Source organism: Ectobacillus ponti (assembly GCF_024294785.1).
GTDB classification, from domain to species: domain Bacteria; phylum Bacillota; class Bacilli; order Bacillales; family Bacillaceae_G; genus Ectobacillus; species Ectobacillus ponti.
Genome location: NZ_JANCLT010000010.1, coordinates 106,631 through 158,013, shown reverse-complemented (window position 1 = coordinate 158,013; position 51,383 = coordinate 106,631). Strand labels below are relative to the sequence as shown.

General features: G+C 49.7%; 61 protein-coding genes. 42 read left to right on the top strand and 19 right to left on the bottom strand.

Annotated elements, in window-relative coordinates; genetic code table 11:
- The 3 genes from NK662_RS23780 to NK662_RS17500 all read right to left on the bottom strand — a co-directional run.
- Positions 1 to 369, bottom strand: a 369-nt coding sequence (locus NK662_RS23780) for a helix-turn-helix domain-containing protein (RefSeq protein WP_368736079.1), incomplete at its 3' end; no start/stop codon positions are given.
- Positions 370 to 477: 108 nt separating this feature from the next.
- Positions 478 to 2,145, bottom strand: coding sequence for a ribonuclease J1 (rnjA, locus tag NK662_RS17505; protein ID WP_254760237.1), 1,668 nt, complete (start codon positions 2,143 to 2,145; stop codon positions 478 to 480).
- Positions 2,145 to 2,357 (bottom strand): DNA-dependent RNA polymerase subunit epsilon, encoded by a 213-nt coding sequence (locus NK662_RS17500; RefSeq protein ID WP_254760236.1) that lies wholly within the window; start codon positions 2,355 to 2,357, stop codon positions 2,145 to 2,147. The genes rnjA and NK662_RS17500 overlap by 1 nt, the downstream gene beginning before the upstream one ends.
- A gap of 327 nt (positions 2,358 to 2,684) precedes the next feature.
- Between NK662_RS17500 and NK662_RS17495 the strand changes: the two genes are divergently transcribed.
- Positions 2,685 to 3,584: a DMT family transporter gene (locus NK662_RS17495; protein ID WP_254760235.1), complete on the top strand. Its 900-nt coding sequence runs from the start codon at positions 2,685 to 2,687 to the stop codon at positions 3,582 to 3,584.
- Positions 3,585 to 3,610: 26 nt separating this feature from the next.
- Complete coding sequence (locus NK662_RS17490) at positions 3,611 to 3,796, top strand: hypothetical protein (protein ID WP_254760234.1); 186 nt, start codon at positions 3,611 to 3,613, stop codon at positions 3,794 to 3,796.
- Positions 3,797 to 3,823: 27 nt separating this feature from the next.
- Here NK662_RS17490 and NK662_RS17485 read toward each other — a convergent pair whose 3' ends face one another.
- Positions 3,824 to 4,024, bottom strand: a complete 201-nt coding sequence (locus tag NK662_RS17485; protein WP_254760233.1) for a hypothetical protein — start codon at positions 4,022 to 4,024, stop codon at positions 3,824 to 3,826.
- A gap of 369 nt (positions 4,025 to 4,393) precedes the next feature.
- Between NK662_RS17485 and NK662_RS17480 the strand changes: the two genes are divergently transcribed.
- The 4 genes from NK662_RS17480 to NK662_RS17465 all read left to right on the top strand — a co-directional run bounded on the left by NK662_RS17480 (position 4,394) and on the right by NK662_RS17465 (position 7,982).
- Positions 4,394 to 4,624 carry a FeoA family protein gene (locus NK662_RS17480; protein ID WP_254760232.1) on the top strand — a complete coding sequence of 77 codons (231 nt, stop codon included), beginning with the start codon at positions 4,394 to 4,396 and terminating at the stop codon, positions 4,622 to 4,624.
- Positions 4,625 to 4,626: 2 nt separating this feature from the next.
- A complete protein-coding gene (gene feoB, locus NK662_RS17475; RefSeq protein ID WP_254760231.1) occupies positions 4,627 to 6,630 on the top strand; it encodes a ferrous iron transport protein B in 2,004 nt (667 codons plus the stop codon).
- Between the two features lie 16 nt (positions 6,631 to 6,646).
- A complete protein-coding gene (locus NK662_RS17470; RefSeq protein WP_254760230.1) occupies positions 6,647 to 6,814 on the top strand; it encodes a FeoB-associated Cys-rich membrane protein in 168 nt (55 codons plus the stop codon).
- A 385-nt stretch (positions 6,815 to 7,199) separates the two neighbouring features.
- Positions 7,200 to 7,982, top strand: a complete 783-nt coding sequence (locus NK662_RS17465; protein WP_438503638.1) for a carbonic anhydrase — start codon at positions 7,200 to 7,202, stop codon at positions 7,980 to 7,982.
- Positions 7,983 to 8,033: 51 nt separating this feature from the next.
- Here the strand turns inward: NK662_RS17465 and def are convergent, their stop codons facing one another.
- On the bottom strand, positions 8,034 to 8,588 hold the full coding sequence (def, locus tag NK662_RS17460) for a peptide deformylase (protein WP_254760228.1): 555 nt from the start codon (positions 8,586 to 8,588) through the stop codon (positions 8,034 to 8,036).
- 110 nt (positions 8,589 to 8,698) lie between these two features.
- A complete protein-coding gene (locus NK662_RS17455; RefSeq protein ID WP_254760227.1) occupies positions 8,699 to 8,860 on the bottom strand; it encodes a YjcZ family sporulation protein in 162 nt (53 codons plus the stop codon).
- Between the two features lie 176 nt (positions 8,861 to 9,036).
- Between NK662_RS17455 and NK662_RS17450 the strand changes: the two genes are divergently transcribed.
- From NK662_RS17450 to lpdA, 5 genes are all read left to right on the top strand, one after another.
- Entirely contained in the window at positions 9,037 to 9,687 is a 651-nt protein-coding gene (locus NK662_RS17450) for a YkyA family protein (protein ID WP_254760226.1), read from the top strand.
- A gap of 395 nt (positions 9,688 to 10,082) precedes the next feature.
- On the top strand, positions 10,083 to 11,198 hold the full coding sequence (pdhA, locus tag NK662_RS17445; RefSeq protein ID WP_254760225.1) for a pyruvate dehydrogenase (acetyl-transferring) E1 component subunit alpha: 1,116 nt from the start codon (positions 10,083 to 10,085) through the stop codon (positions 11,196 to 11,198).
- Positions 11,199 to 11,201: 3 nt separating this feature from the next.
- The gene (locus tag NK662_RS17440) at positions 11,202 to 12,179 is read left to right on the top strand and encodes an alpha-ketoacid dehydrogenase subunit beta (protein ID WP_254760224.1); all 978 of its coding nucleotides are present in this window, start codon (positions 11,202 to 11,204) and stop codon (positions 12,177 to 12,179) included.
- A gap of 226 nt (positions 12,180 to 12,405) precedes the next feature.
- Positions 12,406 to 13,713 (top strand): dihydrolipoamide acetyltransferase family protein, encoded by a 1,308-nt coding sequence (locus NK662_RS17435; protein WP_254760223.1) that lies wholly within the window; start codon positions 12,406 to 12,408, stop codon positions 13,711 to 13,713.
- Positions 13,714 to 13,719: 6 nt separating this feature from the next.
- Positions 13,720 to 15,135, top strand: coding sequence for a dihydrolipoyl dehydrogenase (gene lpdA, locus NK662_RS17430; RefSeq protein ID WP_254760222.1), 1,416 nt, complete (start codon positions 13,720 to 13,722; stop codon positions 15,133 to 15,135).
- Positions 15,136 to 15,201: 66 nt separating this feature from the next.
- On the opposite strand, the gene NK662_RS17425 is transcribed toward lpdA, so the two are convergent.
- On the bottom strand, positions 15,202 to 15,672 hold the full coding sequence (locus NK662_RS17425; RefSeq protein ID WP_254760221.1) for a GNAT family N-acetyltransferase: 471 nt from the start codon (positions 15,670 to 15,672) through the stop codon (positions 15,202 to 15,204).
- Between the two features lie 111 nt (positions 15,673 to 15,783).
- On the opposite strand from NK662_RS17425, the gene NK662_RS17420 reads away from it, so the two are divergent.
- Positions 15,784 to 16,020: a hypothetical protein gene (locus NK662_RS17420; protein WP_254760220.1), complete on the top strand. Its 237-nt coding sequence runs from the start codon at positions 15,784 to 15,786 to the stop codon at positions 16,018 to 16,020.
- Here the strand turns inward: NK662_RS17420 and NK662_RS17415 are convergent.
- A complete protein-coding gene (locus NK662_RS17415; RefSeq protein ID WP_254760219.1) occupies positions 16,008 to 16,400 on the bottom strand; it encodes a DUF1885 family protein in 393 nt (130 codons plus the stop codon). The genes NK662_RS17420 and NK662_RS17415 overlap by 13 nt on opposite strands.
- Positions 16,401 to 16,533: 133 nt before the next feature.
- On the opposite strand from NK662_RS17415, the gene NK662_RS17410 reads away from it, so the two are divergent.
- Together NK662_RS17410 and NK662_RS17405 are read left to right on the top strand one after the other, a co-directional pair.
- Positions 16,534 to 16,827: a DUF3055 domain-containing protein gene (locus tag NK662_RS17410; protein ID WP_254760218.1), complete on the top strand. Its 294-nt coding sequence runs from the start codon at positions 16,534 to 16,536 to the stop codon at positions 16,825 to 16,827.
- Between the two features lie 197 nt (positions 16,828 to 17,024).
- Positions 17,025 to 17,150, top strand: a complete 126-nt coding sequence (locus NK662_RS17405) for a GapA-binding peptide SR1P (protein WP_254760217.1) — start codon at positions 17,025 to 17,027, stop codon at positions 17,148 to 17,150.
- A 51-nt stretch (positions 17,151 to 17,201) separates the two neighbouring features.
- Here the strand turns inward: NK662_RS17405 and NK662_RS17400 are convergent, their stop codons facing one another.
- Both NK662_RS17400 and NK662_RS17395 read right to left on the bottom strand, forming a co-directional pair.
- Entirely contained in the window at positions 17,202 to 18,032 is an 831-nt protein-coding gene (locus tag NK662_RS17400) for a protein-glutamine gamma-glutamyltransferase (protein WP_254760216.1), read from the bottom strand.
- Positions 18,033 to 18,141: 109 nt separating this feature from the next.
- Entirely contained in the window at positions 18,142 to 19,614 is a 1,473-nt protein-coding gene (locus tag NK662_RS17395) for an aminotransferase class I/II-fold pyridoxal phosphate-dependent enzyme (RefSeq protein ID WP_279665014.1), read from the bottom strand.
- A 259-nt stretch (positions 19,615 to 19,873) separates the two neighbouring features.
- Between NK662_RS17395 and NK662_RS17390 the strand changes: the two genes are divergently transcribed.
- Both NK662_RS17390 and NK662_RS17385 read left to right on the top strand, forming a co-directional pair.
- The gene (locus NK662_RS17390) at positions 19,874 to 20,833 is read left to right on the top strand and encodes an NAD(P)H-dependent flavin oxidoreductase (protein WP_254760214.1); all 960 of its coding nucleotides are present in this window, start codon (positions 19,874 to 19,876) and stop codon (positions 20,831 to 20,833) included.
- Between the two features lie 9 nt (positions 20,834 to 20,842).
- On the top strand, positions 20,843 to 21,112 hold the full coding sequence (locus NK662_RS17385; protein WP_254760213.1) for a UPF0223 family protein: 270 nt from the start codon (positions 20,843 to 20,845) through the stop codon (positions 21,110 to 21,112).
- Positions 21,113 to 21,214: 102 nt separating this feature from the next.
- On the opposite strand, the gene NK662_RS17380 is transcribed toward NK662_RS17385, so the two are convergent.
- Positions 21,215 to 21,829 carry a YktB family protein gene (locus NK662_RS17380; protein ID WP_254760212.1) on the bottom strand — a complete coding sequence of 205 codons (615 nt, stop codon included), beginning with the start codon at positions 21,827 to 21,829 and terminating at the stop codon, positions 21,215 to 21,217.
- Between the two features lie 205 nt (positions 21,830 to 22,034).
- Between NK662_RS17380 and NK662_RS17375 the strand changes: the two genes are divergently transcribed.
- Together NK662_RS17375 and NK662_RS17370 are read left to right on the top strand one after the other, a co-directional pair.
- Positions 22,035 to 22,223, top strand: coding sequence for a YkzI domain-containing protein (locus NK662_RS17375; RefSeq protein WP_254760211.1), 189 nt, complete (start codon positions 22,035 to 22,037; stop codon positions 22,221 to 22,223).
- Between the two features lie 156 nt (positions 22,224 to 22,379).
- Positions 22,380 to 23,168 (top strand): inositol monophosphatase family protein, encoded by a 789-nt coding sequence (locus tag NK662_RS17370; protein ID WP_254760210.1) that lies wholly within the window; start codon positions 22,380 to 22,382, stop codon positions 23,166 to 23,168.
- An 88-nt stretch (positions 23,169 to 23,256) separates the two neighbouring features.
- Here the strand turns inward: NK662_RS17370 and NK662_RS17365 are convergent, their stop codons facing one another.
- Complete coding sequence (locus NK662_RS17365; RefSeq protein ID WP_254760209.1) at positions 23,257 to 23,430, bottom strand: DUF5325 family protein; 174 nt, start codon at positions 23,428 to 23,430, stop codon at positions 23,257 to 23,259.
- Between the two features lie 186 nt (positions 23,431 to 23,616).
- On the opposite strand from NK662_RS17365, the gene typA reads away from it, so the two are divergent.
- The 3 genes from typA to NK662_RS17350 all read left to right on the top strand — a co-directional run bounded on the left by typA (position 23,617) and on the right by NK662_RS17350 (position 26,288).
- The gene (gene typA / locus NK662_RS17360; RefSeq protein ID WP_254760208.1) at positions 23,617 to 25,461 is read left to right on the top strand and encodes a translational GTPase TypA; all 1,845 of its coding nucleotides are present in this window, start codon (positions 23,617 to 23,619) and stop codon (positions 25,459 to 25,461) included.
- Positions 25,462 to 25,688: 227 nt separating this feature from the next.
- Positions 25,689 to 26,000 (top strand): YlaH-like family protein, encoded by a 312-nt coding sequence (locus NK662_RS17355; RefSeq protein ID WP_254760243.1) that lies wholly within the window; start codon positions 25,689 to 25,691, stop codon positions 25,998 to 26,000.
- Positions 26,001 to 26,288, top strand: coding sequence for a hypothetical protein (locus NK662_RS17350; RefSeq protein WP_254760207.1), 288 nt, complete (start codon positions 26,001 to 26,003; stop codon positions 26,286 to 26,288).
- A gap of 4 nt (positions 26,289 to 26,292) precedes the next feature.
- On the opposite strand, the gene NK662_RS17345 is transcribed toward NK662_RS17350, so the two are convergent.
- Complete coding sequence (locus NK662_RS17345; RefSeq protein ID WP_254760206.1) at positions 26,293 to 26,712, bottom strand: hypothetical protein; 420 nt, start codon at positions 26,710 to 26,712, stop codon at positions 26,293 to 26,295.
- 1 nt (position 26,713) lies between these two features.
- Positions 26,714 to 26,914: a YlaI family protein gene (locus tag NK662_RS17340; protein ID WP_254760205.1), complete on the bottom strand. Its 201-nt coding sequence runs from the start codon at positions 26,912 to 26,914 to the stop codon at positions 26,714 to 26,716.
- Between the two features lie 396 nt (positions 26,915 to 27,310).
- Between NK662_RS17340 and NK662_RS17335 the strand changes: the two genes are divergently transcribed.
- Both NK662_RS17335 and NK662_RS17330 read left to right on the top strand, forming a co-directional pair.
- A complete protein-coding gene (locus NK662_RS17335) occupies positions 27,311 to 27,766 on the top strand; it encodes a pyridoxamine 5'-phosphate oxidase family protein (RefSeq protein ID WP_254760204.1) in 456 nt (151 codons plus the stop codon).
- A gap of 212 nt (positions 27,767 to 27,978) precedes the next feature.
- Entirely contained in the window at positions 27,979 to 29,307 is a 1,329-nt protein-coding gene (locus tag NK662_RS17330; RefSeq protein ID WP_254760203.1) for a PhoH family protein, read from the top strand.
- A gap of 38 nt (positions 29,308 to 29,345) precedes the next feature.
- Here the strand turns inward: NK662_RS17330 and NK662_RS17325 are convergent, their stop codons facing one another.
- A complete protein-coding gene (locus tag NK662_RS17325) occupies positions 29,346 to 29,843 on the bottom strand; it encodes a peptidyl-prolyl cis-trans isomerase (RefSeq protein WP_254760202.1) in 498 nt (165 codons plus the stop codon).
- A 168-nt stretch (positions 29,844 to 30,011) separates the two neighbouring features.
- Between NK662_RS17325 and NK662_RS17320 the strand changes: the two genes are divergently transcribed.
- The 3 genes from NK662_RS17320 to pyc all read left to right on the top strand — a co-directional run bounded on the left by NK662_RS17320 (position 30,012) and on the right by pyc (position 35,381).
- Entirely contained in the window at positions 30,012 to 30,299 is a 288-nt protein-coding gene (locus NK662_RS17320; protein ID WP_254760201.1) for an Fpa/YlaN family protein, read from the top strand.
- Positions 30,300 to 30,418: 119 nt separating this feature from the next.
- Positions 30,419 to 31,597 carry an FtsW/RodA/SpoVE family cell cycle protein gene (locus NK662_RS17315; protein WP_254760200.1) on the top strand — a complete coding sequence of 393 codons (1,179 nt, stop codon included), beginning with the start codon at positions 30,419 to 30,421 and terminating at the stop codon, positions 31,595 to 31,597.
- A gap of 337 nt (positions 31,598 to 31,934) precedes the next feature.
- Positions 31,935 to 35,381 (top strand): pyruvate carboxylase, encoded by a 3,447-nt coding sequence (pyc, locus tag NK662_RS17310; RefSeq protein ID WP_254760199.1) that lies wholly within the window; start codon positions 31,935 to 31,937, stop codon positions 35,379 to 35,381.
- Between the two features lie 275 nt (positions 35,382 to 35,656).
- Here the strand turns inward: pyc and NK662_RS17305 are convergent, their stop codons facing one another.
- Positions 35,657 to 36,622 carry a COX15/CtaA family protein gene (locus NK662_RS17305; RefSeq protein ID WP_254760198.1) on the bottom strand — a complete coding sequence of 322 codons (966 nt, stop codon included), beginning with the start codon at positions 36,620 to 36,622 and terminating at the stop codon, positions 35,657 to 35,659.
- Between the two features lie 511 nt (positions 36,623 to 37,133).
- Here NK662_RS17305 and cyoE point away from each other — a divergent pair.
- The 8 genes from cyoE to NK662_RS17265 all read left to right on the top strand — a co-directional run bounded on the left by cyoE (position 37,134) and on the right by NK662_RS17265 (position 43,991).
- Positions 37,134 to 38,051: a heme o synthase gene (gene cyoE, locus NK662_RS17300; protein WP_254760197.1), complete on the top strand. Its 918-nt coding sequence runs from the start codon at positions 37,134 to 37,136 to the stop codon at positions 38,049 to 38,051.
- Between the two features lie 168 nt (positions 38,052 to 38,219).
- Positions 38,220 to 39,263, top strand: coding sequence for a cytochrome c oxidase subunit II (coxB, locus tag NK662_RS17295; protein ID WP_254760196.1), 1,044 nt, complete (start codon positions 38,220 to 38,222; stop codon positions 39,261 to 39,263).
- 32 nt (positions 39,264 to 39,295) lie between these two features.
- Positions 39,296 to 41,155 carry a cytochrome c oxidase subunit I gene (gene ctaD, locus NK662_RS17290; RefSeq protein WP_254760195.1) on the top strand — a complete coding sequence of 620 codons (1,860 nt, stop codon included), beginning with the start codon at positions 39,296 to 39,298 and terminating at the stop codon, positions 41,153 to 41,155.
- Positions 41,155 to 41,778, top strand: coding sequence for a cytochrome c oxidase subunit III (gene ctaE / locus NK662_RS17285; RefSeq protein WP_254760194.1), 624 nt, complete (start codon positions 41,155 to 41,157; stop codon positions 41,776 to 41,778). The genes ctaD and ctaE overlap by 1 nt, the downstream gene beginning before the upstream one ends.
- A gap of 3 nt (positions 41,779 to 41,781) precedes the next feature.
- Positions 41,782 to 42,120 (top strand): cytochrome c oxidase subunit IVB, encoded by a 339-nt coding sequence (gene ctaF, locus NK662_RS17280; protein WP_254760193.1) that lies wholly within the window; start codon positions 41,782 to 41,784, stop codon positions 42,118 to 42,120.
- Positions 42,121 to 42,194: 74 nt separating this feature from the next.
- A complete protein-coding gene (ctaG, locus tag NK662_RS17275; RefSeq protein ID WP_254760192.1) occupies positions 42,195 to 43,109 on the top strand; it encodes a cytochrome c oxidase assembly factor CtaG in 915 nt (304 codons plus the stop codon).
- 5 nt (positions 43,110 to 43,114) lie between these two features.
- The gene (locus NK662_RS17270) at positions 43,115 to 43,576 is read left to right on the top strand and encodes a DUF420 domain-containing protein (RefSeq protein ID WP_254760191.1); all 462 of its coding nucleotides are present in this window, start codon (positions 43,115 to 43,117) and stop codon (positions 43,574 to 43,576) included.
- Positions 43,577 to 43,706: 130 nt separating this feature from the next.
- Positions 43,707 to 43,991, top strand: a complete 285-nt coding sequence (locus NK662_RS17265; protein ID WP_254760190.1) for an Asp23/Gls24 family envelope stress response protein — start codon at positions 43,707 to 43,709, stop codon at positions 43,989 to 43,991.
- 35 nt (positions 43,992 to 44,026) lie between these two features.
- On the opposite strand, the gene NK662_RS17260 is transcribed toward NK662_RS17265, so the two are convergent.
- On the bottom strand, positions 44,027 to 44,392 hold the full coding sequence (locus tag NK662_RS17260; protein ID WP_254760189.1) for a YugN family protein: 366 nt from the start codon (positions 44,390 to 44,392) through the stop codon (positions 44,027 to 44,029).
- Between the two features lie 193 nt (positions 44,393 to 44,585).
- On the opposite strand from NK662_RS17260, the gene NK662_RS17255 reads away from it, so the two are divergent.
- The 6 genes from NK662_RS17255 to NK662_RS17230 all read left to right on the top strand — a co-directional run bounded on the left by NK662_RS17255 (position 44,586) and on the right by NK662_RS17230 (position 48,179).
- Entirely contained in the window at positions 44,586 to 45,617 is a 1,032-nt protein-coding gene (locus NK662_RS17255) for a CAP domain-containing protein (protein ID WP_254760242.1), read from the top strand.
- A gap of 240 nt (positions 45,618 to 45,857) precedes the next feature.
- Positions 45,858 to 46,262: a YlbD family protein gene (locus NK662_RS17250; RefSeq protein ID WP_254760188.1), complete on the top strand. Its 405-nt coding sequence runs from the start codon at positions 45,858 to 45,860 to the stop codon at positions 46,260 to 46,262.
- A gap of 11 nt (positions 46,263 to 46,273) precedes the next feature.
- A complete protein-coding gene (locus NK662_RS17245; protein ID WP_254760187.1) occupies positions 46,274 to 46,522 on the top strand; it encodes a YlbE-like family protein in 249 nt (82 codons plus the stop codon).
- A gap of 67 nt (positions 46,523 to 46,589) precedes the next feature.
- Positions 46,590 to 47,162 (top strand): histidine phosphatase family protein, encoded by a 573-nt coding sequence (locus NK662_RS17240; RefSeq protein ID WP_254760186.1) that lies wholly within the window; start codon positions 46,590 to 46,592, stop codon positions 47,160 to 47,162.
- A 67-nt stretch (positions 47,163 to 47,229) separates the two neighbouring features.
- Positions 47,230 to 47,682 (top strand): YlbF/YmcA family competence regulator, encoded by a 453-nt coding sequence (locus NK662_RS17235; RefSeq protein ID WP_254760185.1) that lies wholly within the window; start codon positions 47,230 to 47,232, stop codon positions 47,680 to 47,682.
- A gap of 224 nt (positions 47,683 to 47,906) precedes the next feature.
- Complete coding sequence (locus NK662_RS17230; protein WP_254760184.1) at positions 47,907 to 48,179, top strand: YlbG family protein; 273 nt, start codon at positions 47,907 to 47,909, stop codon at positions 48,177 to 48,179.
- An 81-nt stretch (positions 48,180 to 48,260) separates the two neighbouring features.
- On the opposite strand, the gene NK662_RS17225 is transcribed toward NK662_RS17230, so the two are convergent.
- Positions 48,261 to 48,650, bottom strand: a complete 390-nt coding sequence (locus NK662_RS17225) for a DUF7147 family protein (RefSeq protein WP_254760183.1) — start codon at positions 48,648 to 48,650, stop codon at positions 48,261 to 48,263.
- A 391-nt stretch (positions 48,651 to 49,041) separates the two neighbouring features.
- Here NK662_RS17225 and rsmD point away from each other — a divergent pair, with 391 nt between their 5' ends.
- Complete coding sequence (gene rsmD, locus NK662_RS17220) at positions 49,042 to 49,620, top strand: 16S rRNA (guanine(966)-N(2))-methyltransferase RsmD (protein ID WP_254760182.1); 579 nt, start codon at positions 49,042 to 49,044, stop codon at positions 49,618 to 49,620.
- The gene (coaD, locus tag NK662_RS17215; RefSeq protein WP_254760181.1) at positions 49,608 to 50,093 is read left to right on the top strand and encodes a pantetheine-phosphate adenylyltransferase; all 486 of its coding nucleotides are present in this window, start codon (positions 49,608 to 49,610) and stop codon (positions 50,091 to 50,093) included. The genes rsmD and coaD overlap by 13 nt, the downstream gene beginning before the upstream one ends.
- A gap of 11 nt (positions 50,094 to 50,104) precedes the next feature.
- Here coaD and ylbJ read toward each other — a convergent pair whose 3' ends face one another.
- Positions 50,105 to 51,307 carry a sporulation integral membrane protein YlbJ gene (gene ylbJ / locus NK662_RS17210; RefSeq protein ID WP_254760180.1) on the bottom strand — a complete coding sequence of 401 codons (1,203 nt, stop codon included), beginning with the start codon at positions 51,305 to 51,307 and terminating at the stop codon, positions 50,105 to 50,107.
- Between the last annotated feature and the right edge of the window lie 76 nt (positions 51,308 to 51,383).

Genomic DNA, 51,383 nt, shown 5'->3' with positions numbered 1-51,383 from the left:
CTTCATGGATGGACGCCCCTTTACCTTTGGTTGTAGAGCGTCAATCCCTCCTGTCTCAAACAGCCGTTTCCATGTCCACACAAGGCTAGGCGCCAAATTGAATACGGAGGCGGTTTTTTCGGCGGACGCTCCTGTTCCGTTCATATAGTGTAATACGTCCATTTTAGATTGTATCGTATGCTTTGTACAGGTTCGTCGACGTTGGATTCCCTCTATCCCATGTTCCCGATAATGAGCCACCCATCTTTTCAGAGGAGAGAGGCTTACGCAAAACTTTTCTGCGATGGTCTGAAAGGACTGTTTCCCCTCCAAATATGCCAAAACGGCTTCTAATTTTAGTTCGAGTGGATATCTTTGATATTTGGCCATAGAAAAACTGCACCTCCAATTGTTAGTGGTGTCTAACAATCGGGGTGCAGTTCATTTTGGAGCCTTTTTTCTATGGCATACAGAAAAGAGAGGCTCAGCCTCTCTTTCTCATACTTCCATAATAATCGGGAGAATCATTGGCTTGCGCTTTGTCTTCTCGTACAAGAACGGAGCCAACGTATCGGTAATCTCATTCTTGATTTCAGACCATTGCGTAGTCCGGCGTTCCATGACCTTGCTGAGGTGCGTGGCAATGAGCGTTTGCGCATCGTTGATCAGATCGCTGCTTTCACGCATATACACGAAGCCGCGGGAAATGATGTCCGGTCCGGCAGCAATTTTGAATTCCTTCATGTCAATGCTTACGACAACGATCACCAAGCCCTCTTCAGACAGGATGCGGCGGTCGCGCAGCACGATATTGCCGATGTCGCCGACGCCATTGCCGTCAATATAGACAGAACCGGATGGAACCTTTCCTGCTACAGCGGCTTCTTCATCATTGATGGCCAGCACATCGCCATTGTCTAAGATAAAGCAGTTTTCTTCCGGCACGCCGCACTCCATTGCCAATTTGGCATGCATGCGCTGCATCCGGTACTCGCCGTGAATCGGCATGAAGTATTTTGGCTTCATAAGGCGAATCATGAGCTTTTGCTCCTGCTGGCCCCCGTGTCCGCTTGTATGGATATCTGTCAGCGGTCCATGGATGACTTCCGCACCGGCGCGGTACAGCATGTTGATTGTCCGGCTGACGCTTACTGTGTTGCCGGGAATTGGTGAAGAAGAGAAGACAACTGTATCGCCAGGGATGATTTGAATTTGTCTGTGTGTCCCGTTCGCGATGCGTGACAATGCCGCCATCGGTTCACCTTGGCTGCCCGTACAAAGAATGACCATCTGATTGGCCGGGATGCGGTTGATTTGGGACGGTTCCACAAACAGTTCCTTTGGTCCGCGGACATAGCCAAGGTTCAAGCCGATTTCAACGGCTGCCTCCATGCTGCGCCCAAACACGGCAACCTTGCGCCCGGTTGCCATCGCAGCTTCAACAACCTGCTGCAGACGGTGAATATTGGAGGCAAATGTTGCGAAAATGATGCGTCCGTCCACCTTGCGGAAAATTTCATGGATGCTGTCGCCGACGCGGCGTTCAGACATGGTGAAATGCGGCACTTCTGCATTTGTACTGTCAGAGAGGAGGCAAATCACGCCCTCTTTTCCGATTTCCGCCATCTTAGTCAGGTTGGCAGGCTCGCCAACCGGCGTGAAGTCGAATTTAAAATCTCCTGTGTGCACAACTTGTCCCTGCGGCGTTTTCACGACCACACCATAGGAATCCGGAATGCTGTGCGTTGTGCGGAAGAAGGAAACAGACAGCTTCTTAAACTGTAGGACATCATCTTCCTTAATCTCAATCAGCTTTGCTTTCCGAAGCAAGCCGTGCTCCTCCAGCTTATTTTTAATCAGGCCGAGAGCCAGCTTTCCGCCGTATACTGGAATGTTCACCTGGCGCAGCAGGTACGGAATGCCGCCGATATGGTCTTCATGGCCGTGCGTAATGATCAGGCCCTTGATTTTATCTTCGTTGCGAACGAGGTATGTGTAGTCCGGAATCACATAATCGATGCCGAGAAGCTCGTCCTCCGGAAACTTAATGCCGGCATCAATAATTACGATCTCATCCTGAAACTGTACCGCGTATGTATTCTTGCCGATTTCCCCTAGTCCGCCCAGTGCAAAGACTGCTGTTTGGTCATTTTTCAAAAATTTCATTAGACATTCTCCATTATCTTGAACTGCGGGCTTTGCTGCTCGTACGCCAGGTGCGCTTCGCTCAATGCCTGCACAAGTTCGATGTTATATTTGTAAGGCGCCAGCTTGGTGCGTACTTGCCGCTCGGATTCCGCTTCCACGTACAGCACCTGTGTTTTCTCGCGCACAGGCACTTCTGACGCAAGCTGTTGATAAAATACTTTAAAAATCATTGTTAAAACCTCTCCTTGTTTCTGTATTTAGGCCGTCTTTTACTTATTATAAAGGAAACATGTCCGATTTTCATGTTTTTTTGGAAAACCGTGCACAAAAGCTGGGAGTCACGCAACCTGGCGCTTGCGCAGCAGGTCATTCCAGTACATTTTCAGCTTTTCTTTTAATTTTTTAAACATTATCTTAACCTTCCTTTCTGCTTTATAAACATCGCGCCCGTTTTTAGTAGTATGAGAAGATGGGAGCAAATTCATGTATGAAGAAGCAATTTCTATGATATTGTGGAGAGACGGGATCTATCGCTATCGCATGGAGGAGGGGAAGATTTGGGAAAGCTGTACACTGCGTTGCTTACATTAAGCATCATTTGGGGGACATCCTTCTTATTTATTAAAGTATTGACACCCGCTCTCGGACCGTGGGGAGTTGTATTTTGGCGCTGTCTGTTCGGGGCGCTGTTTTTGGTGCTTGTTCTGGCAGTCACCCGGGAGAAGGTGAATTGGCGGGAGCTGCCGCTGTTTTGGATTGTTATGGTTGGACTCATCAATAATGTGCTGCCGTTTGGCTTTATCGCCATCGGCGAGATGAGCATTTCCAGCAGCCTGGCATCAGTCATCAATGCCATGACACCCATTTCCACGCTCTTCATCGGGATGCTGCTGTTTGCCTCCCGTGTCAAAGGCATGCAGTGGGTGGGCATCATACTGGGGTTCTCAGGCATTTTGGTGCTGCTGCAATTTGATGTCCGGGAGCTGGCAGCGGGGAGCTGGAACGGGATGCTGATGGTGCTGGCAGCCACGTTCTGCTATGCGCTCGGCACCCAATTATCAAGGCGTTTTCTCGGGCACTTGTCTGTGCTTGTTTTGTCGGCGTCCACTTTGCTGGCCGCCAGTGTGCTGGCGCTGCCGATCATGCTGTTCGGGAGCAAGGAGGGCTTCCGTGCGCCGGTTTCCCATGACACCTTTCTGTCGCTCGGCGGATTGGGTGTGCTTGGTTCGGGTGCAGCCTATCTCTTGTTTTATTATATGGTGAAGCGGGGCAGTGCCGAATTCGCTTCTTTTGTGACCTATCTGGTGCCGCTGTCAGCGATGCTGTGGGGCCATCTTCTGCTGGGAGAACAAGTGACCTACTACATGGCAGCCGGGCTTGTCCTCATTTTCAGCGGCGTATACCTGTCGAATTTTAAAAAGCGGAAGGGAAAAGCCGAGGGAACAGCAGCGGCTTAAACAAAAAGGCGGAGCGCCTGGGCCTTTTGGAAGGATTTGTGTTATTCGGGGAGCCGGGGCCGGCATTGCAACGGGCCGCGCGGCAGGAGAACGAAAGCGTCCTGCGGCGCATGCTGCAAATATGGACAAGGAAGTTATCCCATCTGGTCGGCAGCACCCGGCCAGTCCCAAGCAAGCTGCTGCGGACATGTCCGCAGCAGCTGTTGCCATAAAAAAACAGGATGCATCCGCATCCCGTATTAATGCCAATATTTTGCGGCTCTCTTGCGCTCGGAACGCTCCACGCGTGTCCGCACGAGAATGCTGACCATAAAAATTCCGATTAGATAATAAAAGGAGTCCGGAATTTCCGCCTGCATCTTTTCATACCAGGAAAACAGGGCAATATGTGTCAGCCAGCCTATCAATTCAAGCCATTTCCATACTTGCAGCATCTGCATAAAACGCTCCTCCTTTAATTCTTGGCAAATGGGGAAAGAAGGAATTTCGCATATAAGCAGAAGTTGATTCTTATATCTCTATATTATCATGGAGATTATCGTGAGGCTATTGTCATATACAGGAATTCATGCGGAGTTTTGGAACTAAAAAATATTTCAGTCCATGTGATATATATGTATTGTTGTTATGGAACATCACCTGTATAATGGCGTTATAAAGTGATAATGGTTCTCATTATTAACGAGAATGCCTGTGAAGGAAGAAATTGTTTTAGGGATTGTCATATTTAAGATTGTTGTTATGATGAATTCCCATGTATAATAACGATATAAAATGATAATGGTTATCATTCTTGAGGGGGGAGCAGCATGGTGCTGACAGAACTGCAAAAGGGGAAGCAAGCAAGGATCATGGACTTGTCACATGTAAGTCCTTCCATTCAGCGGCGGCTGCTGGATTTGGGTGTGGACGAAGGGACAACGGTGTGCATCAAGGGGCTGCTGCCTTTTCAGGGGCCATGCATGATTGAAGTGTGCGGCCAGTGCATCAGCCTGCGGCGCAACGACGCAAGCTGCATCAAAGTATATACGGAGGAATAAGCATGCAGCACATTGGACTGTTCGGCAATCCGAACACGGGAAAAACGTCGCTGTTCAATGCTTTGACAGGCTCGTATGAGTATGTCGGCAACTGGAGCGGTGTGACGGTTGAAAAGAAGGTCGGAACGCTGAAGCAGAATAGAGGAGTTCTCATTGATCTGCCCGGAGTCTATTCCTTGCATCCGCTTTCACGTGATGAGCGCGTGGCGACGGACTTTCTGCTTCATGAATCCTTCTCGGCTATTTTAAATATTGTAGACGCTTCCCAGCTGGAGCGGAACTTACATTTGACAATACAATTATTAGAGTTCGGCAAGCCGGTTCTCATTGGCTTGAATATGGTGGATGTGGCCGCCGCGCGCGGTGCGAATATGGACACTGCGAAGCTTGGCAGGGCGTTGGGTGTGCCTGTCCATTCCATTGTGGCGCGCAAGGGCACCGGCTGTGAGGCACTGCTGCAGGAGCTGTCCAGCATCCCGGACGGCGAACCTCTTATGATTTACTACGGCGAGCCCATTGAGAGGGCTGTTCATGAAATTGTACAGCTTTTGCCGGATACGCTGCCTGGGACAAAGCGTTGGCATGCGCTGCAGTATCTGGAGGGCAACGAGCCGGTAATGGAGGAAGTAGCCGGCTGCATCGGCAGGGAAACAGCAGAGCGCATCGCATCCGCGGCTTTGGAGGCTGTGCAGGCGCAAGGGAGCGCCAAGACGATGAAGCAGCATATCTATAAGAAGCGGACACAGTTTATTCAAGGGGTTACAAAGGAAGCGGTGACGAGAAGCCGTGAGGAAGCGGCTTCGCTTACGGAGCGCATTGACCGCGTGGCAACGCACAAGGTGTTCGGAATTCCGATTTTCCTGCTTATGATGTTCCTGTTGTTTAAGGTTACCTTTGATTGGCTGGGCACTCCCATTTCCGATCAGCTGGACGGATTCATGGCCGGCACTCTGACAGATTGGGCGAAGCTTCTGCTGCATAAGGGCGGGGCAAGCCCATTTATTGAAGCGGTGGTGCTCAACGGCATCATTGCCGGTGTGGGCGGAGTTCTGGTATTCGTACCGCAAATTTTCATTCTGTTCTTCTTCATTTCCTTGCTTGAGGACTCCGGCTATATGGCACGGGTGGCCACGGTCATGGACCGGCTGATGGAGAAGATTGGCCTGAATGGAAAAGCGTTCATCCCGATGATTATCGGCCTGGGATGTAACGTGCCGGGGGTCATGGCGGCCCGCACCATTGAGCAGCCGAAGGAGCGTCTGCTGACGATTTTGCTGACGCCGCTTATGTCGTGCTCTGCCCGCCTCAGCGTATACAGCTTGTTCGTGGCAGCCTTCTTCCCGAAGCACCAGGCACTTGTTGTATTGTCTCTGTACGTGCTGGGCATCGTATCGGCACTTGTGCTGGCGAAGGTGTTCTCTTCGACACTGTTAAAGAACGAGTCTACGTACTTTTTAATCGAATTGCCGCCGTATCGTGTGCCGCAGTGGAAGTCGCTGCTGCGGAGCACCTGGGATAAAGGAAAAGGCTTTGTAAAAAAAGCAGGAACCTTCATCTTTGGCGGATCCGTGATTATTTGGCTCCTGTCCTATGCGGGGCCGGGCGGGCTGAATGTGGATATGGACCATAGCTACCTGGCGATGATCGGCGGGGTGCTGGCGCCATTATTTGCCCCGATTGGCTTTGCCACCTGGCAGGCGGGCGCCGCACTGATCACCGGCTTCCTCGCAAAGGAAGTTGTTGTATCAACGATGACGATTATATACAAGACGCCGGACATTGCGGCGCTGCAGGCATCTATGAACGAGTTCTTTACACCGCTCAGCGCTTACAGCTTCCTTGTATTTGTTCTGTTGTATATTCCATGTCTCGCAACAGTTGCGGTGATTCAGAAGGAAACAAACTCTAAGAAATGGACTGCATTTTCCATGGGCTACGCGCTTGTGCTGGCTTATGGTCTGAGTCTGATCGTATATGAAGGCGGCAAGCTGCTGGGATTCCAATAAGAAGGAAGGGCTTTACATGATGAACATTGTATTGGGAGCATTGATTTTTGGATATGCGGCATACAGTGTGTGGAAATTTGTACAGCGAAGCAAGCAGGGAAAGTGCGCCGCTTGTGCACTGAACAAAGCTTGTGCGGGCAGCACATGCAATGTAGTTGAAGCAAAGCAGACGAAGCAGGCATAGAGCCTGCTTTTTTCTATAAAAGGACAGGAAACCCGACATGCAGAATTCGGCGGGGACAAAGGGCTGATGCATTCCCTTCGACGTACTGAGACTCTATGTAATCAGTGCAGGCGCTTTGATGTTGTTACAGCAGTTGGACGGGAAGAGGAGAAGGGTACGTGGCTTCTTTTTGTGCAGGGGGTTATGGTACGGATGTCCTGGATATGTTATGTGATGAAGACTGTTGCTGCCCTGCAGGATTTGCAATTACATTTATTTTTTTAAATAGATAATATTAAGAATTACAGGTGCGGAAACTCTGGGCTATATTATAATCGTAAAAACGGGATATTAATACATAATAAAACGAGAGAAACGAGAGGAACAACATTTGAAAAACAAAGTAATGATGTCCGGTGCAGCGGTGCTGATGAGTATTTCCCTAGCAGCTTGCTCAGCGGCAAAGGAAGAAGTAAAAGCAGTGAAGACAGAGGCGAAGACGGCGGCAAAGGCTTGGTCCTATGAAGGAGAAACAGGACCGGAGCATTGGGGCGACCTGGACGCGGCCAATGCCGCTTGCGCCAACGGCAAGGAGCAATCTCCCATCAATCTGGAATCCGCAAAGGCGAAAAGTGTGGAGAACGGGGAGTTGCAGGTCCGGTATGCGCCGACCGTGTTCTCCATTGCCAATAACGGCCATACGGTTCAAGCAAATGCAAAGGCGGGCACGAATGTCCTGACAGTGGACGGGGTGGAATATAAGCTGGCACAATTCCACTTTCACACACCGAGCGAGCATGAGTTGAACGGCAAGGGCTACGATATGGAGCTGCACCTTGTACATAAGTCCGCTGACAACAAGCTGGCCGTGCTTGGCATCCTGCTGAAGGCTGGTCAAAAAAATGAACAGCTGGCGGCACTATGGGCAGCAATGCCAAAGGAGAAAACGACAGCGGATGTCGCTTTGAACGCACCGGTTGACCTGGAGGCATTATTGCCAAAAAACCGTGCTACGTTCCGATATAATGGCTCCCTGACAACGCCTCCTTGCAGTGAAGGTGTAAAGTGGACTGTACTGGAGCAGCCGGTAGAGATATCTGAAGAGCAAATCAAGCAATTCAAAAGCTTATTCCCGGACAATCATCGCCCTGTACAGCCTGTTAACAGCCGTGAGGTAACAAAGCATTAAAAAAGAAGCAATCCCTGCAACAACGGGGATTGCTTCTTTTTTAATGCTTCCTTAACGCTCCAAAGGGGCTGCGTGCTCCGGAACAGCAAACGGGTCATCCTTGTTAATATGATCATAGAACATGACCCCGTTCAGATGATCAATTTCGTGCTGGAACACGATGGCCGGCAGTCCCTTCAGCCGCAGCTTCACTTCTTCGCCTTCAAGCGAGACTGCTTTCACCGTAATGCGTGCATAACGCGGCACATAGCCGGGCACATCGCGGTCCACAGACAAGCAGCCTTCACCGGTAGTCAAATAGGTACGCTCCACGGAATGGCTGACAATCTTTGGGTTAAACAAAGCATAGCTGTGCAGAGTGCCGTCTTTATCATATACGTGAACAGCAATCATACGCTTTTGTACGCCGAGCTGAGGCGCAGCCAGCCCAATGCCGGGGCGCAGCCCATATTCGGCTGCCATCTCCGGATTCTGGCTGTTCATGACAAATTCAATCATACTGCGCAATGTATGTAAATCGTCTTCTGACGGAGGGAGCGTAACTTCAGCAGCCGGCTCGCGCAGCGCTGGATGTCCTTCACGGACAATATGTTCCATTGTAAGCATGATATCTCTCCTTTCTTTTTCTTCAGTCTACCACAAAACGGCAGTTTCGTCTCAAATGGAAAAGGAAGGCGGCATGCCTTCCTTTGTCCGGATAGTTTGTTGCTCCTACATTAGTGGATGCAAGCTGCACCAACGATGATCAAGAGGATGAACAGAACCACGATCAGCGCGAAGCCGCGACCGAAGCCACAGCCGCCGCCATAGCCATACACTGGTGCTGTATAAGCTGGTGCCGTATAAGTTGGGTAATAGCAATTTGTGTAACCGTACATAATATTTGCCTCCTTTTCGCTCCCGCTTACTGCGGTTAGTATACGGTATGCGGGCAGGGGAAAAGGGTGTGGTCAAATGCCTATATAATGAGTTGTATATTTTTGGGAAGGAGAGAGGAAAGCTATACATATGCAGGCATTTTGCCGAAGCTGGCAAAAGAGCGGGAGGTGAACGAATGCACCGGTATATGTGTGGGTGGCTTGCAGCCGCGCTGCTCTTGTCCGGCTGCTCGGAGCGGAATACAGTGAATGATATGTACGAAGGATTGGAAGGGGTGGCGCGGCTGGAGCAGCGCTTTGAGCAGGAGCAGGAGCCCTTGGTGATGCTCGAACGCAAGGAAAAGGATCTATACCGGCAAATTATGTCTCTGGGTATAGAGGAACGGCAAAAACGCCGCGATCTTGCTGTACGGGCGGAGCAGACACTGCAGGAGCGGGAGCAGCATCTGTCAGAGGAGCAGCACAGCCTGGAAAGAGCCAGGGCCCGGTTTCAAAAGATTGCCCTGTCGGCTTCCCGGCTGAGAAACAAGAGCTTGCGGAAGCAGGGCCGGGAGCTGCTGCAGCTGATGGACAAGCGCTATCAAACCTATGATGAATTGCATCGGCAATACGAGACTGCTTTGGCGCAGGACAAGGAGCTGTACCGCTTGTTGCAGGGAGACGGTGTCTCCTTCCTGCCGGTTCAGCAGCAGGTAAAGCGGATCAACGAGGAGTACAAGCGGGTACAGCAGCTGAATGAGGCATTTAATCAGTGGACGGACCAGTATAATACACGCAAACAGGCGTTTTACCGGAAATCAGGCTTGCGCATTGTTGTGGCGGAGTGAAGGAAACCAGCCTTTACATATTATTCTATGACAGCAGGATTAGGAAATGGGGAATAATATAACAGTGGTTCAATGCCTAGTAATACAGTGAAGAGCCACTGGAAGGAAACAGCAAGAAGAAAACAATGTCTTTGGGTTGAAAAATTGAAATCAAAGTGATTGACAGCATAATTGGAATGGTTGTAAACTAAAACTCGTGATCATTATTGTATTAATTATTTTCGAAAAAATATTAGTACAGATGCAGTAGCACACCATAATTCAACAGCAAGGCAGCAGATTCTGCCAAATCCGTACTTATCTGATGGAGCATGCGGTTGTATGTCCATCTCCGCTTTTCTGGAGTGAAAGCGTTTCACAAAAAATTGTTTGAAAATGAAGAAGAGGTGAACGGAATGGGTACTAAGACAAAAAAGGCCCTGTTTAACGCTGAAGAGCAGTTCCAAGCAATTCAAGCGCAATTTCAAACGTTTCAAATCCTGAATGAGGAAGGCGAAGTCGTCAATCCGGACGCGATGCCTGACCTGACAGATGATCAACTGAAAGAACTTATGACACGTATGGTATATACACGCGTTCTTGACCAGCGTTCTATTTCTCTGAACCGTCAAGGCCGCCTCGGCTTCTACGCGCCAACTGCCGGCCAAGAAGCTTCCCAGCTGGCAAGCCACTTTGCACTGGAGAAGGAAGACTTCCTGCTGCCAGGCTACCGTGATGTGCCGCAGATGATTTGGCACGGCCTGCCGCTGTATCAGGCATTCCTGTTCTCCCGCGGACATTTCCACGGCAACCAAATGCCTGAAGGCGTCAATACACTTCCGCCGCAAATCATCATTGGTGCGCAAATCATCCAAACAGCGGGTGTGGCGCTTGGCATGAAGCTGCGCGGCAAAAAGAATGTGGCAGTGACTTATACAGGTGATGGCGGTTCCTCTCAAGGTGACTTCTACGAGGGTCTGAACTTCGCGGGCGCTTACAAAGCACCGGCCATTTTCTTTGTGCAAAATAACCGCTATGCGATCTCTACACCGGTAGAAAAGCAGTCTGCTGCCCGCACAATCGCGCAAAAGGCAGTAGCAGCCGGTATCTTGGGCATTCAGGTAGACGGCATGGATCCGCTGGCAGTATATGCAGCTACAAGCTTTGCACGTGAGCGCGCAGTGAACGGTGAAGGCCCTACACTGATTGAAACATTGACATTCCGTTACGGTCCGCACACTATGGCGGGTGACGATCCAACTCGTTACCGTACAAAGGATATCGAAAACGAGTGGGAAAAGAAAGATCCAATCGTGCGTTTCCGCAAGTTCCTGGAGGCGAAGGGTCTTTGGTCTCAGGAAGCAGAAGAGGCTGTCATTGAAAGAGCGAAGGAAGATATTAAAGAAGCGATTGCCAAGGCTGACCAAGCTCCGAAGCAAAAGGTAACAGACCTCATCGGCATCATGTTCGAAGAGCTTCCATACAACCTGAAAGAGCAGATGGAAATTTATAAAGAGAAGGAGTCGAAGTAAGCCATGGCTCAAATGACATTGATTCAAGCAATTACTGACGCACTGCGCGTTGAAATGAAAAATGATCCAAACGTCCTGGTATTTGGGGAAGACGTTGGGGTAAACGGCGGGGTATTCCGCGCGACAGAAGGTCTGCAGGCTGAATTCGGCGAGCAGCGCGTATTTGACACGCCGCTGGCTGAGTCCGGTATCGGCGGTCTGGCAATCGGCTTGGCGCTGCAAGGCTACCGTCCGGTTCCAGAAGTGCAGTTCTTTGGATTTGTATTTGAAATCATGGATTCAATCTGCGGTCAAATGGCTCGTATGCGCTACCGTACAGGCGGCCGTTTCACTTCTCCTGTCACAATCCGTTCTCCATTTGGCGGCGGTGTTCATACACCGGAAATGCATGCGGACAGCCTTGAGGGCATGATGGCCCAACACCCAGGCTTGCGCGTTGTCATTCCATCCACTCCTTACGATGCAAAAGGTTTGTTGATCTCTGCCATCCGCAGCAACGACCCTGTTATCTACCTGGAGCACATGAAGCTGTATCGTTCCTTCCGCCAAGAGGTGCCAGAGGGTGAATACACAGTACCGTTGGACAAAGCAGATGTGAAGCGTGAAGGTAAGGACGTATCCGTATTCGCATACGGTGCAATGGTACATGCGGCTCTGAAGGCGGCAGAAGAACTGGAAAAAGAAAATGTCTCTGTAGAGGTTGTTGACCTTCGTTCTGTAAGCCCGCTTGACATTGATGCAATTGTTGCATCTGTTGAAAAGACCGGCCGTGCTGTTGTAGTGCAGGAAGCACAGATGCAAGCCGGTGTGGCTGCGCATGTGGTGGCAGAAATCAACGACCGCGCAGTGCTGAGCCTGGAAGCTCCGGTTGTGCGTGTTGCTGCAGCTGACACCATCTTCCCATTCTCTCAAGCAGAGGGCGTATGGCTGCCAAACCACAAAGATATCGTAGAAGGCATTCAGAAAGTACTGAACTTCTAATCCATATATGTGCAGAGGGATCGGCTGATTCCTTCTGCACACTTTCTTGATAGGTGAGATACGGGGGGCTGTCCAGCTCCCACGGTCTGCTCCCTGCCAGAGAAGAACCCTTGGCACAGAAAGGTAAAAAGCGCCTTTCAGGCCAAGGAACCTTCTCTTCTGGGAGCAAGGCGGACCGTGTCCGCTTTTCTTATGCATGTAACTAATGATAGAGGGGATGAATTCCGTGGCATTCGAATTTAGATTACCAGACATCGGTGAAGGTATTCACGAAGGCGAAATCGTAAAATGGTTCGTAAAACCGGGCGATGAAGTAAAGGAAGACGATGTACTTCTTGAAGTACAAAATGACAAGGCTGTTGTTGAAATTCCGTCTCCAGTAAAAGGGAAAGTATTGGAAGTGCTTGTATCTGAAGGCACAGTTGCAGTAGTCGGCGACGTCCTGATCAAGTTTGACGCTCCTGGCTATGAGCACCTGAAGTTCAAGGGCCATGATGAAGAAGCGGCTCCGGCGGCAGAAGAAGCACCGGCTGCTGCGGCGGCTGAGGCTCCTGCAGTAACACCGGCAGCACCGCTTGCTGAAGAAGCAAAGCGTGTCATTTCTATGCCATCTGTACGTAAATATGCACGTGAAAAAGGCGTAAACATCCGTCTTGTTGCAGGAACAGGCAAAAACGGCCGTGTGCTGAAGACTGATATTGATGCATTCCTGGCAGGCGGCGGAGCCCCAGCTGCAGCAGCACCGGCAGCAGAAGCAGCGCCAGTTGCAGCGGCATCAGCTGTAGAAGAAAAGGCAGCAGCACCTGCGCCGCAGCCAATCCCAGTTGGCGAATATCCAGAAACTCGCGAGAAGATGAGCGGCATCCGCAAAGCAATCGCGAAGGCAATGGTGAACTCCAAGCACACTGCGCCGCACGTAACCCTGATGGACGAAGTGGATGTAACAGACCTGGTTGCACACCGCAAGAAGTTCAAGGACGTGGCAGCTGCGAAGGGCATCAAGCTGACATTCTTGCCGTATGTCGTAAAGGCATTGACATCTGCCCTGCGCGAATTCCCAATCCTGAACACATCCTTAGACGATGCTTCTCAGGAAATCGTTCACAAGCATTACTTCAACATCGGTATTGCAGCTGACACAGACAAGGGTCTGCTTGTACCGGTTGTCAAGGATGCTGACCGCAAGTCCATCTTCAACATTTCCAAAGAGATCAACGAGCTGGCTGGCAAAGCGCGTGAAGGCAAGCTGTCTCCAAACGAAATGAAGGGTGCGTCCTGCACAATTACAAATATCGGTTCTGCCGGCGGCCAATGGTTCACTCCGGTGATCAACCATCCTGAGGTTGCAATCCTGGGCATCGGCCGTATTGCAGAAAAGCCAGTTGTAAAGAATGGCGAAATCGTAGCAGCTCCAGTGCTTGCACTGTCTCTCAGCTTCGACCACCGTTTGATTGACGGCGCAACAGCTCAAAACGCGCTGAACCACATCAAGCGTCTATTGAACGATCCACAATTACTTGTAATGGAGGCGTAATAGCACATGGTAGTAGGAGATTTTGCAGTTGAATTAGATACGGTCGTTGTTGGTGCAGGACCGGGCGGATACGTTGCGGCGATCCGTGCTGCCCAGCTTGGCCAAAAAGTAGCGATCATTGAGAAAGCCAACCTTGGCGGTGTTTGCTTGAACGTTGGATGTATCCCATCCAAGGCGTTGATTTCCGCCGGCCACCGTTATGAGCATGCGAAGCATTCCGCTGACATGGGAATCATGGCTGAAAACGTAACAGTTGACTTCTCCAAGGTACAAGCTTGGAAGGGCAGCGTGGTAAAGAAGCTGACTGGCGGCGTAGAAGGCCTGCTGAAGGGCAACAAGGTAGAAATCATTCGCGGCGAAGCATACTTTGTGGATGCTAACACACTTCGTGTCATCACAGAGGATGCCGCACAAACCTACACATTCAAGAGCGCGATCCTGGCAACTGGCTCTACGCCAATTGAAATCCCTGGCTTCAAGTTCTCTAAGCGTGTAATTGATTCTACGGGCGCACTGGCTCTGACTGAAATTCCGAAGAAGCTTGTTGTCATCGGCGGCGGCTATATCGGTATGGAGCTTGGCACAGCGTACGCAAACTTCGGCACAGAAATTACCATTCTGGAGGCTGGCGATGAGATCCTGGCTGGCTTTGAGAAGTCCATGAGCTCCATTGTCAAGCGCGGCCTGAAGAAGAAGGGCAATGTGGAAATCTTCACAAAAGCATTCGGCAAGTCTGTGGAAGAGCGTGAAGATGGTGTAACTGTACACTTCGAAACAAATGGCGAAATGAAGTCCATTGACGCTGACTATGTGCTGGTTACAGTGGGACGCCGTCCAAACACTCGTGAAATCGGCCTGGAGCAGGTGGGTGTTGCCATCAGCGAGCGCGGCTTAATCGAAATCGACAAGCAGTGCCGTACGAACATTCCAAACATCTATGCAATCGGCGATATCGTGCCGGGACCGCCTTTGGCGCATAAGGCTTCTTATGAAGGCAAGGTAGCTGCGGAAGCAATCAGCGGCCATGCGGCAGAGATTGACTATGTTGCCATCCCGGCTGTATGCTTCACAGATCCAGAGTTGGCATCTGTCGGCTACACAAAGAAGCAAGCTGAAGAAGAGGGCCTGAAGGTAACTGTTTCTAAGTTCCCATTCGGCGCAAACGGCCGTGCGCTGTCTCTGAACAGCACAGAAGGCTTCGTACAGCTGGTAACATCTGATGATGAAGATGGTTTGCTGCTTGGTGCGCAGGTTGTTGGTGCAGGTGCATCCGATATCATCTCCGAGCTTGGTCTGGCAATTGAAGCAGGCATGACTGCAGAAGATATTGCACAAACGATCCATGCTCACCCAACATTGGGCGAAATCTCTATGGAAGCTGCTGAGGTTGCTCTTGGCATGCCAATCCATATTGTAAAATAAGCATGAATGAAAGCCGCCAGGGCAGTCTGGCGGCTTTTGTTGTGTATGGCGCTCTCACTCTGTTTTTTACGGCTGTTCTGCAATCGCATGGTCCTCTTGAATAGGCAAGCAATGTGTAGCTTTATGTAAGCCGGTACAGGGGAGAAAACCTGCAGATTCGTACAGGCGCGCTGCAACCGGATTGTCTGTGTATAAAGTGACAAGCTGGTAGTGCAGGGCAGCTTCTGCCAGAACGGCATTTAGAAGAATCCGGCTGATGCCTTTGCCGCGTGCTTTCTGTGCAACGTACAGGTGTCTGACGCGCCCGATATGCGGCTGCTGTAAATAAGCATCAGGACTCAATCCGCATACACCGAGGATTTGTCCCTCATCCACCGCAGCGAATAAAGCCTCACGGGGTCTTTGGAAGGTCATGGAGCCGTTCTCATACTCCTCCAGCATCCGGCCCACAAATTGGTGCCCTTCCTGGCTGCTTTCCTCTATGAGATGATATAGGGCCTTTCTGTCCAAATGGTTCAGCTGTAAAAGCTGCATCATACTCTCCTCCTTAACAATGAGAAAACGCAGGGGGTCCCACCTGCGTTTTACTTCTGAATCAGGCCTTCCGCCCATATAGTATAGTAAGGACTAGCTAAAGGAGCTAAGGCGATGAAGGCTGCACTTGTATATTTGCTGCACTCCCTGATTTGGGGCAGCTTTTCACTTGTTACACATCTATCACAGCGCGACAAGCTGCACGCTGAGGTCGCACTGTTTCTGTTGTTTCTGTATTTCTCTTACGTTGTGGCGCATTACCTTTTGCAGCGGCGCAAGCCGGCAGCTGTCAGCGCCATCGTCAGCAGCATCATTTTTCTGATGTTGAAGGAGCTGCTTCAGCGTTTGTAGAAATACATGGTACGGCCATTAAAGAGGCGCAGTTCCCCCTCGAGTTTCTTGGCAAGAAACCGGCAAAATTCATTTGCTTTGCCCTTATCGCCAAATGTAGCTGTTTCCGGCAGCGTCAGCTGCACAAACGGCTGCTCATCTTCTGTACCAACTCCCACGTAAATCGAGCGATAGCGGTCATGAGAGGACTTTAGATGAAGAGTGGCATCCGATGTCTGAATGACTTCGTATGGGAAGGCGTTTTCAGCATATTCCCAGCCAAGCTGCTTTCCCGTTTGCGACGTGATGTGCCGGTAATATGTAAAATAGTCCTTTACATCTTCAATTGTGATGCTTTCCTTCACTGACTTAGGTACAAGCTTAATGAACGCATGCTGCATAGATAGATCCCCCAATTTTTTAAGTCTCCCACTTCATTGTAGCACTAAGTTAAATTTTTTGACAATTGAAAGCGTATAATTTCTTCTTTTTCTTCATATATACATTAGTACGATTTAGGAGGAGGTCATAAGAGTGTACGAAAAGCTGTATGAGGAGCATGAGCAGGCAAGGGTCAGGTTCATTGGTTTTACGACGAATGATATCCGCTATGATTTCGGGATCATTTATACCAGTATGTTTTTCGGAAAACCATTAATTATTTGCATGCAGACGGGCCGTTCCACTTTGCTGGATCATACAGATATTGAAAATGCACATCATTTGAAGAACACATTCCGTCTCCGGACAGAAGAAGAGGCAAATGATTTGGCGGAAATTCTCCGTTTTTGGCTCCCGAGTCCGCCGCTTCATGCCGAGTATGAATAAGCCGCTGCTTTTCGCAGCGGCTTTTGTCTTTTTATATCACATAAAATCATAATAGTACATATTATACTACTAAAAATAATTGAATGAGTTATACTAATTTATCATTGACGTTAACAGTATAACCCATTAAAATAAAGTTATAGGGTAAAGCGTTTACAAAGTCCATGGGAATATCACATATATAGGGGGAAAAGCAAATGGGTACAATCGTATGTCAGGTATGTGAGGGCACAATTGCACACTTCGAGGATGAAAAGGTAACAGTATTGTATGGGCAGTGCTGCCCGAACTGCGCGCCGAAGCGCGACACAACAGAAGCTTAAAGCATAGAAGCCTGCCGGTTTGGCAGACTTTTCTCTTTTGCGATATGCACTTTAATGTATCGTCGTTGTAGAGCCTACTGTGGCCATAACGATATTCTCGCGAATGGGGATCAATTGGATGTTTGTTGCGATCTTGTTCTTATCAGCGAAGCGGCTCATGGCGCGAACATCTATACGCGTCAGCATGTCTGTTAAATACGCGGAGAGAAAAGCCCCTGGAAAGCGCCGTTCATTCAAGTGGAAAATGATTTGGTCGTAGGTGCGCACTCCGACACCGTGTCCATAGTACATGCCATCGCCCAGATAAATGGTGTTTTCCCCTTGCCAGTGCATCATATCCGGATTCACATGCGGATTTTTGAAATAGGCAAGATCTCCCTGAACGATATCGGCGTCCGTCCGGATTACGAGGCGCAAATCCTTGTCGTAGTCCCATGTATATAATAACAGGCCGGCAAACATTCGATTGAACGTGTCCTCGTTGTACAATTCCAGCAATGCCTTATACATAATAATAATCATTGCTGTTGCGCATTCTGTCCCATATTTGGAACCGTTGTTAAAGATATCGCGGATGGCAAAGGAAGGGAGCATGTCTTTCTTCAGTTGAAATCCGCCATTCTTTGCCCGGGTCCAGTACGCCTCGTTGCATATGGAGGTTTCGAAGGTGCGAAATTGCATGCCGCCGCTGAAGAGGCTGATACAGGCAAGCAGCAGCTGGAGGCGCACATTGAGGTCAAAGGAGAGCTGATCGATGGACTCGTACGTATGCACCTCCTGACTGCCGGCCAGACTGGTCAAAATTTGCTGCTTCGTTTCAAAGAATGGTTCTGCTTCGTTGGCTAAATAAGGGTGCACAACAGAACGTCCAATTACAATCATCACTCATCCCACCTAGTATAGAGTCTTTATATCGTATGAGGGCAGGGAGGAGTGGTGCGAAAGAAAAAGGCTGTCTCCGGAAAAACGGAAGCAGCCTTTTTCTGTCATTCTATTCAATTGGCTTATACTCTTTAATGACACGCAGCGTTTTCAGCTCCATGTCCTCCGGCCCTTGCACAGGCAGACCGGCTTCCAGATTCTTTTTAATATAATCCAGGTTATCCTGCGTAATGATTTCACCCGGTGTGAAAATTGGAATTCCCGGCGGATATACCATTACGAATTCTGCGATAATGCGCCCTGCCGCTTCCTCAAACGGAACGATCTCCGTTTCAGAATAGAAAGCATCGCGCGGAGAAAGCGCCAGTACTGGAATTTCCGGAATTTCCACATGCACTTGCTTGCCTTCCTCCGCCTGATGCTTGAAGGTTTCAGACAGGTCACGCAGCGCAGCCAGCAGCAGATTTGCTTCTTCCTCCGTATCACCCAGTGTGATCAGGCATAGAATATTGTACAAATCGGACAGCTCGACTTCAATATTATGCTTTTCCCGCAGCCAAAGCTCCACATCATGGCCTGTGATTCCTAAGTCTCTCACGGAAATGATCAGCTTTGTCGGATCGAAGTCATAGGTTGCATCTGTGCCGAGAAGCTCTTCGCCCGCACAGGACAAGTATGGAATTTCGTTCACTTCTTTGCGGATGTTCTGCGCCAAGCGGATTGCTTTGTCAATCAGCTCGCGTCCTTCTGTTGCCAAACGCTTGCGTGCGGAATCCAAAGAAGCAAGTAAAATGTAGGACGTTGAAGTTGTTGTCAGCATGCTGATGATTGCCTGCACGTGCTTTACATTCACCAAGCCTTCCTTCACATTTAAGATGGAGCTCTGAGTTAAAGAGCCGCCAAGCTTATGCACGCTTGTGGCTGCCATATCGGCACCCGCTTGCATGGCAGACATCGGCAGATCCTCGTGGAAATGAATATGCACACCATGTGCTTCGTCTACGAGCACCGGAACATTATGGGCGTGCGCAATCTCGACAATTTGCTTCAGGTCTGTTGCAAAGCCAAAGTAGGTAGGGTTGATGACGAGCAATCCCTTTGCATCTGGATGCTGCGCCAGCGCGCGCTTCACAGAAGAAATGGTAATTCCGTGCGAGATTCCAAGGTTTGTGTCCACTTCCGGGTGGATGAAAATGGGCTTCGCACCGGAGAAAATGATGGCGGACATGACGGACTTATGCACATTGCGCGGCACAAGAATTTTGTCTCCAGGCCCGCATACGCTCATGACCATTGTCATGATGGCGCCGCTTGTGCCTTGTACAGAAAAGAATGTATGGTCAGCGCCGAATGCTTTTGCCGCCAGCTGCTGGGCTTGCTTGATCATGCCCTTGGGATGATGCAGGTCATCAAGCGGCGCAATGTTGATCAGGTCAATGGACAGCGCGTTCGGACCAATGAAGTCACGGAATTCAGGGTCCATGCCTTGTCCCTTTTTGTGTCCGGGAATATGGAATTGAATTGGATTTCTTTTGCTGTGCTCAACTAATGCTGTAAATAATGGTGTCTCGTATTGGGACAACTTATACACCCCTTCGCTTGTATGGTTTGTATGCAGTCTGCTGCAGCCGCAACAGTTTGTTGGTCATATAAAGGATGAAAATCAGTTCTTGAGCGGGGGCGGATGGCCAGCTCCGCTTTTCGTTGCAACAAAACAAATGAATTATATCACCTATAATGGCGGATGTATAGAATATTTATGTAGTGCCGGGGATTTTTTTGAAAAGGGGAGGAGTACAGGAAAAGAGGAAGAACTATTGTTACGAAAAGGGGGTAATACAATGAATTGGGAAACGAGACTTACAAAGCTGCTCGGGGTGGAATATCCCATCATCCAAGGCGGATTGGCATATTTGGCATACGCGGATTTGGCAGCTGCGGTGAGCAATGCTGGAGGATTGGGGCAGATTACGGCCATGAGCCTGCCTTCTCCGGAGGCGCTGCGGGAGGAAATCCGCAAGGTTCGTTCCATGACGGACAAGCCGTTCGGGGTGAACTATGCAATCGGGCAGCACGGACGTCCGTATGAGCATATGCTGGAGGTGGCCATTGAGGAGGAAGTGCCGGTTGTGACCATGACCGGCGGAAATCCGACACCCATTTTCAAGCGCTTGGAAAATACCAATATCAAGAAGCTTGTTCTGGTGGCGGCGAGACGGCAGGCCCAAAAGGCGGAAGAGCTTGGCGCGGACGCGGTCATGGTCGTTGGACAGGAAGGCGGAGGCCATCTGGGGCGGGATGATTTAGGGACAATGGTGCTTGTGCCTCAGGTTGTGGATGCGGTGAGCATTCCGGTAGTGGCATCCGGCGGCATTGGGGACGGCCGGGGCTTTATGGCTGCTCTCAGCCTCGGGGCCGAGGGGATTGAAATGGGAACGCGCTTTATTGCCACGCAGGAGTGTGTGCATGCGCATCCTATATATAAGGAAATGCTTGTGCAAGGGGGAGAAGCCGACACCGTGGTCATTAAGCGCAGCTTGGGAGCTCCGGGACGGGTGATCCGCAACGAATGGGCTGACAAGATTCTGCAGCTGGAGCAAGCCGGTGAAGGGTTTGAAGCACTGCGTCCATACATAAGCGGGACAGCCAACCGCCGCTTTATCTATGAAGGACAGGGACAGGAAGGATTTGCATGGGCCGGTCAGGTGATGGGCAGAATTACAGATATCCCTTCCGTTTCTGAGCTGTTTGCACGTATAATACAGGAGGCGGAGCAGATCCGGACAAGATGGAGCAAGTGAGGTGACAACATGGAATATGCATACCCGCTGGACTATCACTGGTCAACCGACGAGATCATTGATGCAGTCCGGTTTTATGAAGCGGTGGAGAAAGCGTACGAGAGCGGCATCAGCCGGGAAGAGCTGATGGGGATCTATCGCCGCTTTAAGGAAATTGTGCCAAGTAAAGCCGAGGAAAAGAAGCTTTGCGACGAATTTGAAGAAATGAGCGGCTATTCCTGCTATCGGACGATGCAAAAAGCAAGAGAAGCAGCGGAAAACAGTGTCGTTAAAATGTAGAAATATTTTGAAAATTAATAACGGAAGTGTTACAATAGAATAACAATTATAAACGGACAATGGTTTCATTGTCCGTTTTGTTGTCTCCTGCATACAAATAGGTTAACGGGGGATAGAATACAAAGGCAGCAACGCAGTAAACACATCCTCAATGGTTTGTACAAACTGTTCGTCCGACATGGAAACCATTTCATTCCTTTGAATATGGATGCCGGCCAGCAGTTCCCCTTTTTTCACGTTTCCGAGCCGTTGTATCATCTCACGCAGTTCTTCTTGCGAGCGCGGTGCCGCCTCCGGTTTCATATGGTCGCCCGACCATACAAAGTGAGATGGCAAGGCAGTCACAATGTCCTCTACATGCTTTAGGAACCCGGCAGCATAAGCTTGCTTGTCCGGACACTCGTAAATCAGCCCGAAGTACAGAAACACATGCGTTTCCCAAAGGCCAATTTGGAAATGCGGCAGCATTTTGTAGCCGCGCTTGTTCGGTGCAAACGCCACCCAAGTATCCTTTGGCGGATTCACCGTACGGCGGGCATGCTTTGCCACATGGTAAAAGAAAGGCTCATGCAGTTCTTCCGCAAAGAACGGCGCAAAACGCTCTCCCAATGCTTCCAGCTTTGGCCGGATTCTTGTCTGTATATTTGTCATCCGCTCCTCCAAATCGCCGCCGGCAAAGACGGCGAAGTCAAGGGCATCAAAAGAAAGCTGTTTCATAGGCGTCCCCCTTAGCAATTTGTTTTTCATTCTAGCACAGCTTGTCCCATTTGTGGCGGCAGAAGGCCGAAAAAAATAATTAGGTAAAAAACCAAATTTGTTGCATAGAGGATTTATCCCACATAATATGATATAAAACAAAATATCAGAAAATTGAGTCAAATCGGGGCCAAGGGCAAACTAATATTTGAGAGGAGGCAGACAAATGAGACAGGTAATTAACGCGTTAAAGAGAACAGATGCAGAGAAAAGGATTCCGGTGCTTCGCTTGGAGCTTGATTATGAATTGGCGGTTCTGTTCGATGCAATGACAGAGAATGATGAGAAGAAGAAAGAGGAGTGCAAAAGAAAGCTTGAGATGCTCCGACTTGAAATGATCCGCCTAGAAGCGTAATAATAATGTATGTATGAACCAAATTTTGGTGCGAACCTTATATATGAAGGTTCGTTTTTTCTGTGAAAAAGCTGTTGCAGCAGGACGGGATTTATGTTTCGGTTTCGCAAAACCATGATCAGTTTAGAGGAATGACAAGAAATGGAGTGTGGAGCAATGCGAGTTGGCTGGAGAGAAGTAGAGGAAAAAGCTCAGGAGTGGGTGCGTGAGGCGGGTGCCCTGTTGCTTGCTTCCTTAAAGGAATCCTTGGTAATTGAAACGAAAACAAATGCGTCAGACTTGGTTACGAATATGGACCGGCACATTGAGAAGTATTTCATTGAACGCATTCAACGTACATATCCAACGCACCGGGTGCTTGGAGAGGAAGGCTATGGCGATGAGGTGGCTTCTGCAGAGGGAACAATCTGGATGATTGATCCCATTGATGGAACCATGAATTTTGTCCACCAAAAGCGCAACTTTGCGATTTCTGTAGGCGTGTATCATGAAGGAGAGGGCATGATCGGCATTATTTATGATCCGGTGCATGACGAAATGTATCATGCGGTAAGGGGAGAGGGTGCCTATTGCAATGGAGTCCGGATTGCTGAACTGCAGCCTGGAAACGTTGCTGAAGGTGTCATTGCTGTAAACGCCATGTGGCTGACGGAAAATCCGAAGGTAAATGCTGAGAAAATGGCAGCGCTTGTACGGGAAGCGCGGGGAACACGCTCTTATGGATGTGCTGCTTTGGAAATTGTCTATGTGGCAACAGGACGTCTGGACGGCTACTTGACGCCGCGCTTGTCTCCTTGGGATTTTGCTGCGGGCGCAGTCATTATACAAGAAACAGGGGGAATTATTACCACTTTTGCCGGACGGGCACTGGATCCTGTGCAAAAAGGAAGTGTGCTTGTTGCCAGACCGGGTGTACATCCGCAACTCCTGGAATATGTAAAGTAACCCTTATATGCAATAAAAAAACTTCTGCAGATAAACAGAAGTTTTTTTATTGCAGCAAAAGAAAGTGTCTCTTTTCCTTACAAAAAAGCTACCGGCGCAGCTTGCGCTTCATTGCAAAGCCATAGCCCATTGAGGCAATTGTGCCGATAATGCAAACGATTACACCTGCTGTACTGCTTTCAGCAACCATGATGCCAATGCCAATCATAAAAATGACAGCCACAATTGCAGTCATGAGAAAGCGATATTGAATCTGCTCCATAAGTTTGTTCACCCTCCCTCTGTATTGTACTGTACAATTTTATGGAAGCACAACTATCTTTTATATCGAGGAATTGCAACTTTATGTGTTCGCTCTTATAATAGAAAAGGCATTGAAAACCGTTTTGTGAAAAAAGATAACTGTAAGGCTGCTTTGGGCAGCAAAAACATGTAGGAGTTGTGAAGAGTGAAAAAACGAGAAGATTTACGCAACATTGCGATTATTGCTCACGTAGACCATGGAAAAACGACGCTTGTCGATCAATTGCTTCGTCAGGCGGGTACATTCCGTTCCAATGAGCATGTAGAGGAGCGCGCGATGGATTCCAACGACCTGGAACGCGAGCGCGGCATTACGATTTTGGCGAAAAATACGGCGATTAACTATGACGGTACCCGTATTAATATTTTGGATACACCAGGCCATGCTGACTTCGGCGGCGAAGTAGAACGGATCATGAAGATGGTTGACGGCGTATTGCTGGTTGTCGATGCTTATGAAGGCTGCATGCCGCAGACGCGCTTCGTATTGAAGAAGGCGCTGGAGCAAAAGCTGACGCCGATCGTTGTCGTGAACAAAATTGACCGTGACTTTGCCCGTCCTGAGGAAGTTGTGGACGAGGTATTGGATCTGTTCATTGAGCTTGGCGCAAATGAAGACCAGTTGGAGTTCCCGGTTGTATTTGCTTCCGGCATCAACGGCACAGCCAGCCTGAGCCCGAACCCGGCTGACCAGGAAGAAAACATGCGCTCTCTGTTCGATACGATTGTGGATCATATCCCGGCGCCGGTTGATAACAGTGAGGAGCCGCTGCAATTCCAGGTGGCGCTTCTTGACTATAATGACTATGTCGGCCGTATCGGAATCGGCCGTGTGTTCCGCGGTACCATGAAGGTGGGACAACAGGTGGCTCTGATGAAGCTGGACGGAAGTGTGAAGCAATTCCGTGTAACAAAGATTTTTGGTTTCATCGGCCTGAAGCGGGAAGAAATTCAGGAAGCAAAAGCTGGTGACCTGATTGCGGTATCCGGCATGGAAGATATCAACGTGGGTGAAACAGTATGTCCGACGGAGCATCAGGAGGCGCTGCCGGTGCTGCGTATTGACGAGCCGACGCTGCAGATGACGTTCCTGGTAAACAACAGCCCGTTTGCCGGCCGTGAAGGTAAATTCGTGACAGCGCGTAAAATTGAAGAGCGCCTGCGCCAACAGCTGCAGACAGACGTAAGTCTTCGCGTTGATAACACAGATTCCCCGGACGCTTGGATTGTATCCGGCCGCGGTGAGCTGCACTTGTCCATCCTGATTGAAAATATGCGCCGTGAAGGCTACGAGCTGCAGGTGTCCAAGCCTGAAGTTATTATCAAGGAAATTGACGGCGTCCGCTGCGAGCCGGTAGAGCGCGTCCAGATTGATGTGCCGGAAGAGCATACAGGCTCTATTATTGAGTCTCTGGGCCAGCGCAAAGGTGAAATGCTTGATATGAGCAACAACGGCAGCGGCCAAATGCGCCTTGTGTTCATGGTGCCTGCACGCGGTCTGATCGGCTATACAACAGAGTTCCTGACGCTGACACGCGGCTATGGCATTATCAACCACACGTTTGACAGCTATCAGCCGATGCAGCCGGGTCAAGTGGGCGGCCGCCGCCAGGGTGTACTGGTTTCCATGGAGTCCGGCAAGGCTTCCACATACGGCATCATGGGCGTAGAAGACCGCGGTGTTATCTTCGTTGAACCGGGCACAGAAGTATACGAAGGTATGATTGTGGGCGAGCACACACGTGAAAACGATCTGACGGTTAATATCGTGAAGGTGAAGCAGGCGACAAACATCCGCTCCGCCAACAAAGACCAAACAACAACAATGAAGAAGCCGCGCCTCATGTCTCTGGAGGAATCCCTGGAGTACTTGAACGACGATGAATATTGCGAGGTAACACCGGAGTCCATCCGTCTTCGCAAGAAGATTCTCGACAAGAACGAGCGCGAACGTCTCGCGAAGAAGAAAAAGTACGCAGAACAAGCGTAAGCATATAAAGGGGAATCCGGGTCTGACCCGGGTTCCCTTTTTGTATAGCGCGCAGGGTTTAGCGGGATTGCAGAATCTGGTGACCTGGCAGCTGTACAAATACCGCAACACTTTTGAAGCATAATTATTTTCAGTCTTCTTCATGCTTTTGTCTAGACAGACATATGTAAGCGGGTTACTCTAGTAGTAGACCAGAACAAAGGGGAGTCATGGACGTGGATGTAAATATTTTAAACCGCATGACATTTTTTGGGAAGCTGTTCCGCGTGGATGAAAATCCGGAAACGGGGATGTGGATGCTGTATGCCGCGGTTGTCGTGCTGAGCATTATTGTATATAACCTTGGCTTTGCCCGCAAGCTGCCCGTGCTGCAAACTGTAATTGTATATGTACTGCTGCTGGCTGGCTGCACGGTGTTGACGTTCTTTGCCGTATTCCTGCCGGTGGCGGAGGGGCTTGTGGCGGCTGCCATTGTGCTTGGGATTTATAAGCTGCGCCTGCATCAGTCAAAGAAGCAGCGGGCCGAGGGGGGAATGTAAATGCGCTCCGTACAAGATGCTCTGTACAATTGGCTGACAATCAAGGTGGTGGCGGAAGGGCGCCCGGATGACAAGGCGGCACAGGAAACCTACGAGCTGTTTGACGGCATTCTGCGCCAGGATCACGGTGTGTCCCATATCGAAGTAGAACGCCGCGAGGATGACGAAATGTATTATGTGTCCTATGAAAAGGATGGCGTGAGCAAGTCAACGCGTTTTCCGTTGGAGCTGATTGACTGTTATTTGGAGCAAATGCAGCGTGAACCGGAGAAGTTCAAAAACTACTAAGCCCTTATCTCGGATAAGGGCTTTTTTCATATGCATATGCAAGGGCAACGGCATACAAAGCGTGGCCGAGCACCCAGAGAGAGAAAGCCGCCATGTCTGTTGGGACAGGCACATCCCGAATCGACAGGATGCTGAGCGGGAAATACAAAAAAATAGTTGGAAAGGTCAGCAGTGCCGCAAGCACATAGGCGCTGATGCGGAAGCGCTGCAGGAGAAAGCCAAGGACAGCCCCGATGGCGAGTGAAACGAACAGGTGGAATAAGAACTCCGTCCACTCCGGCCAGCGGATGCTGCCGATGTAGGGAATGAAGTCGACATTCAGCAATAATGTATACACCTTAATACCAGTCACAGTCTCCAGCAGCTTGAAGAACAGCCCGAGCACAATGCCGCTCCAGGCACCCGCAATGAGGCCTCGTTTCACCTTACCAGTCCTCCTCTGTTTTTTTCTTGCGATACAGCTTGAATTTGCCTGTCGCGAGCCGCTCCTTCGTACGTTCTGTAATCCGGTCATGGCACGGATTGCACATATATGTATGAATCGGACGGTTGCGCAGGCGCTTCGCCACTGGATTCTCATCATGCAATGCTTCGATTTTATCGCATAGTACGCATTTTACTCTCATCTTGTCACCCCGGAAACGAAAAATATGTCCTGTCTAGTATAGCACGAAAGAGCGGCCTTCTAAAAAGTATTTGGCGGCGAAACAAGCCGGTTTTGTTTTTCCTTCACGGACGGGGTGCCTGCCAAGAGCGGAAAAGCCCGAAAGTGTGCCCCTTCGGTGAGCTGAACGAGCCGGTTCCGCTTTTCTTGATGTCCAGCTGTACCGGCTAGCTCACTGCCAGAGAGAACCTCCGACACAGAGAGGCAAAAAGCGCCTCTCAGGTCGAAGAACCTCCCTTCGGTGAGCTGAACGAGCCGGTTCCGCTTTTCTTGGTTTTGACAGCACTCTTGTATGGAAAGTATACTGAGTTTGTAAGAATGGCGCAGGCAAGCTGTTTGCGCAAGAGGGGGAAAAGAAATGGCAAATGTAGTGGAACCGGTGCTGACACAAGGGCTGCTGGCTGCGTTGCAGGAAGAGCGCATTGTGACAGTGGCAACAATCGATTTTGAAAAAGGAACGCCAAATGTAAGTGCGATTTCCTGGGTATATGCAATGAACGAAGGGACTGTCCGCTTTGCGGTGGACCAGCGCTCACGCATTGTGCAAAACCTGCGGGCAAATGAGGCCATTACGCTCACAGTGATGGCTGAGGAGTCTGTCTATTCTATCGGCGGCAAGGCTGCGATTCCGACAGACCGCCTGGAGGGGATCCCATTGAAGCTGGCGCTTGTGGAGGTCACAATCGAAGAAGTGCGTGATGTGATGTTCTACGGTTCCAAGGTTTCTGTGGAGCCGAAATATGAGAAAACATATGACGCGCGGGCGGCGGCCAAGCTGGACCAGCAGGTGCTGACAGCGATACAAGCATACTAGTACATAGGAGCGGGCAGGAGACTGTCCGCTCTTTTGCGAATATATAAAGTAAGCACCATCGACTTTTTCCTGCTGCCAGCGAGGATATTCGGAAAGTTTCAACGGTTTGTCATTCTATCAAGCCTGCCGCACACATATATTTATAGCAACGGTTCGTCCAAGGGTGCGGAAGCCCTTGTTCTGCAAACTCAAGGAGGTCAGGGGGTAACAGATTGGGAAAAATCTATGTTCTCGATACGAATGTATTGCTGCAGGATCCGTTGTCTATTTTCGCGTTTCAGGATAATGAGGTCGTCATCCCGGCTGTTGTGCTAGAGGAAGTGGACTCCAAGAAACGGTATATGGATGAGGTTGGCCGGAACGCCCGCCACGTGTCTAAGCTGATTGACAAGTTTCGGGAAATAGGAAAGCTGCATGAGAGTATTCCTCTGGAGAACGGCGGCACGTTCCGCATTGAGCTGAATCACCGTTCCTTTGTGCAACTGCAGGAAATTTTTGTGGAAAAAACGAATGATAACCGTATTTTGGCAGTTGCGAAAAATTTGGCTCTGGAAGAGCAGTCCCGGGAGAACGGCCGCCCAGTCATTCTCGTCAGCAAGGATGTGCTTGTCCGGGTAAAGGCTGATGCGCTTGGTCTGCAGGCAGAAGATTACCTGAGCGACCGCGTCATTGAAATGGATAATATTTATACCGGCTTTTTAGAGTGCTATATCCAACAGGAGCAGCTGGGACGCTTTTATGAAAAAGGAGAGCTCGCTGTTTCAGAAATTGCAAATCATCCATTCTATCCAAATCAGTTTGTGCTGATGAAGGATGTGCTCGGCGGGTCAGCCTCAGCCGTCGGCATTGTAGACCATACAGGGAGCAAGGTCAAAAAGCTTGTGTTTCCAAATGAGCATATTTGGGGCATCCGGCCGCGCAATGTGCAGCAGGTCATGGGCATGGAACTGCTGCTGCGGGAGGATGTGCCGCTCGTTACGCTGATTGGGAAGGCCGGGACAGGGAAGACACTGCTGGCTCTGGCTGCCGGTTTGATGCAAACAGAGGATTTGGGATTATATAAGAAGCTTCTGGTGGCACGTCCAATCGTGCCGGTCGGGAAGGATATCGGTTATTTGCCGGGGGAAAAGGAAGAAAAGCTCCGTCCTTGGATGCAGCCGATTTTCGACAATCTGGAGTATCTGTTCAATACGAAGAAGCCGGGAGAGCTGGATGCGATTTTGGCAGGCATGGGCTCCATCGAAGTGGAGGCACTTACATATATTCGCGGCCGCAGCATTCCGGAGCAATTCATCATCATTGATGAGGCGCAAAACCTGACAAAGCATGAAGTGAAAACGATTTTGACCCGTGTGGGGGAACGAAGCAAAATTGTGCTCATGGGCGACCCGCAGCAAATCGACCATCCGTATTTGGATGAGTATAACAATGGCCTCACCTATGTGGTGGAGAAGTTTAAAGAACAAAAGATCAGCGGGCACGTTAAGTTCGTGAAGGGAGAGCGTTCCGGTCTGGCACAGCTGGCGGCTGACCTTCTATAAAAAAAAGAGCGACCTGCTTCGGCAGGTCGCTTTTCGGCTCAGCGGACATGGAATGAGCGGACGCGGCGGATTGGATTGTGCTCATTGGAGCCATCCCCGAAATAGAAGTGAACGGGACCGTCCTCCCTCAGCGGCTTGCCCTCTTTGGAAAAGCCGAGCACTGCATGCAGTGCATCCGCCAGCAATACCGTAATCGTTTCATCCTCGGTGTGGATCTCAACTTCGTATGCATCCTCACCGGCCTCGGCATTGAGAAGGAACGGGCGCAGCGGCATGCAGAATGTCCCGGTCAGCACACGCTCTTTTTCAAAGCGGGATACACTTTTGTTTACCGGCGGGTAGACAGCACCCTCCCGGATTTCCCGGTCCCAGTGAGCGCCGGCCTTTCTCTTATATTCCTCAAGCTCGTCTTGTTCCTCCTGGCGTTCCGCAAAATATGTAGTTAAATCCCTTTTCCGGTCATCAAAAATCCAAACACCCGGATCCAAGGTGATGGAAAAACGGACATTGCCAGTAATACTTAAAATATTCTCCATTTTCACAGCCCCCCATTTGTTTTATGCCCCTGCTTTTCAGTATAATGTTCACAGGGATGATTGTCACTCGTGATGCTGGCGGGAAATATTTTTATTGCAATTTGCCAAAACTATCTATAATATTAAAAGATAGGATAGGAGAGTTGGACGGAAACGGAGGGAACGAATTTGGCGTCTGAGACAGCAACTAATCACCAGGAAAAGGCACTTGCCCTTCTAAAAGCTGATGCCGGAAAAATATTGAAGCTCATCAAGGTACAAATGGACCATTTGACGATGCCGCAATGTCCGTTATACGAAGAAGTATTGGACACGCAAATGTTCGGGTTATCCCGTGAAGTCGACTTTGCTGTTCGGCTCGGCCTCATCCAAGAGGTGCAGGGAAGAGAGATTCTCGGCGAGCTGGAGCGGGAACTGTCTGCGCTTCATGAAGCGTTTACGAAAAAGCAAGGATAACGGGTTCAATATAGGAGCTCAAACTGTTACAGTTTGGGCTTTTTTGCTACATAAAGAAGGGAAATGCTCTTTGTGCACGGAAATACAGTAGTAAAATTGAGAGAGGAAGAGGTTTTATCATGAAACGCATGTGGAAGTCTCTAGACTATTCTTTAGTGCTTCCGTTCATTATTTTGTGTACACTGGGCCTGATTATGGTGTACAGCACAAGCTCCATCGTGGTGGTTTTGAAATTTTCGGATAAACCATTGACCTATTTTTTTGTGAAACAACTGAAGGCTCTTGGGATCGGGGTGGTTGCCATGGTTGCCTTGGCTGTTATTCCCTATGAATTCTGGCGCAAGCGGCTGTTTGTATGGCTGCTGTATGGGGGCAGCATCGGTGTGCTCGTACTGTTGCTGTTTAAAGGAACGAAGGCAAACGGAGCCCAGCTGTGGCTGTTTGGAGTTCAACCGTCGGAATTTGTGAAAATTGCATTCATCCTGCTGATTTCCCGTTTCTTTGCAAGGCGCCAGGAAACGGGTACAGCGCTGTGGCAGGGTGTCGTGCCGGTTGGATTATATATTCTTGTCATCTTTGGCCTTATGCTGAAGCCGGATTTGGGTACAAGTCTCATTCTGGGCGGCATGCTGCTGTGTATGTTATTCTGCTCAGGAATTCGGCCGAACAAGTTCATTTCCCGCACACTTCTGCTGTCGCCTGTATGGGTCCCGCTCTTATACTTTAGCATGAAGTTCGTCATTTCCAGAATGCCAGTCTACCAGCAGGCCCGCTTCATTGCCTACGAAGATCCGTTTGGGACACAGCAAACCTTTGGCTATCAGCTCGTCAGCTCGTTTGTTGCCATTGCATCCGGTGGGTTCAGCGGGCTTGGCCTTGGCAACAGTGTGCAAAAGCTGGGCTATCTGCCTGAGCCTCATACGGACTTTATCCTGGCGGTTGTATCGGAAGAGCTTGGGTTCCTCGGCGTCGCCATCATCCTCGGCTGTCTGCTGCTGTTGATCGTGCGCTCTCTCCGCCTGGCACAGCGCTCCCAGGATTCCTTCGGATCTATGATTGCAATCGGGGTTGCCGGCATGCTTGGCATCCAGACGTTTATTAATGTGGGAGGCATAACGGGGATTATCCCGCTTACAGGGGTTCCGCTTCCTTTCATCAGTTCGGGCGGCAGCTCGCTTATGGCAAGCTGTATGGCTGTGGGGCTTTTGTTGAATGTCTCGTCGGCAGTCAGACGGCAGGACAAATCGGCAGCACCGGAAAATCAGCAGGCCCGCCCACAGCTGGCGGTTGTAAAATAGCGCGTTGAAGAACCACAGATGTGGTTCTTTTTTTTGTGCAGCGCAGTAACCTTGATTGCAAGAAGCCCCGGGTTCAGTTGCAGGGATTGTCAGAATATATGAGATGTTTTACTGTTCAAATCATCAATAATGATATAAAGGGGGCTGTTTTCCGAAAAAAAGTATGTCATATATTTTATAATGTGATGTCAAAATAACTGCAAATCTTTTTGTATGTGTGCTATACTACATCTATGTAACAGATAATACAGAACACTTATCATTTTCTGAAAAATAAGGTATGATAAGCAAAAGTATGCTTCATCCTATAAAGCGGCTGAAAGAGGGGGAATGTTTCATGAAGAAGCTGCAGCATATCAAAAAGGTCTTGGTAGCGAACCGCGGCGAAATTGCAATCCGTGTATTCCGCGCCTGTACGGAGCTTGGTCTTCGCACAGTCGCAATTTATTCCAAAGAGGACGCAGGCTCGTATCATCGCTATAAAGCAGATGAGGCCTACCTTGTGGGAGAAGGAAAGAAGCCGATTGATGCGTATTTGGACATCGAGGGAATTATCGCGATTGCCAAGCGGAACGCGGTGGATGCCATTCATCCCGGCTATGGCTTTTTGTCTGAGAACATTGATTTTGCCAGACGGTGCGAAGAAGAGGGGATTATCTTCATCGGTCCAAAAAGCAGGCATTTAGATATGTTTGGCGACAAGGTGAAAGCGCGTTTCCAGGCGCAGGCAGCAGGGATTCCGGTGATCCCGGGTAGCGATGGCCCGGTGCGGAGCCTGGAGGAGGTAGAGGCGTTCGGAGAGCGGCACGGCTATCCAATCATCATTAAAGCCGCACTTGGCGGCGGGGGCCGCGGCATGCGCATTGTCCGCAATGAAGCGGCAGTAAAGGAAGCCTACGAGCGTGCGAAGTCCGAAGCGAAAGCAGCCTTTGGCAGCGATGAGGTATATGTAGAAAGGTTTGTGGAAAATCCAAAGCACATTGAAGTGCAGATTATCGGTGACCAGCAAGGCAACATCGTCCATCTATACGAGCGTGATTGCTCTGTGCAGCGTCGCCATCAGAAGGTCGTGGAGGTGGCGCCGAGCGTGTCTCTGCCGGACCAGTTGCGCTTGGCAATCTGTGAAGCTGCTGTCAAGTTGATGAAAAATGTGGATTATGTCAATGCGGGCACAGTGGAGTTTTTGGTCAAGGGGAACGAGTTTTACTTCATTGAGGTAAACCCGCGCGTGCAGGTAGAACATACGATTACGGAGATGATCACAGGCATTGATATTGTGCAGACGCAGGTTTTGGTGGCGGATGGATATGCGCTCCACAGCGACCGTGTGGGCATTCCGTACCAAGAGGAAATCCGTACAAATGGCTTTGCCATTCAATCGCGTGTCACAACGGAAGATCCATTAAACAATTTCATGCCTGATACCGGAAAAATCATGGCGTACCGTTCCGGCGGCGGCTTTGGCGTGCGTTTGGATATGGGGAACAGCTTTCAGGGTGCGGTCATCACACCATACTATGACTCTCTCTTGGTCAAGGTGACAACGTGGGCACTAACCTTTGAGCAGGCGGCGGCCAAGATGGACCGAAACCTGAAGGAATTCCGAATCCGCGGCATTAAAACAAATATCCCGTTCCTGGAGAATGTCGTCAAGCATCCGGACTTCCTCTCCGGCGAATATGATACATCCTTCCTTGATTCCACGCCTGAGTTGTTCATGTTCCCGAAACGGAAGGACCGCGGGACAAAGCTGCTGAACTATATCGGTTCCATTACGGTAAATGGCTTTCCCGGTGTCGGAAAGAAGGAGAAGCCGATTTTCCGCGAACCGCGCATGCCGAAGGTGAAGTATACAGAACCGGCGCCGGCCGGAACGAAAAGCATTCTGGACGAGCGCGGAGCAGATGGTTTGGTGAAGTGGGTCAGTGAGCAAAAGCAGGTTCTGCTGACAGATACATCCTTCCGTGATGCGCATCAGTCCCTTTTGGCAACGCGGGTTCGAACACAGGATTTAAGGCATATTGCTGAGCCTACTGCCCGTTTGCTGCCGAACTTGTTTTCCATGGAAATGTGGGGCGGCGCAACCTTCGATGTGGCGTACCGCTTTTTGAAGGAAGATCCGTGGGAGCGCCTCCTGCAAATGCGGCAGGATGTGCCGAACGTTCTATTCCAAATGCTGCTGCGGGCTTCCAATGCGGTTGGCTACAAGAATTACCCGGACAATGTCATCAAGAAGTTTGTGGAGCAATCCGCACATGCCGGCATTGATGTATTCCGCATTTTCGACAGCTTGAACTGGGTGGAAGGCATGCGTGTTGCCATTGATGCAGTGCGGAAAAGCGGCAAGCTGGCGGAAGCGGCCATCTGCTATACGGGTGATATTCATGATCCGCTGCGCCGCAAGTACGACTTGAACTATTATAAGGAAATAGCGAAGGAGCTGGAGGCATCAGGCGCCCATATCCTGGGCATCAAGGATATGGCGGGGCTGTTAAAGCCGGCCGCGGCCTATGATCTGATTTCCGCCCTGAAGGAAACTGTCTCGATTCCAATCCATCTGCACACGCATGATACGAGCGGCAACGGCATCCTGACGTATGCAAGAGCGGTGGAAGCGGGCGTGGATATTGTGGATGTTGCCATGAGCTCCGTGGCGGGACTCACATCGCAGCCGAGCGCAAGCACACTGTTCTATGCTCTGGAGGGCCAGGAACGGCAGCCGGCTGTGAATGCGAAGGCGCTGGATCAGCTGTCCCACTACTGGGAAGATGTGCGTAAATACTACTCCCACTTCGAGAGCGGCATGAATGCCCCGCATACAGAAGTGTATATGCATGAGATGCCGGGCGGCCAATACAGCAACCTGCAGCAGCAGGCCAAAGCCGTCGGTCTTGGGGACCATTTTGATGAAGTTACGGTGATGTACCGCCGTGTGAATGATATGTTTGGCGATATCGTGAAAGTGACGCCGTCCTCCAAGGTGGTGGGAGATATGGCGCTGTTCATGGTCCAAAATCATCTGTCCGAGGAGGATATCTATGAGCGCGGTGAGACGCTGGACTTCCCGGACTCTGTTGTGGAAATGTTTGAGGGGTATTTGGGGCAGCCGCATGGCGGTTTTCCGCGCGAGCTGCAGCGTATTATCCTGAAGGGCAAGGAACCGATTAAGGTCCGGCCGGGGGAGCTGCTTCCTCCTGTTGATTTTAATGCCTTGCAGGAAACATTGTTCCATCAGCTGAAGCGCCAGGTGACAGCCTTTGACCTGCTTTCCTATGCATTGTATCCGAAGGTATACATGGATTATCAGGAGGTTGCGGAAGCGTACGGCGATGTATCTGTGCTGGATACACCAACCTTCTTCTACGGCATGCGTCTTGGCGAAGAGGTGGAAGTGGAGATTGAACGCGGAAAGACGCTGATTGTGAAGCTCGTGTCGATCGGGGAAGCGCAGCCGGATGGTATGCGTACGCTGTATTTCGAGCTGAACGGCCAGCCGCGTGAAATCCTGGTGAAGGATGAGAGTGTGAAGTCTACTGTGGCACAGCGTGTGAAAGGGGATCGGTCTAATCCAAACCACATTAATGCGACAATGCCTGGCACGGTCATCAAGGCGCTTATCAAGCCGGGTGATGCGGTGAAGAAGGGCGATACCATCATCATCACAGAGGCTATGAAGATGGAGACGACTGTTCAGGCGCCGTTCAACGGGATTGTGAAGGAAGTCTATGTAAAGGATGGCGACGCCATTCAAACTGGCGATTTGCTTATCGAACTGGAGAAATAAGAATGGGCCGCTCCCCGGAGCGGCTTTCTTGTGTCATTGAAGCTCCCTCAGGTGAGCTGAACGAGCCGGCTCCGCTTTTTATTGTCCAGTTGGGCCGGCTAGCTCACTGCCAGGGAGAACCCTCATAAAAGGCAAAGAGCGCCTTTTAGGACCAGGAACCTCCCTTCTGCGAGCTGAACAGCCGGTTTCGCTTTTCTTAACAAAAAATCGTAAGAATTGGATAGGTTTTCCTTGTTTGGCGCAGTGTAAACTATAAGAGAGGAAAAAGCCCTGTCTTAGTCAGACAGAGCTTCTGCAGTAAAGGCAGATTGCTTTTCTTTTTTAACCGGCACTGTTTTGCGCGCCCCTGTCTGCCCGCGTGTCGCCACCATGACAAGGTAGCAAAGCACGGCGAAGAGGCAGGAAATGAAGATTACATGTATCAGGGCTACAAACAGGTTCAGCTCGGTGAAGATGATCATGGCTCCTGAGAAAGCCTGCAAGGACACAAGGATCAATGCTGTCATCCAGCCCCAGTATACGACCTTTTGATTTTTGTAGTAGCGCACAGCCAGCCAGGTGGCGTAAGCAATCCAGATGAAAATGCTGAGGGCTGCGGCACGATGGCCCATTTGCACCCACTCATGATATTGTGTCGGAAATGCGCTTGCCCTGCTGCACACCGGAAACTCCGGGCAGGCGAGGCTTGCGCGGGCGTGCCGCACCAAAGCGCCGGTATATACGACCAGATAGCTGTAAATGGTGACGCCGTATATATGGAATTTCATTTTCTTATCCAGCACAACCGAGTGGGCGTCAAATTTCTTGTCCACCTCAAAGATCAGAAGTGTCAGTAAAATGACAGAAGCGAAGGAGATGAGAGACACTCCGAAGTGCAAAGCCAGGATAACGGCCGATTGGCCCCATACAACTGCAGCTGCCCCGAACAGCGCCTGTGCCACAAGGAACAGGAAAGAGATGACTGCCAGCGGTCTTGCTTCCCGTACGTGTTTTAAATAACGCCAGGACAAAGCGGACAGAAGCAGAACCAGAATGGCGGCGGACCCGGATACGAGACGATGGCTCAGTTCAATTACGGTGTCCATTGTCAGCGGCCAAGGCATGAACTTGCCGTGGCAAAGCGGCCATGATTTGCCGCACCCTTGGCCGGACCCGGTTTTGGTTACCAATGCTCCTCCAAGAAGGACCAATAAAAGAACAAAGCTGGTTACAACTGATAATGGTTTCAGTAGGCGTTGCAACCTGTTCACCTGCTTTCTATGTGAAGTTATGTCAGTATATTTTGGTTTATGGCGCAACGAAGCGCGGCATCCCAAACTTGTCACAGTCCTATGATATATAAAAAGCAATGAAATAGCAAAGAAATATGCATGGGAAGCAAATGTCGAATTTGTAGAAAAAACAGGCATGGAACAGGGGATTGGACGGGATTTTATGTAAGAAGAGGTAAAGTATGCGTATGCCCCTTGCAAAAATATGCGGAATCTGACAAAATGTTTATAGGGTTACTGCGTTTCGTGATATGATGGGAATGCAAAAATTTTTTCCGGGCAAGTGACACAAAAAGTTCAAGGTTTCTTCACAAATTCTACATGAAATATGATTTAATATAGTCGAGAAAGTTGTATATAGGGATAGCAAACCTACAAAACAATATTTCTACTGTAATAATATTGCTATATAAATAGGGAAACGACAGGGCTTTTTATATAAGCAAGCACAGAAAAAACATAAGGAAAGGGGCTGAATAGGGTGAGTCAAGCAACAAGCCAATTGCATGATCAAGCTGCCGAAGCGGCAGTCAGCACCACGTGGAAGCAGGACTTATTTGCACTCGTCAAAATGGGCATTGTCAATTCCAATGCGCTGACAACATTTGCTGGCTTCTGGCTCGCGCTCCATTTTAACGGCATCAGCTTTTGGAGTGCGTGGGATAAAATGATCTTCACCATGCTTGGTTCCTCATTGATTATTGCGGGATCCTGCAGCTTAAACAATTACATCGACCGGGATATTGATCATCTAATGGAGCGGACGAAGAACCGGCCAACTGTAACAGGGAAATACAAGGGCAGCTTCGTTCTCACGTTCGGCCTTCTGCTGCTGCTGATCGGATTTGGATTGCTGCTGCTGGCCAGTCCGATGGCGGCGATGATTGGATTCATCGGCACGTTCACATATGTTGTGCTGTATTCTCTTTGGACAAAGAGAATGTACACACTGAACACAGTGGTGGGCAGTATATCCGGCGCGGTGCCTCCGCTGATCGGGTGGTCGGCGATTGACGGCAATTTGGATTTTGTGGCATGGATGATGTTCCTGCTGATGTTCATTTGGCAAATTCCGCACTTCCTGGCGCTTGCCATGAAGCGGGTGGAGGAATATCGGGCTGCCGGCATTCCTATGCTTCCGGTTGTGCACGGCTTTGAGATGACAAAACGCCAGATTATGATCTGGATTATTTGTCTCCTGCCGCTGCCGTTTTATATGCATGCACTGGGCACGGTGTTCATGGTGCTGGCAACGGTTCTGAACATCGGATGGCTGGCGCTTGGCCTGTACGGCTACCGCTCTGCCGATGATGTGAAGTGGTCGGTGAAGATGTTTGTCTATTCTTTAAACTACCTGACCATTTTATTTGTTTCAATGATTGCGGTTACGTTGTTTTAACATAAGAGACGAGGCGGCTTTACTCCGGTAAACCGCCTTTACATACTATCTTTTTTTTGGCTGTAACAGTCTGACTATTTGTAATAGGGGAAATTTTCAACTACGGGATTTACTTTACAGTTCTTATAAAGCTAAATCTAATCAACAAAGAAAGTGGGGTTTGTTTGAATGAAGAAACAGTGGCGACTGGTTTCGCTCGTTTCCTTGCTTGCTTTACTGTTAGGGGGATGCGGTAAAGCCTTTCAATCTACTTTGATTCCGCAAGGTGAAGCAGCAAAAATGCAATACGATCTGCTGATTCTGTCCACCTCAATCATGGTATTGGTGGTCCTGGTTGTAACTGCGATTTTCTTATATGTAATCGTACGGTTCCGCCAGCGCAAAGGACAGGAGAACGTTATTCCAAAGCAGGTGGAGGGAAGCCATAAGCTGGAGGTTATCTGGACTGTTATTCCGATTCTCTTGCTCTTGGTTCTGGCTGTGCCAACTGTCACGTATACGTTCAAGCTTGCTGACGTGTCAGCGGCAAACAAAAAGACTTTGGATGAAGGGACATCCGTAGTGGATGTAACTGCCCGTTTGTACTGGTGGGAGTTTGCTTACAAAGGCGAGAAGATTATCACTTCTCAAGACCTTGTCATCCCTGCGGGGAAAAAAGTGTACTTGAACCTGAAAGGTGCCGATATTAAGCATTCCTTCTGGGTGCCGTCTTTGGCGGGGAAAATGGACACAAACCCGGATAATGCCAACCAAATGTGGATTCAGGCTGACAAAGCCGGCACATATAACGGCTTTTGTGCGGAGCTGTGCGGACCTTCACATGCGCTCATGCAGTTCAAAGTGAGAGTACTGAATGAAAGCGAGTACAAAGACTGGGTGGCTGCCATGCAGAAGCAGGATGGCAAATCTGTTGCGGCAAGTGTGCAGGATGGACAGAAGGTCTTCCAGCAAAGCTGTGCAGGCTGTCACGCAGTGGATGCAAAAGACGCCCGCCCGGCAGCAGCGCGGATTGCGCCAAACCTGGCGAACTTCGGTGACCGTGATATGGTGGCCGGCATTGCTGACAACACAGAAGAGAATGTGAAGAAATGGCTGAAGGATCCTGAAAGCATGAAACCAGGCAACCTGATGACAAATAAGTACGGCAAGCTGAGCGATCAGCAAATTGATGCGCTGGCTGCATACTTGGAAAGCTTGAAACTTGGGCAGTAAAGGGAGAAAAATCACGAGGGGGAGGTAAAAACGTGAGCTCTGTAGCAAAAAAGAAAAGCGTGCTTTGGGACTACTTAACGACAGTAGACCATAAAAAAATCGCGATCCTCTATTTAATTGCAGGCGGACTGTTCTTCGTCATCGGCGGACTGGAAGCGCTTTTTATCCGTTATCAGCTTGCTGTACCAAACAATGACTTCCTGGTGGGGGATAAGTACAACCAGGTATTGACGATGCACGGAACAACAATGATTTTCTTGGCAGCCATGCCGCTCGTATTTGCATTTTTAAACGCAGTTGTGCCATTGCAAATCGGTGCGCGTGACGTTGCATTCCCGTTTGTCAACGCACTTGGCTTCTGGCTGTTCTTCTTCGGCGGCTTGTTCCTGAACATGAGCTGGTTCTTGGGCGGCGCGCCTGATGCGGGTTGGACATCCTACGCATCCTTGACACTGGCAGCAAAGAACCATGGTGTAGATTTCTACATTCTTGGTCTGCAGATTTCCGGTATCGGAACACTGATCGGGGGCATTAACTTCCTCGTTACCATCATTAACATGCGTGCTCCAGGCATGACATATATGCGTATGCCAATGTTTACCTGGACAGCTTTTGTGACATCTGCACTTATTCTATTTGCGTTCCCGCCGCTGACTGTCGGCTTGGCGCTGTTGATGCTGGACCGTTTGTTCGGTACACAGTTCTTCAACCCTGCCTTTGGCGGAAACACGATTATTTGGGAGCACTTGTTCTGGATTTTCGGACATCCGGAAGTATACATTCTTGTATTGCCGGCGTTCGGTATTTTCTCTGAAATTTTTGCAACCTTCTCTAAAAAGCGTCTGTTCGGATATTCTTCCATGGTATTTGCAACAGTGCTGATTGGTTTCTTGGGCTTCATGGTATGGGCGCACCATATGTTCACCGTTGGCATGGGTGCGGTTGCAAACGCAATCTTTGCGGTTGCAACAATGGCAATCGCAGTTCCGACCGGCATTAAGATCTTTAACTGGCTCTTTACGATGTGGGGCGGAAATATTCGTTTCACAACACCAATGATTTATGCGGTGGCCTTCATTCCATCCTTCGTTATGGGTGGGGTAACAGGGGTTATGAATGCGGCAGCCCCAGCTGACTATCAGTTCCATGACAGCTATTTCGTAGTTGCGCACTTCCACTACGTTATTGTAGGGGGCGTGGTGTTCGGACTGTTTGCCGGCGCACACTACTATTGGCCGCTTATGTTCAACCGCATCCTGGATGAAACACTTGGCAAAATTACATTCTGGCTGTTCTTTATCGGCTTCCACTTGACATTCTTTATCCAGCACTTCCTGGGCTTGATGGGCATGCCGCGCCGTTACTTTACGTATCTGCCGGGCCAAGGCCTGGAGACTGGCAACCTGATCAGCTCCATTGGCGCAGCGTTCATGGCAGTCGCTACAATCGTATTGCTTGTGAACGTAGTGAAAACGGCCGTCTCCGGCAAGGCTGCCGGACGTGACCCTTGGGATGCACGTACACTGGAATGGGCTGTTGAAGCGCCAACACCGGAGTACAACTTTAAGCAGCTCCCATTTGTACGCGGTTTGGATACACTGTGGATTGAAAAGATGGAAGGCCGCAAAGGGGTAACACCTGCGGAGCCTGTCGGCGACATCCATATGCCAAACTCTTCCTTCCTGCCATTTGTGATGTCTCTTGGCTTGTTCATTGCCGCATTCGGCGCAATGTACATGGAGAAGGGTGCAAACAAAATGTTCATGGCCGTGGCCTTGATTGGCTTGGCCATTACGTTTGGCTGCATGCTGCTGCGCTCTATCATTGATGACCACGGTTACCACATTCATAAGGAAGATTTGGATGATGATGATAAGGGGGTTACGGCATAATGGGTGCACCGGAAAAATTGACTCTCGAAACATTCCCTGCGTCGCCTGAAAAAGCGACCCTTGAAGGCAAGAATAAATTCCTGGGCTTTTGGCTGTTCCTTGGAGGAGAGACGGTGCTGTTCGCCTCTCTCTTCGGAACATTCCTTGCACTGAGAAACTCTACAAACGGCGGTGCGACAACACAGGAAATGTTTGAACTGCCGCTTGTGTTCACAGCTACCATGCTTCTCTTGACGAGCAGTTTGACAAGTGTATACGCCATGTATCATATGAAGAACTTCAACTTCAGACAGATGCAGTTCTGGCTTGTTCTGACACTGCTGCTCGGTGCCGGCTTCCTTGGCTTGGAGATTTACGAATTCAATCACTATGTGCATGAATTTAAGTTTACAATGCGAAGCAGCGCTGCCGGTTCTGCCTTCTATACATTGGTCGGCACGCATGGTGCCCACGTATTGTTCGGTTTGCTGTGGATTTCCACGCTTGTAATCCGTAATGCAAGACGCGGGTTGGATTTATATACTGCACCGAAGTACTATGTGGCATCCCTGTACTGGCACTTTATTGACGTAGTATGGGTGTTCATTTTCACAGTTGTATACTTAATGGGAAAGGTGGGGTAATCAATGGCGACAAAGCAAACAACTCCTGCGTACTCCGCAGCTGATATTGCATACCGCAGAAAGAAAAGCGCTGAAGAAATGAAGCATCATGTCACTTCTTTTGCTTTAATGATTTTCTTGACGGTATTGGCGTTCTTGGCTGTTGCTTATCCAAAAACGTTCGTTCCGGTATTCACCGTGCCGTTCATCCTCCTGTTGGCAGTTGTGCAAGTGATTTTCCAGCTGTACTATTTCATGCACATGAATCATAAGGGACATGAAGCGCCAAGCTTGTTCTTGTATTCCGGCCTTGCTGTCGGTCTGATCACAATTTTGGCATTCATGACAATCGTTTGGTGGTAAAAAGTGAAGAAGAGGATTGATTCCATATCAATCCTCTCTTTCCATTGTTTCTTTCAGAAAAAGGGGGCGAGTTCATGAGCAACTTGTGGATTTTCGGATTTGAAGCACTGTGGAGCCCTGTGTTTATGCTGTTTATGGTTGGTGTCCTCGTTGCTTACTTTCTCATTATTGGGAAGTATCGGTCACGGTTTCCCAATGCGGAGAAGGTAAGCGGAAAGCAAGTATTTTATTTCACTGCTGGCATCGTTCTCTTGTATTTAGCCAAAGGCGGTCCGATTGATGTGTTGGGCCATATCATCTTTAGTGCACATATGGTGGAAATGGCTGTGCTGTACACCGTGGTGCCGCCTCTGCTGCTGCTCGGCATGCCGGAATGGCTGCTCCAGCATATCATTTCATATCGGGGTGTGCAGCTGGTGCTGAACACGCTGGGGCGCCCGCTTATTGCCCTTTTCGTGTTTAATGGTATGTTTTCCATCTATCACATTCCAGTTGTGTTTGACCCGATGAAGCAGAGCCAATGGGGGCACCCGCTGTTTCTGTTTGTCATGTTCATCAGTGCATTGCTTATGTGGTGGCCTGTTCTAAATCCGCTGCCTGCCTATCAATCTCTGACCGATATTCAAAAAATCGGCTATATGTTCGCGAATGGAATGTTGCTGACACCAGCATGTGCCCTTATTATCTTTGCAAGTAAACCTCTGTTTGCTACGTACACAGATCCGCAGGCATGGATGCAGGCGATGGAGTTGTGCGTGCCTGCAGGAACCCTGTCATCCCTGGGGATTACGGGGCCGGATTTTCTGCACTGGATGCCGGTTGTAGAGGACCAGCAGACGGGCGGCGTCATTATGAAAATTTTCCAGGAAATTATGTACGGCACTGTTATTGGTTACGTATTTTTCCGTTGGGTGAAGAAGGAGCGGCAGCGTGAGCAGGAAATGCCGCAGCTTCCTCCATACTTACTAAACTCTGAGAAAGTGAAGTGACCATTATGCATCTTGAGATTCTTCCTACTATCAGTACAACCTGTATCGTGATCAGTGCCCTTCTTGTTGCTGTCGGATGGTATCAAATCAGCAAGCGGCAGGTGCAGGCACACAAGAAAACGATGTTCTGGGCGGCAGTATTTGCTTTGTCTTTCTTTGTTATCTATGCATCCCGCACGGTTTTTGTCGGAAACACGAGCTTTGGCGGCCCTGACGAGTATAAGATATATTATCATGGCTTCCTGTTTTTCCATATTTTCCTGGCTACGGTCGGGGCGGTGTTCGGCATCGTCAATTTGTGGACAGGCTACAAAAATCAGCTGTCCAAGCATCGGAAAATTGGTCCAATTACGAGTGTTATTTGGTTTTTGAGTGCGTCCACCGGGACAGTTGTGTATGCTCTTTTGTATGTGGTGTACAAGGGCGGTGAAACGACATCTGTCATTAAGGCGGTACTGGGATTTTAAAAAAACCGGGGATTCCCCGGTTTTTTTCTGTGAGGCAATCTTGTTCCGCAACGGAACAAGGCCAAAAGGCTTTCCCTGGATGTACCCTACATGGGCATGGTGCATATACTGCAGAAAAGGGGGCAGGCGAATGGAGCGCACTTTGGTGGAGCTGGTGCATGTCATCATGGAGGAGAAGCAGAGCCAGTTTCAAATGGTTCCGGACCGGATGAGAAGAAGGAAGGGCAGTGTGACGGTGGTACAAAACGGGCAGGGCTTGAGCATCGACCTTCGTATCGCTCTTCGAAAGCAGATATCCATTTTGCAAGCATGCCAGGAATTGCAGGAGTATGTGAAACAGCAAATGGAAGATTTGACGGGCTTGCCTGTACAAATGATTAATATTCAGGTGGCGGGAATGTGTGCTGAAAAGTAAAAAAGCAAGGAAAAGGTTTCCTTGCCTGGTGAGTATCAGTCTATATTTGGAAGTGCAGCAAGTGCATCTGCAACATTTTGCAGCAGTTGCTTGCTTTTCTTTACGACGCTTTCCGGAAATGTTTCGCCATCCCCGTATTCTACACCGTGCGGATAGTAGTGCTTGCCGAGAAGCGGTGTAAGCAGCTGGATTTTTGCTTTGCGGCTGCCGATGTCCCCTTCAACAGCATAGCCGCGCAAGCGCAAGTAGTAGATATCCTCTAATACTTCAAACTTATAATCGTATGTAATGCGCTCATAATCCCATTGTCCAGCGTGAACGAAACCGTTTTCTTTCATTGCTTCAGTCAAGAGAGAGAAATCAACAACTTGCCCCTCGATGCCCGTATGCTCCAGCTTCATTTTATATCCCCCTTCATACAGTAAAGTTTTTCCTAGATTTATAATAGTACGAATAATATGAAAGTGCAATGAAAAAAAGGAGGAATCGGACTATCTGCGTTCTGTGCGGAAATATGATATAGTGAAAGTATTCCACATATACTAGTTGTACGAATTGCCGACCATGCCGTAGAGCAGCAAAGGAGGTTGTCGTCTGAAAAAGCTGTTGTTAATTCTTGGACTCACCGTCCTCATTCTATTTATTGATTTATACGGTAAGTTGCTCGTTTCCCAGTACTTATCCGGTTCAGAAAAGGAAAAGAAGGTTGCGCTGTCCACCCCCAAGCATAAGGTGGAGGAAACTTCGCCCCAAGCGCTGTCGCACTTGCTTGGAAGCGATCCGGAAACGATTCTTTCCACCTTCGGGGAGCCTGCCCGTATTGAGCCATCCTCATATAATTACGATTGGTGGGTGTACAACCAGGACCCATCCCATTATATGCAGTTGGGAATTCTACAGAACAAGGTGGTCACCATCTATGCCGGGGGCAAGGACTCCAATGTGTCTCCTTTCTATATCGGCCAAAAGTATGTGGACATTTATGCCTTGGCGCCATTTTCTTATGAAGTGGCATTGGAGTACGGCAAAGGGAGCTACCAGTTTGAGCTGTCGGAAACTGAAATCAATGAGCAGCCGCTCATTTCGCTGGAACATGGATGGGCGCAGCTGTACTTCGACAAGTTCACTCATCAGCTGATGGGTGTCCGTTATATGGATGACGAAACGCTTTTGAAGCTGAGACCTTATCAGTTGATTTATTCTGGAGACTTGGTAACACCGGGTGCTTTGGATGCCAATCAGCAAAAGCTGGTGGAGGAAGCCTCTGCCAAGCAGGTGCTGGACTTAACGAATGTGGTGCGTGCACAGCATGGTCTGCCGCTTTTGTCATGGAACGAAGGGGCAGCACAGGTTGCTTACTTACATAGCAAGGATATGAAGGAGGCCAACTATTTCTCGCATGTCTCGCCTACTGCAGGGACATTGGGAGACCGGCTGGCGCGGGGGAGTGTCACCTTTAAGATGGCTGGAGAAAATATTGCCTCCAACTACAATGACAGTATCGCGGCTGTCCATGGCTGGCTGAACAGCGAAGGTCACCGCAAAAATATACTGAATGAACAATTCACCGGGCTTGGTGTCGGAATTTTTGAGAAATACTACACCCAAAACTTTGTCCAGAAATAAACAAGGAAATGTCTCGTGCACACGAGGCTTTTTCTGTTTGGGGCGCCTGAGCAGCTGCGGCTTTGCTGCTGCGTTTTTCTCACAGGAGCACTCTTCCCCCGCTTTGCATACTATATCAGCAGCAGCCCAGTGATGCTTTGGAAAATGGGCGAACCATACAATGTCCCGCATTCTACAATGTAGTATAAGGGCGCATACATCATGTGCACACGAGATTATGCTCTTACGGGGTGAGAAACAATGGGAGTGAAGAAAAAGCAGCATCCCTCCGTTCAGCAGTTCAAGGAGTTTGTCCGCAAGCATCCGAAACTGATCCAGGAAGTACGGAGCGGCACGAAAACGTGGCAGCAGTTTTACGAAGAGTGGTATTTGCTTGGAGAAAGCGATGAAATGTGGAATGCCTATAAGCCGGAAGGAGAAGCTTCGACTGCAGCCGCCGCCCAGGGCAATGCAGACGGACCAGGCTTTATGGGGCAAATGATGACATTTATAAAAAATATTGACATGGATCAGCTGCAGACACACCTTGCAAGCGTAACAAGTGCAATTGGCAGCGTGCAGCAGGTCATTCAGCAGTTCCAAGGGAATAAAGCGGCACCGCAGCAGCAGCAGCAAAATAATCCGTTCTTTTTTCAAAAGGACTAAGGAGGTCCCTTATGAGAAGGGAATTGATGGAGTTTGTGCAATCCAAGGAGGACCTGCAGCGGTTTATCCGGGAGCAGCCGCATTGGTACCGCAAGCTCTCCCGCGACCCCAGCGGCAGGGAGGATTTTGAACTGGCAGCCCTGCAATATTATCGAAAAACCATTCCGGATCAAGTGAACAAATTCCAGAATCAGCTGTCCATGGCGGCTATTATGCTTGAAATGTTTCAATATATGCGCCAGCAGAATACCGGAGGCTAAAATGATACCCGTCATGCACAAGTTCTGCTACAATAGGGAACGACTACACCGTAAAAGGAGCTTGAGCATGACGGAAATTTGTTTAGTTCGGCATGGACAAACGGATTGGAATCTGCAGGAAATCATTCAGGGGCGCGAGGACATCCCGCTGAATGAAACAGGCCGGCTGCAGGCAGCACAAAGTGCCGATCTGCTGCGGCAGGAGTCCTGGGACATAGTGGTCAGCAGCCCGCTGGGGCGCGCCCGCGAGACAGCGCAAGCCATTGCAGCGGCAATTGGCATGGATGAGGTGTATTTGGACGAGCGTTTTATAGAACGGAATTTTGGCGCAGCCTCCGGCAGGCCGACAATGGAGGTCAGGGATTCCATAGCAGCTGGAACAGTAGCCGATATGGAGTCCGAGGAGGAAATTGTAGAGCGCTGCTTTGCCGCTCTCTGTGATATTGCCCGGCAGCATCAGGGCAAGCGAATTGTGATTGTGGCCCATGCTCATGCCATCAAGGCCATGCTGCATGCCATTGCTCCGGATGAGGTGCATTTTCGTACACCGCTGGAAAATGCTTGCGCGAACTATGTGCGTTTGCAGGAAGGGGAATGGAGCATCCTGCGTTATAATGTTGCTGACCATATTCAGGTGTGAGCCTTAACAGCAGACATTAGCTGTTTTCGTCCAAGTATGGTATGATAGTGACTCGGAGGTGTCCGCTATGATGATTGCAACATTGGAGAGCGTTCTTCTGCTGGATGAAGCCGAGCATCTCGCGCGAATCATTGTCCAGTCGGAGGAAGCTGTTGAATATAGAACATGCTATAACCGTTTGCGGCAGGATCAGGAGGCACAATCCCTGATTGCCCGTTTTACCGGCATGAAGGAGCGCTATGAAGAGGTACAGCGCTTTGGTAAATACCATCCTGACTTTTCGGCTGTTACGCGGCAAATCCGCGAATTGAAGCGGGAATTGGATGTGCATGAAGCTGTTGCGGCTTTTAAGAAGGCGGAAAATGCCATGCAGAAGCTGCTTGACGAAGTGAGTGTCATTCTGGGCAGGGAGATTTCCCCAGCCGTTAAGGTGCCGACAGGAAACCCATACTTTGATTCCATGAGCTGTGGAACCGGATGCGGCAGCGGCGGCTCATGCGGTTGCAAAAAGACGGGGTGAAATCAGCCCCGTCTTTTTTTATGCGGCCGGCAGCCTGCATATATTGGATGTAAGCAGCTTTCTTTCCAAATTTCGTAAAAAAGATGGAGAATTGCCGTTGAGCTCATGCATTTTTTGTTGCTTTCCTGTACAATAAAGGAGAGACAAGTACGTGTGCAGCGGCGAATCCGCCGATAAATGGGGAGACTAGATTATATATAGAAGTAAAAAAGGAGATTGGGAAGGTGTTTGGACAACGACAAGGCATTATCGTCTATTTGCATTCGCTGAAACATGCAAAACTGCTGCGCAAGCATGGCAATATACATTACATATCCAAGCGCTTTAAATATGTTGTGCTGTACTGCGATATGGAGCAGGCCGATGCGCTGGCAGAGAAACTGAAGAAGTTTCCGTTCGTGAAGAGGGTGGAGAAGTCCTACCGTCCATTCCTGAAAACGGAGTATGAGAATTCCAAGCCGGACCGCGCCAAGGAATATGACTATAAGGTAGAATGAAAGCCTCCGCATCAGCGAAGGCTTTTTTCTTGCAAGGGGCGGGTTCTCCCTTCGGATGGCTAAACGGCTGTTTGCGCTTTTCTACTGCATAGGCGGGATGAAGCGGTTCATGCGCAGGATGCCAATCAGGTGGTTGTAGTACAGCTCGCGTTCGGCAAAGGTTGTGGACGGCTTGACCTGAAAGGCGACTGCCTGCTTATCAAGTTCCACTGCCGTTTGTTCAAACAGCTCCAAGCGCTTGCTCTTCTTTCCTTCCTCATTTGGAATTCCTTCCCGGCATATATAAATTGGCTGAAAGCTGCCTGTCGCTGTCGGGTGCAGGACAACGGCTGCCGAGCAGACAGCTTTTCCGTCCTTTACCGTTTCAAACACAAGCATATGGGCAAGGCGATGCCGGTTGGCTTTTGCCTGCTCCAGCAGCTCATACAGGTCAGAGTAGCCTTCGCCAAGTTCAATAAAACGTTGAATCATCATGCATTCCTCCTCCCGTTTACTGTACCATGTTTCAGGGGGCTGCAAAAGAGCGAGTTTAGGCAGGGTGCCCGGGGAGGTTCTGTGAGCTGAACAGCCGGTTTCGCTTTTCGTGCAATAAAAAAACCCTGCATCAGCAGGGTCCTTCTTAATCCGGCAGAGCCGGCAAGAAGGCAAAGGGAGAGGAGAAACCGGAGGAAGAACTTATGGGGAAACGTAAGTCTTCTCCGCGGTTGGCAACAACATCGGAGTGATGTTGTTACCTTATTTATTCCCATTTGGACAGGTCTTATACATACTCTATGCAAATTTTCTGGAGCGCGAATTGTTTTGCTTTTTGTTGATTTATGTTAGGATTAGAGCAGATAAATGGAAAAAGGTAGTGAAAAAGATGAGAGTTGTTTCAGGGAAATGCAAGGGTCATCCGCTTCGGGCTGTTCCCGGCACCGGAACGCGTCCGACTACAGACAAGGTGAAGGAGTCCATATTCAATATCATTGGTCCTTATTATGAGGGCGGGACAGTCCTTGATTTGTTTGGCGGCAGCGGAGGACTTGGCATTGAGGCGTTGAGCCGCGGTATGGAGAAGGCAATTTTTGTGGATAAGGATATGAAGGCTGTCCAGACAATCCGCCAGAACTTGGAATCCTGCCGTCTGACAGAGTTTGCCGAAGTGTACCGGAATGAAGCGGAGCGGGCGCTGAAGGCGCTGGTAAAACGCGGGATCCGTTTCGACCTTGTGCTGCTGGACCCGCCTTACAAGGGGCAAAAGATTGCCGCTTTAATAGGTATCATGGACCAGCATGATTTGCTGCAGCCGCAAGCAGTCATTATGGCTGAACATGCAGTGGAGGAGACATTGCCCGACCGGATTGGGGCGCTTGCGCGCACAAGATATGAGAATTATGGGATTACAGCCATTTCCATTTATGAGCATGAGGAAGGCGAGGGGGATGAATGGGAAGCATAGCAATTTGTCCGGGGAGCTTTGACCCTATTACATTGGGGCACCTTGATATTATCAAGCGCGGCGCGAAAGTGTTTGACGAAATCTATGTGGTGGTTATGAATAATTCCTCTAAGCAGCCGTTGTTTACGGTGGAGGAGCGATTGGCCCTCATTGAAGAAGTGACGAAGGACATACCGAACGTAAAAGCAGATGTACATAAGGGTCTTCTTGTGGAATATGCCCGCTTAAAGAAGGCCAGTGCGATTTTGCGCGGCTTGCGGGCTGTTTCAGACTTTGAGTATGAGATGCAGATTACGGCTATGAACCGGAAACTTGAGGAGAACGTGGAGACCTTCTTCATTATGACCAACAACCAATATTCCTTTCTCAGCTCCAGCATTGTCAAGGAGGTTGCCAAATACCACGGAAGCGTTTCCGGACTTGTTCCGCCGGCAGTGGAAACGGCACTCAAGCAAAAATTTAAAACCCCGTAGCCACGGGGTTTTTAGCGTTTGCTGGCTTTGTGCAGCAGCAGGAACAAGTACAGATACAGGCAAATGAGTGTGAAAAGGGGGCCGTATGCGTTTATGGCCTGCCAGCCGTCCGAAAGGGCAGGCTGGGGCAAAAACACAGGTACGCCGGAGCCCGGATGAAGCGTCTGTGTGTTCTCATACAGCGGCTTCCACAGCAGAAAGGTGCAGGCAGGCGCAAGAATGCTTTGCATGATGCGGGCGATAAAGTAAGGACGGAAGCGGATGTCTGTATCAGCCAGAATACTGGCCACCTGCGCTTGTACGGAAAACCCGCTGAAGCCCAGAATCAAGCTGACGACCATGGCTTGCTGCAGCAAGGAACCGCTCGCCGCCTGGCTTGTCAGTTGGCTGCCCAAGGTAATTTCAAACATTCCGGAAAAAACAGGGATGCTGAAGCTTTCCGGCAGTCTGGCCATCTGCAGCACATGGCGGATTACGGAGCTGGCCGCTTCGGTTACATGGGCGACGGTAAGCATTTTATTCAGCACTGAGAATAGAATGATAAAACCCCCGACCATGAGCAGTGTTTGAATGGAGGAGGTAATGGCATCGCCAATCAGCTTTCCGAGAGGCCGTTTTTCCTCCAGGCGTTTTGTGTGCAGTGCATGCCATGCTTGCTTGACAGAAAAGGAAGGCGGGCGCTTATCAGCCGATCCATCCTTCTTTCGGCCATGAAAGCGCATCAGCAGGCCGACTAAAAAGTTGCTGAGATAATGGGATGCGGCTAAAATGACACCAAGCGCCGGGTCGTGAAAAAATCCGACCGCAACCGCGCCAAATATAAAAAGCGGGTTGGATGAATTGGTAAAGGAAACAAGCCGTTCTGCTTCCACCCTGCTCAAATACTTCTCCTGCCGCAGGCGGGCGCTCAATTTCGCGCCTGAGGGGAAGCCGGATGCCATGCCCATGGCCCAGACAAATCCGCCGACTCCAGGCAATCTGAACAGCGGACGCATAAGAGGCTCGAGGAGGACACCGATAAAATGGACGACACCCAGGCCGATCAGGAGCTCGGCCATAATATAGAAGGGAAGCAATGACGGAAATACGACGCCCCACCACATGTCCAATCCGCGTATGGACGCATCCAAGGAGGCTTGCGGGTTGATGATAAGCGATGCGGTGAGCGCGGTCGCTGTGAAGGCAAGCAGCATGGTTTTCAATTTGGAACGCATCTATACCCTCCTTTTATGAAACGATATGTATCGTGGATTCAGGTGCTTAAAGCCCGCTGCCAGGGAGAACCTCCGA

Bases quoted from the DNA above. Each gene is read 5' to 3' on its own strand.
- rnjA (WP_254760237.1), bottom strand. From the start codon at position 2,145: ATGAAATTTTTGAAAAATGACCAAACAGCAGTCTTTGCACTGGGCGGA.
- NK662_RS17500 (WP_254760236.1), bottom strand. From the start codon at position 2,357: ATGATTTTTAAAGTATTTTATCAACAGCTTGCGTCAGAAGTGCCTGTG.
- NK662_RS17485 (WP_254760233.1), bottom strand. From the start codon at position 4,024: ATGCAGATGCTGCAAGTATGGAAATGGCTTGAATTGATAGGCTGGCTG.
- NK662_RS17480 (WP_254760232.1), top strand. From the start codon at position 4,394: ATGGTGCTGACAGAACTGCAAAAGGGGAAGCAAGCAAGGATCATGGAC.
- feoB (WP_254760231.1), top strand. From the start codon at position 4,627: ATGCAGCACATTGGACTGTTCGGCAATCCGAACACGGGAAAAACGTCG.
- NK662_RS17470 (WP_254760230.1), top strand. From the start codon at position 6,647: ATGATGAACATTGTATTGGGAGCATTGATTTTTGGATATGCGGCATAC.
- NK662_RS17465 (WP_438503638.1), top strand. From the start codon at position 7,200: ATGATGTCCGGTGCAGCGGTGCTGATGAGTATTTCCCTAGCAGCTTGC.
- def (WP_254760228.1), bottom strand. From the start codon at position 8,588: ATGCTTACAATGGAACATATTGTCCGTGAAGGACATCCAGCGCTGCGC.
- NK662_RS17455 (WP_254760227.1), bottom strand. From the start codon at position 8,860: ATGTACGGTTACACAAATTGCTATTACCCAACTTATACGGCACCAGCT.
- NK662_RS17450 (WP_254760226.1), top strand. From the start codon at position 9,037: ATGCACCGGTATATGTGTGGGTGGCTTGCAGCCGCGCTGCTCTTGTCC.
- pdhA (WP_254760225.1), top strand. From the start codon at position 10,083: ATGGGTACTAAGACAAAAAAGGCCCTGTTTAACGCTGAAGAGCAGTTC.
- NK662_RS17440 (WP_254760224.1), top strand. From the start codon at position 11,202: ATGGCTCAAATGACATTGATTCAAGCAATTACTGACGCACTGCGCGTT.
- lpdA (WP_254760222.1), top strand. From the start codon at position 13,720: ATGGTAGTAGGAGATTTTGCAGTTGAATTAGATACGGTCGTTGTTGGT.
- NK662_RS17425 (WP_254760221.1), bottom strand. From the start codon at position 15,672: ATGATGCAGCTTTTACAGCTGAACCATTTGGACAGAAAGGCCCTATAT.
- NK662_RS17420 (WP_254760220.1), top strand. From the start codon at position 15,784: ATGAAGGCTGCACTTGTATATTTGCTGCACTCCCTGATTTGGGGCAGC.
- NK662_RS17415 (WP_254760219.1), bottom strand. From the start codon at position 16,400: ATGCAGCATGCGTTCATTAAGCTTGTACCTAAGTCAGTGAAGGAAAGC.
- NK662_RS17405 (WP_254760217.1), top strand. From the start codon at position 17,025: ATGGGTACAATCGTATGTCAGGTATGTGAGGGCACAATTGCACACTTC.
- NK662_RS17400 (WP_254760216.1), bottom strand. From the start codon at position 18,032: ATGATTGTAATTGGACGTTCTGTTGTGCACCCTTATTTAGCCAACGAA.
- NK662_RS17390 (WP_254760214.1), top strand. From the start codon at position 19,874: ATGAATTGGGAAACGAGACTTACAAAGCTGCTCGGGGTGGAATATCCC.
- NK662_RS17385 (WP_254760213.1), top strand. From the start codon at position 20,843: ATGGAATATGCATACCCGCTGGACTATCACTGGTCAACCGACGAGATC.
- NK662_RS17380 (WP_254760212.1), bottom strand. From the start codon at position 21,829: ATGAAACAGCTTTCTTTTGATGCCCTTGACTTCGCCGTCTTTGCCGGC.
- NK662_RS17375 (WP_254760211.1), top strand. From the start codon at position 22,035: ATGAGACAGGTAATTAACGCGTTAAAGAGAACAGATGCAGAGAAAAGG.
- NK662_RS17370 (WP_254760210.1), top strand. From the start codon at position 22,380: ATGCGAGTTGGCTGGAGAGAAGTAGAGGAAAAAGCTCAGGAGTGGGTG.
- NK662_RS17365 (WP_254760209.1), bottom strand. From the start codon at position 23,430: ATGGAGCAGATTCAATATCGCTTTCTCATGACTGCAATTGTGGCTGTC.
- NK662_RS17350 (WP_254760207.1), top strand. From the start codon at position 26,001: ATGCGCTCCGTACAAGATGCTCTGTACAATTGGCTGACAATCAAGGTG.
- NK662_RS17340 (WP_254760205.1), bottom strand. From the start codon at position 26,914: ATGAGAGTAAAATGCGTACTATGCGATAAAATCGAAGCATTGCATGAT.
- NK662_RS17335 (WP_254760204.1), top strand. From the start codon at position 27,311: ATGGCAAATGTAGTGGAACCGGTGCTGACACAAGGGCTGCTGGCTGCG.
- NK662_RS17325 (WP_254760202.1), bottom strand. From the start codon at position 29,843: ATGGAGAATATTTTAAGTATTACTGGCAATGTCCGTTTTTCCATCACC.
- NK662_RS17315 (WP_254760200.1), top strand. From the start codon at position 30,419: ATGAAACGCATGTGGAAGTCTCTAGACTATTCTTTAGTGCTTCCGTTC.
- pyc (WP_254760199.1), top strand. From the start codon at position 31,935: ATGAAGAAGCTGCAGCATATCAAAAAGGTCTTGGTAGCGAACCGCGGC.
- coxB (WP_254760196.1), top strand. From the start codon at position 38,220: ATGAAGAAACAGTGGCGACTGGTTTCGCTCGTTTCCTTGCTTGCTTTA.
- ctaE (WP_254760194.1), top strand. From the start codon at position 41,155: ATGGGTGCACCGGAAAAATTGACTCTCGAAACATTCCCTGCGTCGCCT.
- ctaF (WP_254760193.1), top strand. From the start codon at position 41,782: ATGGCGACAAAGCAAACAACTCCTGCGTACTCCGCAGCTGATATTGCA.
- ctaG (WP_254760192.1), top strand. From the start codon at position 42,195: ATGAGCAACTTGTGGATTTTCGGATTTGAAGCACTGTGGAGCCCTGTG.
- NK662_RS17270 (WP_254760191.1), top strand. From the start codon at position 43,115: ATGCATCTTGAGATTCTTCCTACTATCAGTACAACCTGTATCGTGATC.
- NK662_RS17265 (WP_254760190.1), top strand. From the start codon at position 43,707: ATGGAGCGCACTTTGGTGGAGCTGGTGCATGTCATCATGGAGGAGAAG.
- NK662_RS17260 (WP_254760189.1), bottom strand. From the start codon at position 44,392: ATGAAGCTGGAGCATACGGGCATCGAGGGGCAAGTTGTTGATTTCTCT.
- NK662_RS17250 (WP_254760188.1), top strand. From the start codon at position 45,858: ATGGGAGTGAAGAAAAAGCAGCATCCCTCCGTTCAGCAGTTCAAGGAG.
- NK662_RS17245 (WP_254760187.1), top strand. From the start codon at position 46,274: ATGAGAAGGGAATTGATGGAGTTTGTGCAATCCAAGGAGGACCTGCAG.
- NK662_RS17240 (WP_254760186.1), top strand. From the start codon at position 46,590: ATGACGGAAATTTGTTTAGTTCGGCATGGACAAACGGATTGGAATCTG.
- NK662_RS17235 (WP_254760185.1), top strand. From the start codon at position 47,230: ATGATGATTGCAACATTGGAGAGCGTTCTTCTGCTGGATGAAGCCGAG.
- NK662_RS17225 (WP_254760183.1), bottom strand. From the start codon at position 48,650: ATGATTCAACGTTTTATTGAACTTGGCGAAGGCTACTCTGACCTGTAT.
- rsmD (WP_254760182.1), top strand. From the start codon at position 49,042: ATGAGAGTTGTTTCAGGGAAATGCAAGGGTCATCCGCTTCGGGCTGTT.
- coaD (WP_254760181.1), top strand. From the start codon at position 49,608: ATGGGAAGCATAGCAATTTGTCCGGGGAGCTTTGACCCTATTACATTG.
- ylbJ (WP_254760180.1), bottom strand. From the start codon at position 51,307: ATGCGTTCCAAATTGAAAACCATGCTGCTTGCCTTCACAGCGACCGCG.